Source organism: Bradyrhizobium algeriense, from assembly GCF_036924595.1.
Classification (GTDB): domain Bacteria; phylum Pseudomonadota; class Alphaproteobacteria; order Rhizobiales; family Xanthobacteraceae; genus Bradyrhizobium; species Bradyrhizobium algeriense.
The window spans coordinates 5,677,121-5,733,601 of the sequence record NZ_JAZHRV010000001.1 but is presented as its reverse complement, the minus strand read 5'-3'; the positions used below and the strand labels follow the sequence as shown (position 1 = coordinate 5,733,601).

General features: G+C 61.9%; 55 protein-coding genes and 2 tRNA genes (1 of these 57 running past the window's edge). 36 read left to right on the top strand and 21 right to left on the bottom strand.

Translation table 11 applies throughout. The features are described from left to right. Positions 1 to 87 precede the first annotated feature (87 nt). The 4 genes from V1286_RS27615 to msrA all read right to left on the bottom strand — a co-directional run bounded on the left by V1286_RS27615 (position 88) and on the right by msrA (position 2,116). Positions 88 to 252 (bottom strand): DUF3309 family protein, encoded by a 165-nt coding sequence (locus tag V1286_RS27615; RefSeq protein WP_108521384.1) that lies wholly within the window; start codon positions 250 to 252, stop codon positions 88 to 90. 214 nt (positions 253 to 466) lie between these two features. After that, the gene (locus V1286_RS27610) at positions 467 to 841 is read right to left on the bottom strand and encodes a hypothetical protein (RefSeq protein ID WP_334484966.1); all 375 of its coding nucleotides are present in this window, start codon (positions 839 to 841) and stop codon (positions 467 to 469) included. Positions 842 to 964: 123 nt separating this feature from the next. Continuing rightward, positions 965 to 1,375, bottom strand: coding sequence for a peptide-methionine (R)-S-oxide reductase MsrB (gene msrB, locus V1286_RS27605; protein ID WP_334484963.1), 411 nt, complete (start codon positions 1,373 to 1,375; stop codon positions 965 to 967). A gap of 24 nt (positions 1,376 to 1,399) precedes the next feature. Further along, positions 1,400 to 2,116 (bottom strand): peptide-methionine (S)-S-oxide reductase MsrA, encoded by a 717-nt coding sequence (msrA, locus tag V1286_RS27600; RefSeq protein WP_334484961.1) that lies wholly within the window; start codon positions 2,114 to 2,116, stop codon positions 1,400 to 1,402. Between the two features lie 252 nt (positions 2,117 to 2,368). Here msrA and V1286_RS27595 point away from each other — a divergent pair, with 252 nt between their 5' ends. Then, positions 2,369 to 4,078 carry a caspase family protein gene (locus tag V1286_RS27595; protein WP_334484959.1) on the top strand — a complete coding sequence of 570 codons (1,710 nt, stop codon included), beginning with the start codon at positions 2,369 to 2,371 and terminating at the stop codon, positions 4,076 to 4,078. A gap of 135 nt (positions 4,079 to 4,213) precedes the next feature. Here the strand turns inward: V1286_RS27595 and V1286_RS27590 are convergent, their stop codons facing one another. Then, on the bottom strand, positions 4,214 to 5,329 hold the full coding sequence (locus V1286_RS27590) for an ATP-dependent DNA helicase (RefSeq protein WP_334489939.1): 1,116 nt from the start codon (positions 5,327 to 5,329) through the stop codon (positions 4,214 to 4,216). Positions 5,330 to 5,529: 200 nt separating this feature from the next. Between V1286_RS27590 and V1286_RS27585 the strand changes: the two genes are divergently transcribed. Then, complete coding sequence (locus V1286_RS27585; RefSeq protein ID WP_334484957.1) at positions 5,530 to 6,738, top strand: LLM class flavin-dependent oxidoreductase; 1,209 nt, start codon at positions 5,530 to 5,532, stop codon at positions 6,736 to 6,738. 63 nt (positions 6,739 to 6,801) lie between these two features. Next, the gene (locus tag V1286_RS27580) at positions 6,802 to 6,981 is read left to right on the top strand and encodes a hypothetical protein (protein ID WP_334484955.1); all 180 of its coding nucleotides are present in this window, start codon (positions 6,802 to 6,804) and stop codon (positions 6,979 to 6,981) included. A 73-nt stretch (positions 6,982 to 7,054) separates the two neighbouring features. Here the strand turns inward: V1286_RS27580 and flbD are convergent, their stop codons facing one another. The 8 genes from flbD to V1286_RS27540 form a co-directional block, all read right to left on the bottom strand. After that, positions 7,055 to 8,434 carry a sigma-54-dependent transcriptional regulator FlbD gene (gene flbD, locus V1286_RS27575; protein ID WP_334484953.1) on the bottom strand — a complete coding sequence of 460 codons (1,380 nt, stop codon included), beginning with the start codon at positions 8,432 to 8,434 and terminating at the stop codon, positions 7,055 to 7,057. A gap of 55 nt (positions 8,435 to 8,489) precedes the next feature. Beyond that, positions 8,490 to 8,840: a flagellar motor switch protein FliN gene (gene fliN / locus V1286_RS27570; RefSeq protein WP_108521346.1), complete on the bottom strand. Its 351-nt coding sequence runs from the start codon at positions 8,838 to 8,840 to the stop codon at positions 8,490 to 8,492. A gap of 19 nt (positions 8,841 to 8,859) precedes the next feature. Next, positions 8,860 to 9,486 carry a FliH/SctL family protein gene (locus tag V1286_RS27565; RefSeq protein ID WP_334484951.1) on the bottom strand — a complete coding sequence of 209 codons (627 nt, stop codon included), beginning with the start codon at positions 9,484 to 9,486 and terminating at the stop codon, positions 8,860 to 8,862. Further along, positions 9,486 to 10,568, bottom strand: coding sequence for a flagellar motor switch protein FliG (gene fliG, locus V1286_RS27560; protein WP_334484949.1), 1,083 nt, complete (start codon positions 10,566 to 10,568; stop codon positions 9,486 to 9,488). The genes V1286_RS27565 and fliG overlap by 1 nt, the downstream gene beginning before the upstream one ends. A gap of 6 nt (positions 10,569 to 10,574) precedes the next feature. Then, positions 10,575 to 12,191 carry a flagellar basal-body MS-ring/collar protein FliF gene (gene fliF, locus V1286_RS27555; protein WP_334484947.1) on the bottom strand — a complete coding sequence of 539 codons (1,617 nt, stop codon included), beginning with the start codon at positions 12,189 to 12,191 and terminating at the stop codon, positions 10,575 to 10,577. Between the two features lie 171 nt (positions 12,192 to 12,362). Beyond that, a complete protein-coding gene (gene sciP / locus V1286_RS27550) occupies positions 12,363 to 12,638 on the bottom strand; it encodes a CtrA inhibitor SciP (protein ID WP_002714638.1) in 276 nt (91 codons plus the stop codon). A 207-nt stretch (positions 12,639 to 12,845) separates the two neighbouring features. Further along, entirely contained in the window at positions 12,846 to 13,544 is a 699-nt protein-coding gene (locus V1286_RS27545; protein ID WP_334484945.1) for a flagellar hook assembly protein FlgD, read from the bottom strand. Between the two features lie 11 nt (positions 13,545 to 13,555). Then, positions 13,556 to 15,190 carry a flagellar hook-length control protein FliK gene (locus V1286_RS27540; RefSeq protein WP_334484943.1) on the bottom strand — a complete coding sequence of 545 codons (1,635 nt, stop codon included), beginning with the start codon at positions 15,188 to 15,190 and terminating at the stop codon, positions 13,556 to 13,558. Positions 15,191 to 15,535: 345 nt separating this feature from the next. Here V1286_RS27540 and mnmA point away from each other — a divergent pair, with 345 nt between their 5' ends. The 13 genes from mnmA (at position 15,536) to V1286_RS27480 (ending at position 27,293) form a co-directional block, all read left to right on the top strand. Continuing rightward, positions 15,536 to 16,735, top strand: coding sequence for a tRNA 2-thiouridine(34) synthase MnmA (gene mnmA, locus V1286_RS27535; RefSeq protein ID WP_334484941.1), 1,200 nt, complete (start codon positions 15,536 to 15,538; stop codon positions 16,733 to 16,735). Positions 16,736 to 16,755: 20 nt separating this feature from the next. Beyond that, positions 16,756 to 17,394, top strand: coding sequence for a class I SAM-dependent methyltransferase (locus V1286_RS27530; RefSeq protein ID WP_334484939.1), 639 nt, complete (start codon positions 16,756 to 16,758; stop codon positions 17,392 to 17,394). Positions 17,395 to 17,571: 177 nt separating this feature from the next. Continuing rightward, on the top strand, positions 17,572 to 17,901 hold the full coding sequence (locus V1286_RS27525) for a hypothetical protein (protein ID WP_334484937.1): 330 nt from the start codon (positions 17,572 to 17,574) through the stop codon (positions 17,899 to 17,901). A 115-nt stretch (positions 17,902 to 18,016) separates the two neighbouring features. Continuing rightward, positions 18,017 to 18,093, top strand: a tRNA-Met gene (locus V1286_RS27520). 616 nt (positions 18,094 to 18,709) lie between these two features. Further along, positions 18,710 to 18,892, top strand: coding sequence for a helix-turn-helix domain-containing protein (locus V1286_RS39050; protein WP_417021282.1), 183 nt, complete (start codon positions 18,710 to 18,712; stop codon positions 18,890 to 18,892). Between the two features lie 599 nt (positions 18,893 to 19,491). Next, positions 19,492 to 21,306, top strand: coding sequence for an alkaline phosphatase family protein (locus V1286_RS27515; protein ID WP_334484935.1), 1,815 nt, complete (start codon positions 19,492 to 19,494; stop codon positions 21,304 to 21,306). Positions 21,307 to 21,531: 225 nt separating this feature from the next. After that, entirely contained in the window at positions 21,532 to 22,392 is an 861-nt protein-coding gene (locus V1286_RS27510; protein WP_334484933.1) for an N-acyl homoserine lactonase family protein, read from the top strand. A 66-nt stretch (positions 22,393 to 22,458) separates the two neighbouring features. Continuing rightward, complete coding sequence (locus tag V1286_RS27505) at positions 22,459 to 23,211, top strand: ABC transporter ATP-binding protein (protein ID WP_334484931.1); 753 nt, start codon at positions 22,459 to 22,461, stop codon at positions 23,209 to 23,211. Then, positions 23,208 to 23,909 carry an ABC transporter permease gene (locus V1286_RS27500; RefSeq protein WP_334484929.1) on the top strand — a complete coding sequence of 234 codons (702 nt, stop codon included), beginning with the start codon at positions 23,208 to 23,210 and terminating at the stop codon, positions 23,907 to 23,909. Before V1286_RS27505 ends, V1286_RS27500 begins: the two co-directional genes overlap by 4 nt. Then, on the top strand, positions 23,906 to 25,390 hold the full coding sequence (locus V1286_RS27495; RefSeq protein ID WP_334484927.1) for a GldG family protein: 1,485 nt from the start codon (positions 23,906 to 23,908) through the stop codon (positions 25,388 to 25,390). The genes V1286_RS27500 and V1286_RS27495 overlap by 4 nt, the downstream gene beginning before the upstream one ends. Beyond that, the gene (locus V1286_RS27490) at positions 25,387 to 25,908 is read left to right on the top strand and encodes a hypothetical protein (RefSeq protein WP_334484925.1); all 522 of its coding nucleotides are present in this window, start codon (positions 25,387 to 25,389) and stop codon (positions 25,906 to 25,908) included. The genes V1286_RS27495 and V1286_RS27490 overlap by 4 nt, the downstream gene beginning before the upstream one ends. After that, positions 25,905 to 26,957 (top strand): HupE/UreJ family protein, encoded by a 1,053-nt coding sequence (locus V1286_RS27485; RefSeq protein WP_334484923.1) that lies wholly within the window; start codon positions 25,905 to 25,907, stop codon positions 26,955 to 26,957. Before V1286_RS27490 ends, V1286_RS27485 begins: the two co-directional genes overlap by 4 nt. Positions 26,958 to 27,083: 126 nt before the next feature. Next, positions 27,084 to 27,293, top strand: a complete 210-nt coding sequence (locus V1286_RS27480; protein WP_334484921.1) for a hypothetical protein — start codon at positions 27,084 to 27,086, stop codon at positions 27,291 to 27,293. A gap of 94 nt (positions 27,294 to 27,387) precedes the next feature. On the opposite strand, the gene V1286_RS27475 is transcribed toward V1286_RS27480, so the two are convergent. Genes V1286_RS27475 through V1286_RS27465 form a run of 3 tightly spaced genes read right to left on the bottom strand, consistent with a single transcriptional unit; the run spans position 27,388 to position 30,193 of the window. Continuing rightward, the gene (locus V1286_RS27475; RefSeq protein ID WP_334484919.1) at positions 27,388 to 29,037 is read right to left on the bottom strand and encodes a Na/Pi cotransporter family protein; all 1,650 of its coding nucleotides are present in this window, start codon (positions 29,035 to 29,037) and stop codon (positions 27,388 to 27,390) included. Between the two features lie 45 nt (positions 29,038 to 29,082). Further along, on the bottom strand, positions 29,083 to 29,871 hold the full coding sequence (locus V1286_RS27470) for a DeoR/GlpR family DNA-binding transcription regulator (RefSeq protein WP_334484917.1): 789 nt from the start codon (positions 29,869 to 29,871) through the stop codon (positions 29,083 to 29,085). 52 nt (positions 29,872 to 29,923) lie between these two features. Then, complete coding sequence (locus tag V1286_RS27465; protein ID WP_334484915.1) at positions 29,924 to 30,193, bottom strand: hypothetical protein; 270 nt, start codon at positions 30,191 to 30,193, stop codon at positions 29,924 to 29,926. On the opposite strand from V1286_RS27465, the gene V1286_RS27460 reads away from it, so the two are divergent. The 14 genes from V1286_RS27460 (at position 30,192) to V1286_RS27395 (ending at position 45,412) form a co-directional block, all read left to right on the top strand. Then, a complete protein-coding gene (locus V1286_RS27460; RefSeq protein WP_334484913.1) occupies positions 30,192 to 31,208 on the top strand; it encodes an ABC transporter ATP-binding protein in 1,017 nt (338 codons plus the stop codon). The two genes, V1286_RS27465 and V1286_RS27460, sit on opposite strands and share 2 nt — an antisense overlap. A gap of 50 nt (positions 31,209 to 31,258) precedes the next feature. Then, on the top strand, positions 31,259 to 32,536 hold the full coding sequence (locus V1286_RS27455) for an ABC transporter substrate-binding protein (RefSeq protein WP_334484911.1): 1,278 nt from the start codon (positions 31,259 to 31,261) through the stop codon (positions 32,534 to 32,536). A 49-nt stretch (positions 32,537 to 32,585) separates the two neighbouring features. Next, positions 32,586 to 33,503, top strand: coding sequence for a carbohydrate ABC transporter permease (locus tag V1286_RS27450; protein WP_334484909.1), 918 nt, complete (start codon positions 32,586 to 32,588; stop codon positions 33,501 to 33,503). Further along, positions 33,500 to 34,309: a carbohydrate ABC transporter permease gene (locus tag V1286_RS27445; RefSeq protein ID WP_334484907.1), complete on the top strand. Its 810-nt coding sequence runs from the start codon at positions 33,500 to 33,502 to the stop codon at positions 34,307 to 34,309. Before V1286_RS27450 ends, V1286_RS27445 begins: the two co-directional genes overlap by 4 nt. Next, positions 34,309 to 35,148 (top strand): endonuclease/exonuclease/phosphatase family protein, encoded by an 840-nt coding sequence (locus tag V1286_RS27440; RefSeq protein WP_334484905.1) that lies wholly within the window; start codon positions 34,309 to 34,311, stop codon positions 35,146 to 35,148. The genes V1286_RS27445 and V1286_RS27440 overlap by 1 nt, the downstream gene beginning before the upstream one ends. A gap of 255 nt (positions 35,149 to 35,403) precedes the next feature. Beyond that, positions 35,404 to 36,741 carry an extracellular solute-binding protein gene (locus tag V1286_RS27435; protein ID WP_334484903.1) on the top strand — a complete coding sequence of 446 codons (1,338 nt, stop codon included), beginning with the start codon at positions 35,404 to 35,406 and terminating at the stop codon, positions 36,739 to 36,741. Then, the gene (locus tag V1286_RS27430; protein ID WP_334484901.1) at positions 36,738 to 37,820 is read left to right on the top strand and encodes an ABC transporter permease subunit; all 1,083 of its coding nucleotides are present in this window, start codon (positions 36,738 to 36,740) and stop codon (positions 37,818 to 37,820) included. The genes V1286_RS27435 and V1286_RS27430 overlap by 4 nt, the downstream gene beginning before the upstream one ends. 4 nt (positions 37,821 to 37,824) lie before the next feature. Further along, positions 37,825 to 38,745, top strand: coding sequence for an ABC transporter permease subunit (locus V1286_RS27425; RefSeq protein ID WP_334484899.1), 921 nt, complete (start codon positions 37,825 to 37,827; stop codon positions 38,743 to 38,745). A 9-nt stretch (positions 38,746 to 38,754) separates the two neighbouring features. Further along, a complete protein-coding gene (locus V1286_RS27420; protein ID WP_334484897.1) occupies positions 38,755 to 39,516 on the top strand; it encodes a glycerophosphodiester phosphodiesterase family protein in 762 nt (253 codons plus the stop codon). Then, on the top strand, positions 39,513 to 41,057 hold the full coding sequence (locus tag V1286_RS27415) for an alkaline phosphatase D family protein (RefSeq protein WP_334484895.1): 1,545 nt from the start codon (positions 39,513 to 39,515) through the stop codon (positions 41,055 to 41,057). Before V1286_RS27420 ends, V1286_RS27415 begins: the two co-directional genes overlap by 4 nt. A gap of 28 nt (positions 41,058 to 41,085) precedes the next feature. Beyond that, entirely contained in the window at positions 41,086 to 41,892 is an 807-nt protein-coding gene (locus tag V1286_RS27410; protein ID WP_334484893.1) for an inositol monophosphatase family protein, read from the top strand. Further along, a complete protein-coding gene (locus V1286_RS27405) occupies positions 41,889 to 42,836 on the top strand; it encodes a sugar-binding transcriptional regulator (RefSeq protein ID WP_334484891.1) in 948 nt (315 codons plus the stop codon). Before V1286_RS27410 ends, V1286_RS27405 begins: the two co-directional genes overlap by 4 nt. Next, the gene (gene xylB / locus V1286_RS27400; RefSeq protein ID WP_334484889.1) at positions 42,833 to 44,290 is read left to right on the top strand and encodes a xylulokinase; all 1,458 of its coding nucleotides are present in this window, start codon (positions 42,833 to 42,835) and stop codon (positions 44,288 to 44,290) included. The genes V1286_RS27405 and xylB overlap by 4 nt, the downstream gene beginning before the upstream one ends. A 105-nt stretch (positions 44,291 to 44,395) precedes the next feature. Next, the gene (locus tag V1286_RS27395; RefSeq protein ID WP_334484887.1) at positions 44,396 to 45,412 is read left to right on the top strand and encodes a zinc-dependent alcohol dehydrogenase; all 1,017 of its coding nucleotides are present in this window, start codon (positions 44,396 to 44,398) and stop codon (positions 45,410 to 45,412) included. Between the two features lie 675 nt (positions 45,413 to 46,087). On the opposite strand, the gene V1286_RS27390 is transcribed toward V1286_RS27395, so the two are convergent. Then, positions 46,088 to 46,966, bottom strand: coding sequence for a LysR substrate-binding domain-containing protein (locus tag V1286_RS27390; protein ID WP_334367532.1), 879 nt, complete (start codon positions 46,964 to 46,966; stop codon positions 46,088 to 46,090). A gap of 136 nt (positions 46,967 to 47,102) precedes the next feature. On the opposite strand from V1286_RS27390, the gene psrA reads away from it, so the two are divergent. The 6 genes from psrA to phnY all read left to right on the top strand — a co-directional run bounded on the left by psrA (position 47,103) and on the right by phnY (position 53,659). Then, complete coding sequence (psrA, locus tag V1286_RS27385; protein ID WP_334484885.1) at positions 47,103 to 48,194, top strand: iron-containing alcohol dehydrogenase PsrA; 1,092 nt, start codon at positions 47,103 to 47,105, stop codon at positions 48,192 to 48,194. A gap of 82 nt (positions 48,195 to 48,276) precedes the next feature. Then, positions 48,277 to 49,152 carry a phosphonate ABC transporter substrate-binding protein gene (gene phnD / locus V1286_RS27380; RefSeq protein WP_334484883.1) on the top strand — a complete coding sequence of 292 codons (876 nt, stop codon included), beginning with the start codon at positions 48,277 to 48,279 and terminating at the stop codon, positions 49,150 to 49,152. Positions 49,153 to 49,203: 51 nt separating this feature from the next. Beyond that, positions 49,204 to 50,025 (top strand): phosphonate ABC transporter ATP-binding protein, encoded by an 822-nt coding sequence (gene phnC, locus V1286_RS27375; protein ID WP_334484881.1) that lies wholly within the window; start codon positions 49,204 to 49,206, stop codon positions 50,023 to 50,025. A gap of 13 nt (positions 50,026 to 50,038) precedes the next feature. Next, positions 50,039 to 50,836: a phosphonate ABC transporter, permease protein PhnE gene (gene phnE, locus V1286_RS27370; RefSeq protein WP_334373389.1), complete on the top strand. Its 798-nt coding sequence runs from the start codon at positions 50,039 to 50,041 to the stop codon at positions 50,834 to 50,836. Between the two features lie 115 nt (positions 50,837 to 50,951). Continuing rightward, a complete protein-coding gene (gene phnA, locus V1286_RS27365) occupies positions 50,952 to 52,196 on the top strand; it encodes a phosphonoacetate hydrolase (protein ID WP_334484879.1) in 1,245 nt (414 codons plus the stop codon). Between the two features lie 11 nt (positions 52,197 to 52,207). Continuing rightward, complete coding sequence (gene phnY / locus V1286_RS27360; RefSeq protein ID WP_334484877.1) at positions 52,208 to 53,659, top strand: phosphonoacetaldehyde dehydrogenase; 1,452 nt, start codon at positions 52,208 to 52,210, stop codon at positions 53,657 to 53,659. 70 nt (positions 53,660 to 53,729) lie between these two features. On the opposite strand, the gene V1286_RS27355 is transcribed toward phnY, so the two are convergent. The 4 genes from V1286_RS27355 to pdxR form a co-directional block, all read right to left on the bottom strand. Beyond that, positions 53,730 to 54,038 carry a hypothetical protein gene (locus V1286_RS27355; protein ID WP_334484875.1) on the bottom strand — a complete coding sequence of 103 codons (309 nt, stop codon included), beginning with the start codon at positions 54,036 to 54,038 and terminating at the stop codon, positions 53,730 to 53,732. Then, positions 54,009 to 54,076 (bottom strand) — tRNA-OTHER (locus V1286_RS27350). Before V1286_RS27350 ends, V1286_RS27355 begins: the two co-directional genes overlap by 30 nt. Positions 54,077 to 54,395: 319 nt before the next feature. After that, positions 54,396 to 55,028 carry a LysE family translocator gene (locus V1286_RS27345; RefSeq protein WP_334484873.1) on the bottom strand — a complete coding sequence of 211 codons (633 nt, stop codon included), beginning with the start codon at positions 55,026 to 55,028 and terminating at the stop codon, positions 54,396 to 54,398. A gap of 202 nt (positions 55,029 to 55,230) precedes the next feature. Beyond that, positions 55,231 to 56,481, bottom strand: partial view of a MocR-like pyridoxine biosynthesis transcription factor PdxR gene (gene pdxR, locus V1286_RS27340; RefSeq protein WP_465249080.1) — the 3' portion only. Its footprint extends 273 nt past the window's final position; 1,251 of the gene's 1,524 nt are visible here — the last part of the coding sequence; the start codon falls outside the window, past its right edge; its stop codon occupies positions 55,231 to 55,233.

The following is a 56,481-nucleotide window of genomic DNA, read 5'->3' as shown; positions in this document are numbered from 1 at the left end:
GAAGCCTGACATCGGGGGTGATGATGAATCCACGCATGGCTGCGTGGAACATAAATTAATTTAAGTTATTTCAATGGCTTATTAGGCTTATAGCTTGCCGAGCAAGAGCAGGATGAGAAGCACGATTAAAATCACGCCACCGAGGCCCATCGTGGAATGGCCGCGGCCGTAGCCATAGCCGCCGAACCGGCCGGAGAAGCCGCCGAGGAGGAATATGATCAGGATAATGACGAGTATCGTTCCAAGCGACATGGCGCGCTCCCCGAAGGCCCGCGGGCGCCCCCCAAGACGTCCCCGCGGCCTGGATCAAAGCATATTCCAAGCCGCAAGTCCTTGGTCCGTCCGCTGAAACTCACACCGTCATTCCGGGGCGATGCGAAGCATCGAACTACGATGTGCAATTGCACATCGGAGAATCTCTTCCGGGTCTGGTCCTTCGGACCATCCCGGAATGACGGCTACGCCGTCATTTCTTCGTCTCGTCGATCGGCAGCACCTTCAACGGCGTCGTATAGGGCTCGACGCGAAGGCTATCGCTGGCGATCAAGCCGATCTTGTGCAGCGGCGCCTGTTCCAGATCGCCGCCGGCGGATTTGCGCACCGCGTATTGCCACGCGCTCATCGAGCCCTTGGCGACCAGCATTTTGGCGACGCCGCCGGCGTTCTGGCCTTCGATCTGGGCAAGGTCGCCCTCGCTGATCCCGATCACGATCTCGTCCTTGGCGGTGATGATTTTGAACAGGGAGACCTTGTCGGCGGCAAAGGCAGGCTGGATCACGACGCTCTCCATGATGAGGGCGGCAAGCCCCAGACCGCACAGCAGACGTTTGGAAATGTGCATTTCGAAATTTTCCTTGAAGTTTGCGCGCCGGGCAAACCGGGAAAAGTGTCCCACCAAACAAAATCCCCGCGCGACCAGCCCTTGGTCGCGCGGGGATTGGAACAAGTTCGACCTCTGCCGAAACTATTTCGGCTGCAGCTTCAAGGCCGCCGAGTTGATGCAGTAGCGCAGGCCGGTCGGGCCGGGACCATCGGGGAAGACGTGGCCGAGATGGCCGTTGCATTTCGAGCACAAAACTTCAGTACGGACCATGCCGTGGCTGACATCGCGCTCCTCGTCGACATGGCTTTCCACGGCGGGCGCGGTGAAGCTCGGCCAGCCGCAGCCGGAATCGAACTTGGCGTCCGATTCGAACAGCGTCTGGCCGCAGCCGGCGCAGGTATAGGTGCCCTTGCGGTGCTCGTGCTCATATTCGCCGGAGAACGGCCGCTCGGTCGCCTTCTCGCGCAGCACGGCGTACTGCATCGGCGACAATTCCTTGCGCCACTCGGCCTCGCTCTTGACGACCTTGCCGGACGTTTTGGTGTCGGACATTTAGCCTCCTTAATTGCTAGCCTTTCAGTTGGTAGCCTTGGCGTTGCTCACCAGCGTCGGCTTCTCGATGTAGTTCTCCGTAAAGATCTTCTTCAGGTTCTCGACCTTCGGAATGTCGTTGAAGGCAATATAGGGCTGGTTCGGGTGCAGCGTCAGGTAGTCCTGGTGATAGTCCTCCGCCGCATAGAACGCCTGCAGCGGGCCGACCTTGGTCACGATCGGCTTCTTGTACACCTTGGCGGCGTTGAGCTGGGCGATATAGGCCTCCGCCACCTTCTTCTGTTCGTCATTGGTGGTGAAGATCGCCGAACGATATTGCGTGCCGGTGTCCGGGCCCTGGCGGTTCAATTGCGTCGGGTCATGCACGACGGAGAAGAAAATCTGCAGGATCTTGCCGTAGCTGATCTTCTTCGGATCGTATTTGATCTCGACCGCCTCGGCGTGTCCGGTCGTGCCGGTGCCGATCATGGTGTAGTTCGCGGTCATCTTGCTGCCGCCGGAATAGCCGGACACCGCGTTGAGCACGCCGGCGGTGTGCTGGTACACGCCCTGCACGCCCCAGAAACAGCCGCCGGCGATCACGGCGGTCTGGATGCCGTCGGCCGCCTGAACGTCGAGCGCGGGCGGGGGAATGATGACGGCTTCCTCCGAGGCGCGCGAGGGGCTGATGGCGACCGCGGCGATGGCCAGCGCGCCGATGGCGGCAGCACACAGCGACAGGCTGAGATGGCGAGGGGACATGGTTTCCTCTTTCGGCAATGGTTGGGGGCAGTCTAGAGCGGGATCGGCGTTTCGCAATCGGCTCAGTTCTCTCCGATGCCCAAGATACGGCGCTGCTTGCGGATTGTTACGGCGTGCGCCACACGAGTTCGTGAATAAGGCCATCCGCCCAAGCATTTAGAGGGGACGCTTGACCGGTGCGGGCTTCCCTTTCCACAATGAACCGCTGGTCGCGCCCCGCGACCAAAATCCATGCGCCGGAGCGTTTTGCCGATGTTGCGGGCCTTGTGGCTGGGTCTCGTCATGCTTGCCGCCACCGGCCCCGCGCGGGCCGCCGGCGATATCGACACCTGCCGGAATTCCACGGCGGAACCCACGGCACGCCTGGCGGCCTGCGAGAGCGTGATCGCCGACGAGAAGATCACCGGCGCGTCCCGGGCAGCCGCCTTCTGGTATCGTGGCGACAGCCTGGTGAAGAAGCGCGATTACGATGGCGCGATCGCGGCGTTCACCGCTTCCCACGAGATCGCGCCCCAGAATATCAACGTCATCAACGCGCGCGGCATCGCCTACAGCTACAAGGGCGACGACGAGCGTGCGCTCGCCGACTACGATTTGTGCCTGCAGTTGCGTCCGACTTACGGCAGTGCCTACAACAACCGCGGCCTGATCTTCATGCGCAGGGGCGAGCTGCAGCGCGCGCTCGATGAGTTCGACCTGGCGGTCAAGCATATCTCCAATGATCAGAGCCGCTACCTGCACCATTACAACCGGGGCCGCCTGCAAGGGTTGATGAAACGGTACGATGCTTCGCTTGCCGACTTCGCCGAGGCGCAGAAGATCAATCCCGACAGTCCGCAAGTTCCGGCCTACCGGTGCATTACCTACACCGGCATGGGCAGGTTCGATGATGCGATCGCCGACTGCAATGCGGCGCTGGCGAAGTCGCCGAACAATGTTTACGGACTGACCAGCCGCGGCAATGCCTATCTCGGCAAGGGCAATCTCGACGCCGCCCTCAACGATTACGACCAGGTGCTCAAGATCAATCCGAACTACGTTCGCGCCTATGTCGGCCGCGGGCAGCTTTTCGAGAAACGCCGTAACCTCACCGCCGCACGCGCCGACTATCGCTCGGCCGCCAACGCCGTGGCGGTCCGGCGCGAGGACATCGACACCACGCTGGCGCGCGCCGTCGCCAAGGAACGGCTGGAAGCCTTGCTGGGCACGGCCGCGCCCGCGGGCAAGGCTTCGTCGTCGACGCCACAACCGGCCGGGCCGCGCAAGGTCGCGCTGATCATCGGCAACGGCGCCTACAGGAATGTTGCCCCGCTGGATAATCCACCGCGTGACGCCAAACTGCTCGCGTCGACCTTTCGCGAACTCGGCTTTGTCACGGTGACGCTGGTGCCGGATCTCACCCGGGATAAATTCTTCGCCACCCTGCATGAATTCGGCATGGAGGCGGAAAAGGCGGATTGGGCTGTCGTCTATTATGCCGGTCACGGCATGGAGATCGGCGGCGTGAATTATCTGATCCCGGTCGATGCCAGGCTGAAGGCCGATAACGATGCGGAGACGCAGGCGGTTGCGCTGGAGCAGGTGATCGCATCCGTGGCCGGCGCGCGGAAACTGCGGCTGGTGATGCTCGATGCCTGCCGCGACAATCCCTTTGAAAAGACCATGCAGCGGACGATTGCGCTAAAACTGGTCAACCGCGGTTTTTCTAATATCGAGCCGGAAGCCGGCTTCATGGTGGTCTATGCCGCCAAGCACGGCGAGACCGCGCTCGACGGCGATTCCCTCAACAGCCCGTTCGCCACGGTGCTGGCGCGCGTCATCAAGGAACCGAAGATCGAGGTGCGCAAGCTGTTCGACATTGTCCGCGATGATGTCTGGAAGGCGACCAATCGTAGCCAGCAGCCGTTCACCTACGGCTCGCTGCCGGGGCGCGAGGATTTTTACTTCGTGGCGGGGAAGTGACGCGCCAGCGTCATTCCGGGATGGTGCGTAGCACCAGACCTCAGATGCGCAATTGCGCATCGGGGAATCTCGAGATTCTCCGATGTGCAATTGCACATCGTTTCGATGCTTCGCATCGCCCCGGAATGACGGTGTCTACACCACCACGCTCAGCCGCTTCGCCGCGCGTGTAATCCCCGTGTAGAGCCATCTTGCCCGGCTGTCCTGGAACGCAAAGCTCTCGTCGAACAGCACCACGTCGTCCCATTGCGAGCCCTGCGACTTGTGCACGGTGAGCACGTAGCCATAGTCGAACTCGTCATAGGGCTTGCGCTCCTCCCACGGGATCGCCTCGATACCGCCCTCGAAGCAGTCGTGGCGCACCGAGACCTTGGTGACCTTGTGGCCGAACTCTTCGTCGGGCGAGAGCCGCATGGTCAGGATTTTTGATTTCGCTCGCGGTTGGGTGCGCGACTTCACCCGCCACAGCCCGCCGTTGAACAGGCCTTTCTTGCGGTTGTTGCGCAGGCAGACCAGCTTGTCGCCGGCCACCGGAAAGGGGTCCTCGATGTTCTGTTTCTGGCGAACGCGCATGTTGTAGGCGCGGCGGGTGTTGTTGCGGCCGACCAGCACCTGGTCGGCGCCCATCACGCGATCCGGATCGAGTTCGCTGCGCGGCACCACCTCGCTCTCGCCATGGCGGCCGATTTCGAGTTCGCGCCCCTCGCGGATATCCATCGACATTCGCACGATCGGATCGTCCTGCGCCTGGCGATGCACCTCGGTCAGCATCGCGTCGGGCTCGCAGTCGGTGAAGAAGCCGCCGCCCTGGATCGGCGGCAATTGCGCGGGATCGCCGAGCACGAGCAGGGGACAGTCGAACGACATCAGGTCGCGGCCGAGTTCGGCATCGACCATCGAGCATTCGTCGATCACGATGAGCTTTGCCTTGGAAGCGGGCGCGTCGTCCCACAGCTCAAAGCTCGGCTGCTCGACGCCGGATTCCTTGGCGCGATAGATCAGCGAGTGAATGGTGGAGGCGTTGTCGCAGCCCTTGTTGCGCATCACCAGCGCGGCCTTGCCGGTGAAGGCGGCATACTTCACCTCGCCATCGACGCCTTCGGCGATGTGCCGCGCCAGCGTGGTCTTGCCGGTGCCGGCATAGCCGAACAGGCGAAACACCGGCGGCGTGCCGCCCCTGCCGGGCTTGGCCTTCAGCCAGTCGGCAACGGCCTTCAGCGCGGAATCCTGATGCGGCGTGAACGTGGTCATGGGGCCCAGATGGAGAGCAGAGCGGGCGGTGAGGCCGCGACTCAACGGAAGCGTAAAGCTAACCATTCGCGCGCTCCATGCAAGGCTGCTTCCGCGCCACGGAATTGCTGTTTCGCGGTCGAGGCTGGACTTGGGATGCATGGCGAATACACTGCCTGAAAACAACAAGCGGTCATAACAAGCGGTCCTTGGGAGGCGTAATGAAATTCGGCATCTTTTACGAGCTGCAACTGCCGCGCCCATGGGGAGAGGGCGACGAGCTCCGGCTCTACCAGAACGCGCTGACCCAACTCGAGACCGCCGACCGGCTTGGCTATGACCACGCCTGGGTGGTGGAACATCATTTCCTCGAAGAATATTCGCACTCGCCCGCGCCGGAATCCTTTCTGGCTGCGGCCAGCCAGCGGACCAAAAATATCCGGCTCGGACACGGCATTTTTCAACTCACCACCAACCATCCCGCCCGGGTCGCCGAGCGGGTTGCGGTGCTCGATCTCCTGAGCAACGGCCGCTGCGAATTCGGCATGGGCGAAAGCGCGTCGATCACCGAGCTGACGCCGTTCGGCCGCGACATGGAGACCAAGCGCGAGGTGTTCGAGGAGGCTGTCGCAGCGATCTTTCCGATGTTCACGAAAGTCGGCACTGAGCATCATGGCAAGTATTTCGACATTCCCCTGCGCAACGTGGTGCCCAAGCCTGTCCAGAAGCCGCATCCGCCACTGTGGATGGCGTGCTCGCAACTGCCGACCATTGAGCGCGCCGGCGAGAACGGCTTTGGCGCGCTCGGCTTCCAGTTTGTCAGCGCGGAAGCGGCGCATGCCTGGGTGCACGCTTATTACAACGCGATCACCAAGCGCTTAAAGAAGCTCGCCGATTACGAGATCAATCCGAACATGGCGCTGGTCTCGTTTTTCATGTGCGCCAAGACCGACGAGGAAGCGCGCGCCCGCGCCGACGGCGCCACCTTCTTCCAGTTCGCGCTGCGCTATTACGGCGCGGCGCAGAATCGGCAGCGCCCGGACCCGGGCACGGTCAACATGTGGGACGAGTACAACAAGTGGAAGCGCGACAATCCGGAGGCGCAGGAGGCGGCGCTGCGCGGCGGCCTGATCGGTTCACCGGAAACCATCCGAAGGAAGCTGCGGCGTTTCCGCTCCTCCCATATCGACCAGGTGATCCTGCTCAACCAGGCGGGCAAGAACACCCATGAGCATATCTGCGAGTCGCTCGAGCTGTTCGGCAAGGAAGTGATGCCGGAATTCCAGAACGACCCCGAGCATGACGCGTGGAAGAAGGGCGTAATGAGCGGGGCGATCCAGCTTGAGGAGATCGACACCGAGGCGTTCAGGGATCGTTACGGCAAGCTCGCAGTCAACGTCGCGCCGGCGCAGAAAGTGGCGGCGGGATAGTGGTTGGGCCGGTGCCCCACGGTGTGTTAGCCTAGCGAAGGCTCAACGTGGTGCGACTGTCTGATGAAGCGATTGGCGACCTGGGTATTTTACGGAATCGGCGCAGTCGCGATCGCTTATCTCGCGCTGTACGCCTATGCGGTCTTTACCGGGCGCGACCTGCAGCCCGGCGATCCCATTCGCATCTTTCGCAAGCCCGACGCGCCTAGTTATTCCGGTGTCTCAACGTCATTGCGAGCGTAGCGAAGCAATCCACCTCTCCGCCTGTGGTGCATGGATTGCTTCGCTCCGCTCGCAATGACGTTGAGGGTCTTGCTTAACCCGCCGCGACAAAACGCTGATGCTCACCCGCGCCCGCCGGGGTGATCGGAATGCCGCCGTCGGCATATTCGTTCAGCTTGTTGCGCAGCGTGCGGATCGAGATGCCGAGGATGTTGGCGGCATGGGTGCGGTTGCCGAGGCAGTGCTTGAGCGTCTCCAGGATCAGGTCGCGCTCGACGTCGGCCACGGTGCGGCCGACCAAAGCGCGGGTGACCTGCTCGGCGGCAAAGGTCGCGTGCGCCACCGCCGGCGCGGTCTTGGCGAGGTCGAGGCGGTCACCGTCAGGCGTCAGGATCGCGTCGGCGCCGATCTCGTCGCCCTGCGCCATCAGCACCGAACGATGGATAGTGTTTTCCAGTTCGCGGACGTTGCCCTGCCAGCGGTTCGACGTCAGCACGCGCCTTGCGTCGGCCGAGATCGGGCGCAGCGGCACGCCGTTGGCGTCGGCATATTTCTTCGCAAAATGCTGCGCCAGTTCGAGGATGTCGGCCGGACGGTCGCGCAGCGGCGGGATCTTCAGGTTGACGACGTTAAGACGGAACAGCAGGTCCTCGCGGAACGTGCCTTCGCGCACGGCCTCGGAGAGATTGCGGTTCGAGGTCGCGATGATGCGGATATCGACCGGCACCGGCTTGGTGCCGCCGACGCGGTCGATGACGCGTTCCTGGATGGCGCGCAGCAGTTTGGATTGCAGGCGGACGTCCATCTCCGAGATTTCGTCGAGCAGCAGCGTGCCGCCGGTCGCTTCCTCGAACTTGCCGATGCGGCGGGCGACGGCGCCAGTGAAGGCGCCCTTCTCGTGGCCGAACAGTTCGGACTCCAGCAGATGCTCAGGGATCGCCGCGCAATTGATCGAGATGAACGGCCGCTTGGCGCGGGTCGAGCGCGAGTGGACGTAGCGCGCCAGCACTTCCTTGCCGGTCCCGGATTCGCCGGTGATCATCACGGAGGCATCCGAGCCTGCGATCTGCTGCGCCAGCTTGATCACCTTGCCCATGGCTTCGTCGCGATAGACCAGATCGCGTGAATCGTTGGCGACGGCGGCGAGCACCGCGGCGATCAGTTCCGGATCGGGCGGCAGCGGGATGTATTCCTTGGCGCCGGCATGGATAGCGGCGACCGCAGCGCGGGCGTCGTTGGAGATGCCGCAGGCCACGATCGGCACGTGGATGTGCTCGGCTTCCAGCCGCATCACCAGGTCGCGGATGTCGAGGGCGACGTCGACCAGCAGGAGGTCGGCGCCCTTGCCGCCGCGCAGCACGGCCATCGCCTGTTCGATCGCCTCGGCGTGGGTCACCGATGCGCCGTTTTCCATCGCGATCTTGGTGGCGGTCGTGAGTTGGCCCTTCAAGGTGCCAACGATGAGAAGCCGCATTTTTTATCTCCTGTTCGTCTGTTCGCGCCGTTCGCGGCGCGTGTCGCCAAAACTATTAGCTGCGTTCCGCCTTGATGATTTCCGTCATGGTGACGCCGAGCTTGTCTTCGACCAGCACGACCTCGCCACGCGCCACCAGGCGGTTGTTGACGTAGATGTCGATGGCTTCGCCGACGCGGCGGTCCAGTTCGAGCACGGTGCCGGGGCCGAGCTTCAACAGCTCGCCGACGTCCATCTTGGAGCGGCCGAGCACGGCCGAGACCTGCACCGGCACGTCGAACACGGCTTCGAGGTCGGCCGCGATGCGCGAGGCCTGTTCGTCCTCGTTGTAGGCGAGATCATCGATCGGCGGGGCGTCCGCGGCGTTGAGATCCGGCAACGGTACCTGTGCGTCGGTATCACTCATGGTTCAGTCCTCATGGCCTCTACGTTCCGGCCTGATCGCGGGACGCCAGATAGCGCCCGACGAGTTCGCTGATCTTCGCTTCGATGACCGCGCGTTCCAGCACCACGCCGCCGTCGGCCCATTCGATCCGGCAGTCGCCGGTCGCAATTCCGGGCTCGGCTAGGATCACCAGCCGGCCCTCGAAGCCGCTTTGGGCTGCCCGCCGTTCGATGTTCTCGCGGGCGGCCTCGTAGAGCTGGTCGTTGATGCGAACGACGAGATGCGGGGTGGCAACCAGATGGGAGAAGCAGTCGCTGACCAGCGCCATGATGTCGCCAAGCGGCTCGCGGGCAACCAGTTCGCTGCACAGCTTGCGCGCCACCGCGACCGCGACATCGACGGCCTCGGTCTCCATCCTGGCCTCGATGCCGGAGAAACGCGTGGCGATGCCGCGGATGGTGATGCCGATCTCTTCCAGCGCCAGCGCCGCGCGGCGGTCGCTCTCCACCCTGGCCTCGTGCTGGGCCGCCTCGTAGCCGGCGCGGTAGGCGCGTGCCTCGGCCTCCGCGACCTTTTGCGCGATCTCGGCGGCCGTGGCGGCACGCTCGCGCGTCCTGTCTGGCGCCGCGAAGTCCGTGTCGAACAGGAATTTTGCGGGTGCGGCCATCAGTACACCAGCTCGTCGTCGGCGCGGTTCTTGGTCAGCGTGATTTCGCCCTTGGCGGCCATGTCCTTGGCGAGGTTGACGAGCAGCGCCTGCGCCTCGTCGACGTCGCGCAGCCGAACCGGTCCCATCGCCGCCATGTCGTCCATCAGCATCTTGCCGGCGCGCGACGACATGTTGCCGAGGAAGAAGGCACGTACCTCCTCATTGGCGCTCTTCAGCGCGATGCCGAGCTTGGCCTTGTCGATATTACGCATCAGCGTCTGGGCCGAGGCGGAGTCGAGCTTGATGAGGTCGTCGAAGGTGAACATCAGCGCCTTGATGCGCTCGGCGGATTCGCGGTTTTCCTCTTCCAGCGAGGTGATGAAGCGGGTTTCGGTCTGGCGGTCGAAATTGTTGAAGATTTCGGCCATCACCTCGTGGGCGTCGCGGCGGCGGGTCTGCGACAAATTGGACATGAATTCGGTGCGCAGCGTCTGCTCGACGCGCTCGATGACTTCCTTTTGCACCGCTTCCATCTTCAGCATGCGGCCGACCACGTCGAGCGCGAGATCTTCGGGCAGGATCGCCAGCACGCGCGCGGCGTGCTCCGGCTTCAGCTTCGACAGCACAACGGCAATAGTCTGCGGGTATTCGTTCTTGAGGTAGTTGGCGAGCACCTCTTCCTGCACGTTGGAGAGCTTCTCCCACATGTTGCGGCCGGCGGGGCCGCGAATTTCGTCCATGATGCCTGTGACGCGCTCGGACGGCAGATATTGCTGCAACAGCCGTTCGGTGGCGTCGAAGGTGCCCATCAGGGCGCCGGATGCCGACATCCGCGAAACGAATTCGAGCAGCAGGTCTTCCACGACATCGGCCTCGACGGTGCCGAGCGTCGACATATGGATCGACAGTTCACGCACCTCGTCGTCAGCAAGGAGTCCCCAGACCTTGCCGCCATATTGTTCGCCCAGCGCCAGCATCAGGATGGCGGCGCGCTTCGGGCCGCTCAACGGCTTGCCCTTGGGCCGGGAGTTCTGACGGCTCGCCAGCGCCGAGATGACGGTGGTGATGTCGTTGGCATTGTTGGTTTGCGGTACGGCCATGTCAGGTCACTCGGCGGGTTCGCTGAGCCATTGGCGAACAATGGAAGCGGTCTCGTTCGGATTTCGTTCGGCCAGTTCGCCGACCCGGTGCACGGCCTGCGCGTGGACCTGGCCCTGGACCTGGGCGACGTCGATCAATTGGGCGGTGCCGCTGTTGCCGGCGATCAGCGCCTGCCCGGGCCCGAGTTCGGCTGTGCCGTCGGTCAAAGCCGGCGCCGGTTCGGCCAGCGCGGGAATGACTTCGGCAGCCAGGATGCGCTTGACCAGCGGGCGGATCACCATGAACAGCACCACCAGGCCGAGCAGCATCATGACGCCGAGTTCGATGACATACATGACGTCATCCTTGGTGAACTGCAGCATGCCGAGAAGGCCGGTCGGCTCAACGACCGCAGGCACGGTCGGCGCTTCGGCAAAGCGAAGATTGACGACCTCGACCTGGTCGCCGCGCTTCTGGTCGAAGCCGATCGCCGAGCGGACCAAGGTGGCGATGCGGTCGAGCTGTTCCTTGTTGCGGTCCTGATAGACCATTTCGCCTTTTTCGTTCTTGGAATAGGCGCCGTCGACCAGCACCGCGACCGAGATCCGGTTGACCCGTCCGGCCTCGGTGACCTCGGTCTTGGTGGTGCGGGAAATCTCGTAATTGTTGGTCTCTTCGCTCTTCTTGCTCTGGTCGCGGGCCGCAGGCCCAGTGGTGTTGGTCTGGTTGCCGGGCAGTTCGTTGTTAACCGTCACCTGGCCGTTGTTCTCGGCGGTCAGCGAGGATTCCTCGCGGGTCTGGGTGGAGCGCAGCACGCGGCCCTCGGGATCGAACTTGTCCGAGGTCTGGGTGACCTTGTTGTAGTCGAAATCGGCGGTGAGCTGGACGCGGGCGCGACCCTGGCCGACCACCGAGGAGACGATCGCCTCGACCTCGTTGCGCATGCGCTTCTCGAACGCCGTGCGGCGCTCGTCGCCGACCGCGTTATCGGAGTCCTTGCCGGCGCCGTCGGCCAGCAACCGGCCGGCCTCGTCGACGATCGACACCCGCTGCGGCTTCAGCCCGTTGACGGCGGAGGCGACGACATGGCGAATAGCGCGGATCTGCTGAGGTTCGAGGCTGCCGCGCACCCGCAGCACGATCGAGGCCGAGGGCTCCGGCGTTTCGCGCGAGAACAGCGGCCGCTCCGGCAGCACCAGATGCACGCGGGCCGCCTGGATGCGGTCGATGGCGCGGATGGTGCGGGCGAGTTCGCCCTCCAGTGCGCGCAAATGATTGATGTTCTGGACGAAGCTCGTGGTGCCGAGGGCGTCCGATTTGTCGAAAATCTCGTAACCGACTCCGCCGCCCTTGGGCAGATTGCTTTCGGCCAGCTTCATCCGCAGCCGCGTGACCTTGTCCTTCGGCACCATGATGACGGCGCCTTCGTTGCGCAGCTCGAAGGGAATCGCCTGGCGTTCCAGATCCTTGATGATGCCGGAGGAATCTTCGGCGGAGAGGTCGGTGAACAGGGTGGTCATCTGCGGCGTCGTGACGCGCATGATGACAAAGGCGAAGAAGCCGAGCAGCGCGGTCGTCACCGCGACCATGGCCATCAACCGCGACGCGCCGAGGCCTCTCAGGAAAGCAACGAGACTTTGCACCAACCGCCCCCAGGGGATTCGGTCCCTGGGACCGACTGGGCAATTATTGCCTAGGGGATGGTTTCCATATGGTTAACAGCCGTTAAAGCCGCCACGAATAGTTCCGACATGAAAAAAACCGGCTTCGCAAAACGGAGCCGGTTTTCATCAAATCTTTCGGTTCGGGAGAGTTTACTGCCGATATTGCTGGATCCGGGTGGTCCGGAGACCTGCCAGACCATGCTGATCGATGGAAAACTGCCAGGACAGGAATTCGTCGACCGTCAGGGTATAACGGCTGCAGGCTTCCTCGAGGGAGAGCAGGCCGCCGCGGACCGCTGCAACGACCTCGGCCTTGCGGCGGATAACCCACCGTTTCGTGCCGGGCGCGGGCAGGTCGGCAATTGTCAACGGGCTGCCGTCAGGCCCGATGACGTATTTTACCCTCGGGCGATGGGGTTCTGTCATGGCGTACTCACAAACTCTCAACCACTGAACTCACCATGACAACCTACGCCCCGCGGCTTAAAAATTGCCTAAGCCTACGGCTTCAATACGAATCTCCTTGAAAATGACGGAAAATGCGTCCGCCCGGGTTCCCTGTGACGCTTTTGCGTACAATCAGGGGTTGCCGGGTCGGAAGTGACGGATCTAACGATGCGAGTGGTGGGTGCGCTAGCTGGAGGTGGTGGTCGGACGGACCACCCGCTTGATCTTGTCGGTGGTATAGTTTTGGCCGCCGATCGAGAGCAGCGGCGGGGAGGCGCTGAGATCGACTGAATCGACGATGCCCTGGACCTCGGTGGAGATCGCCACGTTGTTGCCGGAGCTGTCCTTGCCGGTGGCGGTCAAGGTGTAGGTACCGGCCGGCCATTGTACGCCATCATTGCCCTTGCCATCCCAGACGAAACTGGAATTGCCCTGTTTGAGCGAATACGACCCGGTAAAGGCGGTCTGGCCTGTCGAATTGGTGATCGTGATCGTCGCGCTGGTGTCTTTCTCGGCCTGAAAATTCCAGGTCGCCGATTTGTCGAACTGCGCCGTGCTGCCGTCGACGGCGACAGTGTTGCCGACATAGACCAGCGCCTGGGTCGCCTGGGCGCTCTTTTCGATTTCGATCAGCGACTTCAACTGTTCGTTCGATCTGAGCTGCTGCTCGACGCCGGCAAACTGCACGAGTTGCTGGGTGAACTGGTTGGTGTCGAGCGGATCCAGCGGGTTCTGGTTCTGCAACTGCGTGGTCAGCAGCGTCAGGAAGGTCTGGAAATTATCCGCAATTCCCGTCGTCTTGTCCGAAGCGGTCTTGTTGCCGGTAGCGGAGCCGGTCCCGGGCGCCGAGACGACCGGCGTCGGCATGTTTACATCAACTGCCATGGCTGTCTCCCTTAAACTCTAATATCAACGCCGCCGCTCGCACCGAGCATGCGGCCATAGTTGCGGCCGGCGACGACGGCCGGCACGCTGTCTTCCTCGCTGACGACGAGGCGATGCGCGTTGGGATTGGACTGGTTACCGTCGTTCTGGCCCTGCGAGGACTGGTCGCGCAGGCTGAACTGCAGGCCGCCATTGCCGGTCGAGAGTCCGGCACTGTCGAGTGCGCGCTGCAACTGGTTGGCGTCCTGACGCAGCATCGACAGCGTTTCCGGCCGCTCGACGGTCAGATGCGACGTCACCTGGCCGTGGCGGTCGACATCGATGCGGACGTCGATGCGGCCGAGTTCGGCGGGATCGAGGCGAATTTCGAAGCTGGTCTTGCCACTCTTGGCGGACGCGGCGATTTCCATCGCAAGTCCGCTGACCGGTACCGGCGCGCTTGCGGCGGCCGTGGCGGTGAGCTGGCTTGCGGCAGCCGGCGTCGTGGCGGAAGCGGGCGGTTGCTGCGCCTGGATCGCACCGGCAACCTGAAGGCCGTTGCCGGAGGAATTGACCGGCGTCTGCCCGATGTCGGAGGCGGCAAGATGCGCGTTGGCTTGGGCGTTAGCGGCCGGCGGCGCGATGGAATTGCCTGACGCGTGGGCGTTCACGGCGTCGGCGATGCCGTTCTCGGACTTCGGCTTGCCCGCGGCTTCGATCGGCGGCGTGACAGCGGGCACAATGGTGTCCGCGGCGGGGGCGGCGGTATCGGTGGTGCCGGCCTGCTCGACTGCCGTCGTGGCACCTTTCCTGCCGAGATCGGCGCTCTTGAGCTGAACGGCGGCTTTGGTGGCGGCGGGCGTCGCCGCGACCACTGCTGCGGCCTGAGCGATGCCGGTTGTGATGGACGGGTCGGCGGATGTGGCTTGGGCGCTAACGGCCTGGCCGATGCCGCCCTGCGCGCCGGTCTTGGAGCCGCCGTCGGCCTGCGCGGCGTTCACGGTGGGAGCGGCTGGCGCCGTCTCGGCGGCGAGCGAGGCGGCGGCTGCGATCGCTGCCGCAGCGATGGCAAGCGGCGCAGTCGCCTTGTCGGTTGCTTGTGTCGCGGAAGCTGTCGCCGCCGGCGCTGCGGCAGCGGGGATGGCAACGGCAATGGCGTCGACCGTCACCACGGCCGTTCCATCCTGCGCCGTCTCAGTCTGATCGGCTGCCGCGGAAGCGTCGCCGGAAGATGCCTGCGTCGTCTCGTCGGACTTCGCGCCATCGGACTTCGATTTGGCGCGGCGGGCCGTCGCGGCTTTGGTGTCGGTATCGGTCTTGGTATCGGCATCGGCGTTGCTGTCGGCTTTGCCGTCGTCGCGTGCCTTGTCGCTGTGTGCTTTGGCCGCGGCGTTGCGATCATTCGAATCGTTGCGCGCGGCCTTGTCCGATGCGGCAGCATTGTCGCGCGCGCGGTTGTCGGATGCGGCTTGCGCATCGTCGGAGCGGCGCGGGGCGGGCGCGTTGTCCTGGGTGCGATTGTCGTTGTTGTTGGCGGCCGTATTGCTGTCGACCAGCGCCGCGAAGCTGTCGTTTCTGGCCAGCGGCTCGGAATCCGGCCGGGCGGACCTCGCCGCCGCATTCTGAAAAGATGCGTTTGCCGATACTTCTGACGTGACACTAACCACGGGCGATCCTCGCGCTGAGCTCTCGGCTACCATTCAGCAAGGACCGGGCCACCCGCCGCGGCAAAAAATATCACGTTATTTCAAAGGCTTGAGGGGGCGGCGGATAAATTGCGGGGCATCATCGCACCCCCCTTTTCTGCCCGGCGGCAAGATTTGCCGTCCTGGACCGTCTCCAAAAATGGTATCGGCTGATTGCCTCGCGCCAATACGGCCTATATTAAAGAGCGGCATCCGATCCGGCCCGGTATGGCCGAACGAGACCTTAAGGCCTTATAATAAAAAGGCTTTTTAACCCTGGCCGCGAGCCGCGCAGCGCGCTTGCGATTGAAGTCGATGACCTCTGGCATGCGAAACAGTCTGGATCTCGAAGGCCGCCCGCAGGACACGCGGATCGTGGTCGCCATGTCCGGCGGCGTCGATTCCTCGGTGACGGCTGCCTTGCTGAAGTCCGAGGGCTATGACGTGGTCGGGATCACGCTGCAGCTTTACGACCACGGCGCGGCCACCCATCGCAAGGGCGCCTGCTGCGCCGGCCGCGACATCCACGACGCCCGCAACGTCGCCGAGCGGATCGGCATTCCGCATTACGTGCTCGACTATGAAAGCCGCTTCCGCGAATCCGTGATCGACAATTTTGCCGACAGCTACGCGCTCGGCGAAACGCCGGTGCCCTGCATCGAGTGCAACCGCTCGGTCAAGTTTCGCGACCTGCTGGCGACCGCGCGCGAACTCGGCGCGAGTGCGCTCGCGACCGGGCACTATGTCGCCTCGCGCCGCCTCGCCGACGGGTCGCGCGCGCTGGTGTGCGCTGCGGACGCCGATCGCGACCAGAGCTATTTCCTGTTCGCGACCACGCGCGAGCAGCTCGATTATCTGCGCTTTCCGCTCGGCGACATGACCAAGCCGCAGGCGCGCGAACTGGCGCGGCGCTTCGGCCTCGAAGTCGCCGACAAGCAGGACAGCCAGGACATCTGCTTCGTGCCGACCGGGCGCTACACCGACATCATCGGTCGCCTGAAGCCGGGCGCGATCGAGCCCGGCGACATCGTCGATCTCGAAGGCCACGTCATCGGCCGTCATCAGGGCATCGTTCATTTCACCGTCGGCCAGCGCAAGGGGCTCGGCATCGCCGCCGGCGCGCCGCTCTATGTCGTCAAGCTCGATGCGGCCAGCCGCCGCGTCGTGGTGGGGCCGCGCGAGGCATTGCGGATGGATCGCATCCGCCTTCGCGACATCAACTGGATCGGCGACGGGCTGCTGGATCGCGTCATCGGCGACGGCATCGAGATGTTCGTGCGCGTGCGCTCGACCCGCGCGCCCCAGCCGGCCTGGTTGCGCGCGGTCGATGGCGGTTATGAGGTCGAACTCGTTGCCGGCGAAGAGGGCGTCTCGCCCGGCCAGGCCTGCGTGTTCTACGATGCGCCGGCGGGACAGGCGCGCGTGCTCGGCGGTGGATTCATCAAGAGCGCGACCGCAACGAATACGGTGGCAAGGGCAGGGGCGCAGCAAACGATGACGCCGCTCCCCGAGGTGATGCGCACTTAAGAAAAATCGGGGCAGAGGGAATGGCTGGGGATATCGACCGCGAGGGGGTCGAAAAGGCTTATGGCCGCTGGGCGCCGGTCTACGATCTCGTGTTCGGCAAGGTGTTCGACGAGGGCCGCCGGTCGACCATCGCGGAAGCCGACAAGATCGGCGGGCGCGTTCTCGACGTCGGCGTCGGCACCGGGCTGTCGCTTTCCGAATATTCGCGCAACACGAAATTGTGCGGCGTCGATATTTCCGAACCAATGCTGCGGCGGGCGCGGAAGCGCGTGCGCGAGTTCGGCCTGACCAATGTCGAAACGCTTGCGGTGATGGACGCCAAGAATCTCGCGTTCAAGGACTCATATTTCGACGCGGTGGTGGCGCAATATGTCATCACGGCGGTGCCGGATCCGGAACGTACGCTGGATGATTTCATCCGCGTGCTGAAACCCGGCGGCGAGCTCATTCTGGTCAATCACATCGGTGCCGAAAGCGGTCCGCGCCGGATGTTCGAACTGGCATTCGCGCCATTGGCGCGGCGGCTCGGCTGGCGGCCGGAATTCCCATGGGAGCGCCTGACCAACTGGGCTGACAAACATGGCGGCGTCACCCTGACCGAACGGCGGCCGATGCCGCCGATGGGGCATTTTTCGCTGATCCGTTTCCGGAAGTCGTGAAGCAATAGCGTTTTCGAGCGAAGCAGTCCCTCGGACTTGATCCGGGGGTGGAGCCCGGTTTCGCGTTAGGAAAACGCGTCAAACAAAAAGCGACAGTTTGACTGCGGAACCTCCGCAAGTGCAGGCCGTTTCCCCTGCATGGCAATGAAACGCGCACTTCTTCTCTCATGTGTGTTGATGGCAGCCGCTGACGTGGCGGCGGCACAGGCCCCGCCGGGTCCGACCACACCGCCGGCCCAGACCGCGCCGCCATCGCCGCAGCGCGCCGCCGATTGCGCGCCTATGCAGCCGTTGCCGAAGCCCGGCGAGAAGGCTCCCGAGGGAACAACCACCGGTCAGCGAGCCGAGCCGCTCGGCGACAAGCTTGCCCGCTCGGACGGCGTATTGTGTCCGCCCCCAGGCGTCGATCCCGAAATGCACGCGCCTGCGCCGCCGAACGGCGGCAAGACGCCGGTGATTCCGCCGCCCGGCAGCCCCGGCGGCGACCCGACAATCCGGCCGAAATAGCGCTATTTCGCAGGCGGTTGGCTGGACCGCCGGCTTTGCTTGACAGGCCCTTAACCCACTCCTTATATGCCGCGCGTTCGCGAATGCGGTATGGTGTGCCGCGAAGGTGAACCGTGGCGAGGTAGCTCAGCTGGTTAGAGCACGGGAATCATAATCCTGGGGTCGGGGGTTCGAGTCCCTCTCTCGCTACCAGCAAAATAAAGGCTTTTCATGCCTCAGTGAGGCCGCAATCGGTTCGTACCACAATTGGTACCACAGTTTCAGAAAACGCTTGGCTTTGATTATGCAGAAATAATTGAATCCTTGCAGCGCCTTGCGAGGAGCGTCGAAACCTCACCAAAACGTGGGTCGGCGAGCACGCCGCAGCTTAGCCCTCTCAAGGCTGAAACAGGGGTTCGATTCCCCTAGGGAGCGCCAGCAAACTCAGGCACTTAGGTAGCTATCGGCCGCGTTCGTTGAATAACGGTTGAATAAGACGCTGGTGAACAGCGGCGAACGCCTGAGGAATTTGTTGCCGACATTAGGGGGACTAGCCTCGGCGCGATGCCTCAATGTGGCTGCCGCATTCGCGAAAAATTTCCTCGTCGCCCTTGATGTCCGGAAATATTCAAAGCGCCGCTGAGGTGCGCTGTCGTACGCGAGCGCCCTCGGATGTTCGCATTGACGTTGCTCGTCGCACAATCAACTCTCGCCCCGTCGAGCTTTGTGCGAATAGGAGGGCCACGTGAGATACAATCGACGAGAGAAAACTGGCCGACAACAGTCGCAAGTCAGTCTATCCGCTCCGAAAGCCGAAGAACCGAGCACGATGCCATTCGCCCAGCGGCTCACCTGCACGATTGACGATGCATGCGAAGTGACCGGCTTGGGACGCACGAAGCTTTACGAGTTGATAGGAGATAGGCGCATCGTCACGACAACGATCGGACGTCGGCGACTAGTAGTGGTGCGCTCACTTCTGGCGCTCCTTGACACCAACGTGTCGAACTAATGGACGTGCGACTTGAGGGAGCAACCCCACTTTCAACGCGCTTTTCCTGAGGCACTGATTTTGATGACACGACCGTGCTCCCTTAGCTGATCGAACTCGTCCGCCTACCACCGCATCATCCGCACGACCCTCCTGCCAGAATTCGGCGGCATGGGTCGCCACGAATTTCATTCGCCTCCTGATGTGCAAGTTGACGTTCGATCGCATCAGCTTGTCACCAGCCGCTTTCGTTCGGGAACGTTGACGCGGTGGATTCGAACCTGCAACCAGATCGTTATTAGCGGCAGAATATCGATCAGCTTCGCTGAATTTGCAGCATTTTTGTTTAATTTCGATCGGGTTCGTTGCGCTTTATTGAAGTCGTTTCTGGTGCGAAACTGGTGCGGCAGGGTGCTCCAACTTTCGAGCTAACATCGCGTTGGCGCAGTCAGGCCGCTGCCCGGGAGGCCTGAGAATGTCTGCTGTTAGCACCAAGCGGCGCCCGATTTAGTGACGGTTGATGTCGACTGTCGGGGGTAAAGCGGACCTTCCACAGCCGTGCCGCGAGGGTGCTTGGCGCAAACGCCTCTTTATCTCATACTGCGCTCAAATAATTCGCAATGTTGGGGGACACCATGGCGAAATTGGTCGTCTGCGCGTTGCTCGCTGTCCTGGCGAGCACGCTGCAATCCAATGCTCAACAGAACGTCATCCTGTTCGTCGCTGATGGTCTTCGGGCCGCTGCGGTCACGCCCGAGCGAGCGCCCGCATTCGCCCGGGTACGGGACACCGGTGTCAACTTCTCGAACAGTCATTCGCTCTATCCAACAATCACCACTTCGAACGCCTCGGTGATCGCGACCGGTCACCTGATCGGCGACACCGGAGATTTCGGCAATACATTCTACATGGGCTTTCCGGTTGCAAGCGCAGCCCGAACCGTAACGCCTTTCATCCAGGACAATGCGGTGTTGGGTGAGCTCAATCAGCATCACGGCGGTAATTTCATTGCCGAGCACTCGATCATGGCGGCGGCGCGCGAAAAGGGCTACTTTACGGCTGCCCTCGGCAAGGTCGGGCCGGTGGGGATCCACGATCTTACCCAGCTCGACGGCAAGACCACGATTTTTTTCGACGACGATACTGGCAAGAAGAATGGCATCGTCTTGCGGCCGGATGTCGTCGAGATGCTCAAGAAAGTCGGATTGGCGCTGGAAACTCCGGGGCGCGCTCAGCGCGAGAACCCCGGCAAGTCCACCAATATCGTTCAGCAGAAATATTATCGGGACATCGTCACCAAGGTACTGTTGCCGTATTTCAAGGAGAGCAAGAAGCCGTTCATGCTACTGTATTGGTCGTCCGATCCGGACGGCACCCAGCACTCCCAGCGCGACAGCATCAATGAGCTTGCTCCCGGCATTAATGGTCCGACGTCCCTCGCTGCAATCAAGGTAGCGGACGACGACCTTGCGGCGATCGTCGCTGCGCTTGGGGATCTTGGGCTTGAGACCGATACGAATATCTTTGTCACTGCCGACCATGGCTTCAGCACCGTGTCGAAGCAAAGCAAGACCAGTCCGGCTGCAAAACTGAAGTACGACAAGGTGCCCGAAGGGCAGTTGCCACCCGGCTTTCTTGCGATCGATCTTGCGCACGCTTTGGGCCTGCCGCTGCATGAGCCTTCCGCTGAAGGACCTGGCGTCGACTACAAGGCTGGAAAATATCCGCGCCGCGCCAGCGCTTCGATCGGCAACGATCCGGCCAAACCCGCTATCGTGGTCGGCGCGAACGGAGGCAACGATCTCATCTATCTACCGCAGGACAACGCCAAAATCCTGGCGAGGCAAGTGGTCCAGGCGCTCCTTGCGCAAGACTACACCAGCGGTATCTTCGTCCGTGATGACCTGGGACCAGTTCCAGGAGCGCTGCCGATGAGCAGAGTGGGCCTCAAAGGTGGCGCGCGAACGCCAACGCCGGCCATCGTCGTGAATTTCCGCTCCGAAACGACGGGCTGCGATCAGCCGCTGTTTTGCAGCGCGACCGTATCCGATACCACCCTTTTGCAGGGGCAAGGTCATCATGGCAGTTTTAGCCGCGCCGATACCGGAAACTTCATGGCGGCTATCGGGCCCGCGTTCAAGACAGGCTTCAACGATACGGCCCCGGTCAGCAACGCTGACATCGCTCCAACGCTTGAGAAGATCCTGGGTGTAACCCTCCCGCCGGTCGGCAAGCTGCGCGGCCGCGCTCTTACCGAAGCACTGACGGGCGGAAAGCCCGTTCGGCCGTGGCGACTGGATCTTGTCTCGAAGCGAGGCGACAACGGCCTGCGCACCATCGTCAACATGCAGTTCGTCGGCCGGACGCGCTACTTTGACGCCGCTGGCTTCCCCGGACGCACCGTCGGCTTGAAAGTGCCGGCGAGTGCGAGGTGAAGAGGCGCCACAGCTCACGGCCACGCCGCCGGCGAACGTCCTGAAGGTCAAGAAAAAGGCCGGCAAATGGCAGCTTTGACCGAGCGGGGCCTGTTTTCGATGGCATTCCCAACTTGCGTTTGGTGGGGTCCTCAATCTATTCTTGGATGGCTGGTCCGACCGCTTCGGGTCAAGCTCTGTGGCTGCACAGACAGCCCGTAAAACAAAGGCAAAGGAGGACACGCTATGACGAAGCATGTTGCCTTGAGTCTAGCTGTGGCGCTCGGCTTTGCGGCGATGGCCGCGCCGGCCCCCGCACAAGAGGGTCCGAAACTTTACGTCTTCACATCCGGTTCGCTGGGAGGCTTCCCGAAGGCCGCCCTGCAGATGGGCGGCCAGGGCAACATCGATTGGGCGCCCGTGAGCTTCTATGTGCTGAAGCATCCCAAGGGCAACGTCATCATCGATACCGGCAACAACGACAAGACGATCACGGATCCCGAAGGCTGGTGGGGACCGCTGGCCAAGGGATTTGGCCTAAAGATGACTAAGGACGACGCGATCCCCGCTCAACTCGCAAAGATCGGCCTGAAGACGGATGACATCAAGTACGTAGTGGCAGGTCACCTCCACCTCGACCATGGCGGCAATGTCGGACAGTTTCCCAATGCCACGCTCGTGGTGCAGAATGACGAGCTGAAGGCTGCCTGGTGGCCGGATGTCGGGTTTTCGATTTACTACATCCCAGGCGACTTCGCCGACACCAAGAAGATGAACATCGTCCGCCTCAATGGCGATCTCGACCTGTTCGATGATGGTTCCGTGCGCGTCATGCGCGCGCCCGGCCATACGCCCGGCAGTCAGTTCGTGGTAGTGAAACTTCCGAAGACGGGGTCCGTCATCCTCACGAGTGACGTTGTCTACCTGAAGGAAAATCTCGACAAGAATCTGATTCCGCCGATCCCGGGTACGCAATCGCCAGGAGATGCGTACAACAGCTATCAGCGCATTCGTCTCATCCGCGACGCCAACAACGCTCAGATCTTCTACGGGCATGACCCCGAGATCTTCAAGGCGACGAAGAAGGCGCCCGAATTCTACGATTGAGGACTCATTCGGCTGGGCTCCTTCGAGTCGACCCGGCCGACCGGCGTTGCGTTTTTGGGACCTTGCATGACCATCATGCCGAGCGATGCAGTGCCCGGCGGTATATCGACCGCGAGGGCGGATGCGCCGGCCATCTCCGCGATCGATGTGAGCAAAACCTACGGCTCGGTTTCGGCGCTTGACCGATTGACGCTCGACGTCCGAGCCGGGGAAATATTCGGATTGCTCGGGCCAAATGGCTCCGGCAAGACCACTTTCATGCGGCTGCTTGCGGGCTATCTTCTACCATCTGCCGGCCGCCTGACCGTGGCCGGGCTGGACGTCCTCAACGATTCGCTCGCGGTGCGCCGGCGTATCGGTTACGTGCCTGAATCGGCGCCGCTCTATCACCACATGCGCGTCGGTGAATTCCTCACCTTCATGGCGCGGCTGCGCGGCGTACCCGAGCGAGAAATCGCAAGCGCGGTTGCGCGCGTGGTCGCTCGGCTGGCGCTGTCCGCCGTGCTCGATAAGCCCACCGGGAAGCTATCGCGCGGCTATCGCCAGCGGACCGCGCTTGCGCAGGCGCTGATCCACGATCCAGATATTCTCATTCTCGACGAGCCGACCAATGGTCTCGACCCACGCCAAATCATCGAGATGCGGCAATTGATCCGCTCGCTTGCCGGTCGTCACACGGTGCTGATGAGCTCGCATATCCTGAGCGAAGTGCAAAAGACGTCCGATCGGGTCGCGGTCCTGCTCAATGGCCGTCTGCTCGGCGTGCGGGCTATTGCCGAGACGCCCGATCTTGAAGAGTGGTTCTTGTCCCTGACATGAAAACGCTGCGCATTCTGTTTGCCAAGGAATTGAACGCGATTCTGGCATCGCCGATCGGCTACACGGTTTCCGCCGTGTTCCTGCTGGTGCTCGGCTACACGTTCAGCCTCACGCTGTTCACAACCAAGGTCGCCAATCTGCAGTACATTCTCCACCAGATGTACGTGCTGTCGATCCTGCTGGTACCGGTATTGACCATGCGCAGCTTTGCCGAGGAGCGGCGATCGGAAACGCTCGAGCTGTTGCTCACCGCCCCGGTGGGCGAATTGTCCATCGTACTTGCGAAGTATGCGGCCACGCTGACGCTCGTGCTCGGCATGTTTGCAGCATCCCTGCTCTATGCATTGATCCTGGATCGCTACGGCGAGCCGGATTGGGGGCCGATCTATGCGGGTTATCTGGCGCTGATGCTGCACGCCTCGCTTCTTGTTGCAGTCGGTCTCCTGATGTCGAGCTTGACGGAAAATCAGGTCGTCGCCGCAGCACTGTCGATCGGCACCTTTCTAATGCTTTGGTTCGCCGATTCGGTCTCCTATCTGCTGCCGCCGCCGTTCGACAGCGTTGCCATCAACCTGTCGCTGATCGGCCATTTCAAGCCGATGGTCTCGGGCTCGGTTTTCCTGTCGGATGTCGGCTATTTCGTCACCGCGAGCATGCTCGCGCTGTTCCTCGCAACGTGGGGACTGGCGCAGCGATGAGTGCGGAGCTGGCCAACATCGGCTGGTTTTTCGGTGTCGTCGCCGCGCTTGCACTCCTGTTCGCGGCGGGGCTCAAGCTGCCGGTCCGGATTGGGTCAACGAGCCGTGTCGTCACCGCGGTGCTTGTTGTCGGTGCTGCCCTGACCGTCGCGATTCTCGCCAATGTCGCGCTGTTTCGCCACGACGCCTATCTCGACCTCACGCGCGAGAAGGCGTTCACGCCGTCAGCCGAGGCGCGTGACCTGGTGCTCGCACTGAAGGAGCCGATCGACGTCGCCTATTTCTATCAGAAGCAGAATCCCGGCGCCCGGGCGCTGACCACCATGCTCAGCCAGCTCGAGCGGCAAAACCCCAACTTTCACGTGCAACTGATCGATGCCGACCAGAGCCCGGCACTGGCGAACAGCCTCGGTGTCCGCACCTACAATTCCGCCGTGCTGCGCGCCGGCGACCGCCGCATCGAGGTGGTCACCACCGACGACCGGGAGATTGCGCTCGGCTTGCTGCGATTGATGCGCCAGCGCGAGATGGTGGTTTGCTTCGCCGCCGGCCATGGTGAGTACGATATCGATAATTTCGAATTCCATACGCATTTCGAGGGCGCTCAGAGTCACCATCACGATGCCTCGGGGCTGGCGGTCGTGCAGATGGAGCAGCATGGCATCGGACGGCTCCGGCGTGCGCTGGAGAAGCTCGGGCTGGTCGCGCGAAAAGTATCGTTCGCGACCGGACAGGCGATCCCGGATGATTGCGCTGTGCTGGTCGAGGCCAATCCCCGAACTGCCTATAGCCCGAAGGAAAGCGAACTGTTGCGCCGCTATCTGGAGCGCGGCGGCTCGGCGATGGTCCTCGTCGAGCCAGACTATGTGCTGGACGACAGCATCGCAGCAGTTCTGGCCCGGGCTGGTGTCAAGATCGGCGACGGCGTGATCGTCGACCCCAGGGATCACTATTTTACGGATGAACAGATGATCGCCGTATCACGCTACGGGACCCATCCGGTCACGCGCGGACTTTCGCTATCGTTCTATCCGGGTGCGCGGCCGCTTGAGACTGTGGCGGCAGCCGACGTGCGGGTCGTACCGCTGGCGACCAGCAGCACGGAGAGCTACATCATCAGCGATCGTCTCGGAAAGCGGGTGGAGCCGGAGACCGGACCGCCCGCAGCGCGGATCATCGTGCTTGCGTCCGAAGGACGCATCACCGAAGCAGCCAAGCCCTTTCGCCTGATCGTCGCGGGCGACGCTGACTTCGTTTCCAATTCTTTCTTTCCTTATCTCGGCAATTCCGATGTCGTGCTCGCAGGGATCGCCTGGCTGACGCGCGAGGAGAGGGCGCCGACCATGAAGCCCCCGGTCGAGGTCTTGCCGACGGTGACGCTTACCGGCGCACAGATGCGCGGCATCTTCATCGTCACGGTACTGCTGATGCCGGGCCTGGTCGCCCTTGCCGGGGTTGCGATGTGGTGGCGGCGGCGATGAACCGCTTCGCCTGGATCGCCGCTGCGCTCGCCGCGACGGCGTTCCTCGCAGCACTTGCCTTCACCGGCGGTCGAGGTGGTCCGGGACTCGCGCCGTTCAGGCCCGCCGGACTCCTGACCATTCCGGCCGAGCAGGTCCGCGAGGTCGAGGTGACCAGTGGTGATAGGCGGTGGTACTTTGTGCGCGGTGAGAGCGGTTGGCGGGCGGAGCGAGGGACGGTGACGGCAGGGTTCGAGGCGCGCCTCGAGGGTGCGGTCACGCTCCTGCGCAATTCAGGGCCGGAGCGGATCCTGACCGATGCCGAACTTGCCGGCGTCGATGTTGCGCAGTTCGGCCTGGATCCGCCACGGTCCCGTGTGATCCTCAGGGGATCCGGGGCCGACAGCTTTGCGATCTCATTTGGCGCAGCCAATCTGCTCGGCCTGTCACGCTACGCGAGGCTCGACGACAAGCGCGAGATCGCATTGCTCCCCGGCTTCGTCCCAGAGGCGTGGGAGCAGTTGGGAGGCGCGCCATGATCGGACGCGTCTTGCGGACGTGGTTGGCACTGGCCTTACTGTGGCCGGCCTTCGCGCTTGCCCACGCGACCACGACGGCGCTTGTGCGAATCGAACTCATCGACAATCGGCTGCATTACGCGCTGTCGATCGTGCTGCCCGAAATACCGAACAGATCCGTCGAACTGCTTGCGTCTGCGGTCAACGGCGATCGGCCAGCAGCGGAGCGAATTGCCGAATACGCCCGCCAGACACTTTCGGTCGAACTCGGCAGTGCGCGCTGCCGGATGGGCCGCGTACGGATCGGCGGTGCCGGCGCCAACGATGCTCGCGCCACGATCGAGATCGAGTTCGGCTGTGATGCCTCGCACGGCCGCCTCGAGATTGCCGAGGACTGGAGCGAGCTTCTGGGCGAGCATTATCGAACGTTGGGAAATTTGGGGACAGCCAACGGCGAGCGGCAGGTTAGCTTTGAGGAACCATTACGGAAAGTCGCGATCGACGTGGACCGCCCCGTGGCGACCGGATGGTTCGATTTCGTCAAGCTGGGCATCGAGCACATCATCACCGGTTACGACCATCTGCTGTTCTTGGTAGCACTGCTTGCAACCGCTCAAGGTTTTTGGTCCGTCGTCCGCATTGTCACAGCGTTTACGCTTGCGCATAGCGTGACACTCTCAATTGCCACACTTGATATTCTGACCATTCCGGAGCGGATCATCGAACCGCTAATCGCGGCGAGCATCGTCTGGGTCGCGCTGGAAAATCTGCTTGTGACCGAACCCGATCGGCGCCGCTGGATCTGGAGTTTTGTCTTTGGCCTCGTGCACGGCTTCGGCTTCGCATCGGCACTCGGCGAACTCGGCCTGAAAGGGGCGGCGATCGTGCGGGCGCTCGTCGGATTCAATGTCGGCGTCGAGATCGGGCAATTGATCTTTGTCGCGCTGTTCCTGCCGACGCTGGCCGTTTTGACGCGCGGACGCGGCGCATCATTGACGCCGCGGATCGCGTCCGTTGCGGTCGCCATCGTTGGCAGCTACTGGCTGGGCGAACGCATTTTTGGATGGTGATGCGTGCTATACTCGCAGTCGCATCATTTTTGATTGTGACATCATACCGGGATTGCTACCGTCTCGCGGTTGCAAGGCGAGTGTAGCAATTTATCTTTCGCGGGGGTGGTATGCGAGAGGTGGCGGATGGCGGCTATTGCTTGCAACCGCCGCAGTTGCGCTGCCGAAGGCGAAGGGCCGCGCCCCCTGATCGATGACGACAGCGTCCGCTCGCAGGATACGCTGATCTTCAACGCACGGGCTGGCTACCGATTCGATAATGGCGTGCGACTGCAGCTCGACGTGCTCAATCTCTTCAACGCGAAGACCAATCAGATCGAATGGACAACCTCCTGAAAGTTCACAGCTAGCAAAACTAGAGGCCCCGTCCTTCAGACAGGGCTTTTTTGTCATAATTTGCGATTGCCGTGCTCGACACGTCGTGCGGCGACTACGTCACGCGGCTTGGCAGAAGCGCGCCGCTGCGCTCCAGCACCGGATACGCCGCGGCAGCCACGATATGGGAATTGATCAGCTTGATATCCCGCAATAGATCGAGATGGATCGAACTGGCCTGAGCGGCCTGGAGATCGCCATTGCGCAGTCGGTTGACGTGCGAAGCTGTCGCTTTGGTTTCGGCGTCCCTGAACGCGACTTTTTCGTCCACCAGCAGGCGAGCGGTCCGCTGATCTTCAGTGACGAGTAGCGATGCTGCCGTTTTCAGATTGACGGATAGGCGCTCGATCATGGCGGTCAGCTCCTTTTGCTCCTCCTCGGAAAACACCAGGCCTCGCTTGAGCCTCTTGGAGGCGTGCGGCAAAAAATTTCGGTCGACTACGTCGCCGGCCTGCTCAATATTCATCGTGAATGTCAAAATCTCATTCAGACGACGATGATCCGCGGGATTTAACTCTTCTGGATCAAGCGACGTAAGGTAGGCCTTGATTGCGATATTCAGCTTATCCAGCACGTCTTCACGCCGGCGGGTCTCAACCAGCAATCTTCGGTTTCCCTTCGCTAGTCCCGCGTTCACTCCTTGGAGCATTTCCTCAAGCACGTCGGCAAGCCGTAGCGCCTCGCGAGATGCTGCGCCGAGCGCGACGATGGGTGTCTCCTTAGCCGCGGAATCGAGATAGAGTGGCCGTGCCGGGTCAGCCGGGTTGATGTTTTCTGGGAGCCAGCGGCGCAACAGCGACGCATAGGGCCCCAGAAGCGGCAGGGATACGGCAGCCACCGCAACATTGAAAAGGGTGTGAAAATCGGCCACTGCACGCGCGCTGGTTGGCTCGATCGCGGCCATGAAATAACTGATCGGGCCGAGAAAACCTATCGTTATGGCAACGCCCAGGATACGTCCGATCAGATTGCCTATTGGAAGCCGTTTTGCCGCCAGATCGTCGCCTCGGGGACCCTCCAAGAGGGGATTGATGGCCGTGCCGAGATTTGCACCGAGAACAAGAGCAAACGCGGCGTCAGCAGGAACCACGCCCTTCATCGCTAACGAGATGATGAACAGGACGATGGCGACGCTCGAATGGGCAGCCCAAGTCAGCAAAGCCGCCAGAAATACGTCCAGAAGCCACGAGGCGGAAACGGCGCCCAACACCATGCTCAAGACGGGTGAATCCTCGTAGCCAGTCATGAGACTAAGAAGCTGGTGCAACGCAAGCAGCATCAAGCCAAGGCCGATGAACACGCGACCGAGATCGTGTGCTTGGGTTCGCGAATCCCTGCGGAACATCACCATGCCGAGCAGAATGAGTGCTGGAGAGATCAGCACGACATCGAACGAGAGAACTTGCACGATCAGGGTCGTCCCCACGTTGGCACCCAACATGACCGCGAGAGCCGGGACCAACCCCACCAGACCTCCTGCTGCGAAGCCGGCCGTCATCAGTCCGGTGGCGGTGCTGCTTTGGAGCAGAGCAGTAACGCCCACGCCGGCGAGGAAGGCGCGAAGGCGGTTACGCAAGGCACGACCCAGAATGGAGCGCAATTTCGAGCCGAACGCGCGCTGCACGCCGGTCTGCACCATGTGTGTGCCCCAAAGCAGAAGCGCGATCGAGCCGGCGAGATCGATCAGGGAAATCAGCGGGGACATGATCGATGCTCTCCTGGAACAAGTCGACGAACTGAGCCGTCTGACTTACGCGGCGTCTACGGCGCCATCGCTGGCGGTATGTATCCGATCCGCGTATTGTTCGGCGATCGAACGAAACCCTGCCGGCAATGGCTTGTCGGTGAAGAAATGATGGCATTCGCCAAGATGGCCGCCGCGCACTGTAGCGTTGCGGCCAAACTTGCTGACGTCGGCGACCAGCAGGGCGATCCGACAATTGGCAACGATGGCCTGACGCGCCTGAAACTCATCCGAGTGAAAATCGAGCAGGGCGCCATCTTGATCTATGCCGCCGACCCCGAAAATTCCGAAATCCGCCTTGAAACCAGAAAAAAACCGTACTGCGGCGTCGCCGACGATGTCACGGTCGAGGGGACGCAGTGTCCCCCCGGCGATCGTGATTTCGACGTCTGGATTGCGCGCGAACGCCGCTGCCACGTTCAGGTTGTTGGTAATGATCCTCAAATCCTGACGATTGGACAGCGCCTGCGCGACATATTCGGGCGTGGTCCCGAGGCCGATCATGAGTGATGCGCCGTCGGGAATGAAATTCGATACCGCATGAGCGATCCGTCGCTTGGCGTCGGGGTTCAATCCCTGCCGGCTTCCATAAGCAAGATTCTGGTTCTGAACTGGAAGGCCGACGCCGCCGTGGATCCGTCGCAGCAGGCCTTGGTCGCATAGCTGATTCACCGCGCGGCGAACGGTCTGCTGCGTGACGACGAAATGCCCGGCAAGATGTTCGATCGAGGCGAAGCCCTGCTCGCGCACGATCTCCAAAATACGGGCCTGTCGCTTGGTGACGGTTGTGAGCATGAAATCCTTCTTGTCGTCAAAAAGTATCATTCGAACATAAATTGCGCAATTTCTATTTCATTCGCTCGCACTCTGTGTTCAGATGAACATCGGAGGAATAGATAATGCGCGTGCGCGGAGAAAAGCCTTGGAAGGCTTCCCGGGCGATGGGCGCGGGAACGGTCGACCAACCGTAGAACAGGTCCTCGTCACGGCCGGATCGCTCGCCTGCGCTGGCTGGCTGATTGAGAATGATGTCAGGACAAAAGAAGCAACGGACCAAGACGCTTTCGCGCGACTTAACGTGCGCGGCAGCAGCACAACGTTGAACCGGATAGATCATGTCGGCGATTACGCTGGATCACGTTTCCAAGAATTGGGGTCCCATGCGGGCCGTCGACGACGTGAGTCTCACGGCGGAGGAAGGCTCGCTACTGGTGCTGCTCGGTCCATCGGGTTGCGGCAAATCCACGACGCTTCGCCTGATTGCAGGTCTTGAGCAGCTCGACGGGGGCACAATTGCGATCGGCGGCACGGACGTAACCAATCTCACGCCGGCCCAGCGCAAAATCTCCATGGTGTTCCAGTCCTATGCGCTGTTTCCGCATCTGAGCGTGGCGGAGAATATTGTCTTCGGCCTGCGCGTGCGGCGTGTGTCCCGCGCCGAGCGCGATGCGCGGCTCAAGCGTGTTGCGGATATCGTCGGCCTCGGACGTTTGCTCGAGCGCAAGCCGTCTCAGCTGTCCGGCGGTCAGCGCCAGCGTGTCGCACTCGGACGCGCCATCATCGCCGAGGCGCGGGTTTGCCTGATGGACGAACCTCTTTCAAATCTCGACGCCAAGCTGCGTCACGAGATGCGGACCGAGATTCGGGCGCTGCAGCAGCGACTTGGAATGACGATGGTCTATGTGACGCACGATCAGACCGAGGCCATGACTATGGCAGATCGCGTCGTGCTGATGCGCGACGGCCGTGTCGAGCAAAACGGCTCACCGGAAGAATTGTACAATAGGCCAGCGACGGCATTCACGGCGCGATTTATCGGAACGCCGCCGATGAACTTGATCTCGCAGGGCGACCGCCTCATCGGCATTCGACCAGAGCATATTCAGATCGTGGCGCAGGACGGTCAAGCCGCGCGCGTAAAGACCGTCGAGCATCTGGGTGCCGACAGCATCATTCTGTGCGAAATCGCGGGTCAGCCGGTTTCGGTGCGGCAGGACGGTTTCAGCAAGGCTCAGCCAGGCGATGACGTCAGGCTTGCCTGGGACGCCGGCCATGAACATCAGTTTGACCAGAAATCGGAACGGCGGCTGGAGCCGATGCTCAATGAGGCACGGCGTATTGCAACTGGCTGAAACTGAAACGACGGTCTCGGCGCGGCAAAAAAGTAACATGGGAGGACGACATGATATTGGTTCGACGAACAATGCTGGCGGCGACTGCACTCGCGGTGCTACTTTTGGGCGCGCGTCCCGCTGCGGCTGTCGATTTGACCATGTATTATCCGGTCGCGGTGGGCGGACCGGTGACGAAGATCATCGACGACATGGTCTCCCGTTTCGAGAAAGAGAATGCGGACATCAAAGTGACCGCGGTCTACGCCGGCAACTACACCGATACGATGACCAAGGCGATGACGGCAATGAAGGGCGGTCAACCGCCGCAATTGTCGGTGCTGCTGTCGACCGACGTCTTCACACTTATGGACGAGAACGCAATTGTGCCAATGGATGGTCTTGTCACTGACAAGTCGTGGTTCAAGGAATTCTATCCGGCGTTCATGGCGAACGGACAGATCGACGGCAAGACCTGGAGCATTCCGTTCCAGCGCTCGACGATCGTGCTGTACTGGAATAAGGACGCCTTCAAGGAAGCGGCCCTCGATCCGGAAAAGGCACCTGCGACCTGGGACGAAATGGCCAAAATGGCCAAGAAACTTGTCAAGAAGGATGCATCGGGCAACACCACGCGCTGGGGCGTCGAAATTCCGACAACCGGCTACGCCTACTGGATGCTGCAGGCGCTTGCCATCGAGAACGGCCAGAAATTGATGAACGAACCCGGTAACGAGGTTTATCTCACGGCACCAAAGACGGTGGGCGCGTTGGATTATTGGGTCGACCTGTCGCGCAAGCATAATGTGATGCCGACTGGCACCATCGACTGGGCGACGCTGCGCACCGATTTCCTCGAAGGCAAGACCGCGATGATGTGGCACACCACTGGTAACCTGACTGCGGTCAAGGACGCTGCCAAGTTCAACTTTGGCGTTGCCATGCTGCCTGCCAAGGAGCGGCGCGGTTCGCCGACCGGCGGTGGCAATTTCTACATATTCAAGAGCGCTTCCCCCGAGCAGCAGAAGGCCGCCGTGAAATTCATCCAGTGGATGACAGCTCCTGAGCGCGCAGCGGAGTGGAGCATGAAAACCGGTTACGTCGCGGTTTCTCCGGCGGCCTATCAGACCCCGGCGATGGAGGCGTATGCAAAGGGTTTCCCTGCCGCGACCGTTGCCCGTGATCAGCTTGAGCATGCCGTGCCGGAATTGTCGGTTCACGAAAATGGCCGCATCTACAAGTTTGTGGGAGATGCCGTGCAGGCGGCGGTCACCGGCGCGCAGAAGCCGCAGGAGGCACTTGCTGCTGCTCAGCAGCAGGCCGACCGCGTACTCCGCGCGTATAAATAAAAAGAAGGGGGCCGGGTAGGGATTCGCCGCCACTCGGCCCAATAAGCCAATGTCCGATCAACTCGTCATGTCATCAGTTGCGCGCCAGGCGAGATCGCACGCGTGGTGGAACGCAGTGAACGCCTGGCTGCTGTTGTTGCCGGCGGCCGTGCTGCTGCTTGCGTTCACGCACTACCCGATATTGGCGACAATCCGGCATTCCTTCTTTATCACGCGCCGGAATGGCACCGAGGCCTTCGTCTGCCTTGACAGTTATCACTCGATGGCAGCCGATCCGATTTTCTGGAGAGCATTAGCCAACAATTTCTGGTTCGCGCTCGGTACCATTCCGACGTCGATCGCGCTGGCGCTGCTGATGGCGATCTGGGTCAACCGCAATATGCGAGGACGCGGCTTCCTGCGGCTCGCTTATTTCACGCCCACCGTGCTGCCGATGATAGCGGTCGCAAACATCTGGCTGTTTTTCTATACGCCGGACTATGGATTGCTCGATCAGTTGCGCGGATTGTTCGGTTTCGGGGGCTGGAATTGGCTTGGCGATCCAAGCACAGTGATGGGCTGTCTGATCGTCATGGTGATCTGGAAGGAGGCCGGCTTCTTCATGATTTTCTATCTCGCCGCGCTTCAGCAGCTTTCGCCTGATCTCGAGGAGGCGGCGGCCGTGGAAGGAGCGAGCCGCTGGTACACGTTCCGGCGGATCACCTTCCCGTTACTGATGCCGACCACGTTATTTGTTGCCATCAACGCGGTCATCAATTCATTCAAGTTGGTGGATCACCTTGTCATCATGACCAAAGGCGGCCCCAATAACGCAAGTACGTTGCTGCTGTATTACATCTATGAAGTTGCATTCACGTTCCAGGATTCGGCCTATGCAGCAACGCTGACCGTGGTGCTGCTGGTCTTGCTGAGCACCGTCGCATTGATCAAGTTCGGCTATCTTGATCGCAGGATCCACTATCAATGAACGGGCGGACACATCCTCTTGAGGCAGTTGCCGCGTGGCTTTTGGCGCTGCTGTGGCTTGCGCCGCTGGCCTACGCGTTCTGGAGCGCACTGCATCCTGCCGCTTATGCAACGTCGTTCAGCCTGTCTGCGCCCTGGACGCTGGAGAATTTTGCGCGGGCATGGCATCAGGCGCCGTTCGGTCGTTACTACTTGAATACGGTCATCCTGGTTGTTCTGATCCTGATCGGACAGCTCGTCCTCTCAACGCTGGCGGCCTACGCCTTCGCGCGCTTCAAGTTCAAAGGCAGCGGCATCGCGTTTGCGCTCGTCCTGCTCCAATTGATGATTATGCCCGACGTACTGATTGTCGAGAATTACCGCATGATCGGAAAGCTCGGATTGCTGGACACCATTCCGGCGATCGCGCTGCCGTATCTCGCGAGCGCGTTCGGCATCTTCCTGTTACGCCAGACATTCAAGAGTGTTCCGCTGGAGCTGGTGGAAGCGGCCCGGGTCGAGGGGGCAGGGCCGTTGCAGATCCTCTGGCGGGTTTACGTTCCGCTGGCGCGGCCCACCTATGTCGCGTTCGGTCTCGTTTCGGTCAGCTATCACTGGAACAATTTCCTGTGGCCGCTGATCGTCACGAATTCGGTCGAGGCGCGACCTCTGACGGTAGGGTTGGCGGTGTTCGGCGCACCGGAAACCGGCGTAGACTGGTCGATCATCACCGCCGCGACTGTAATGACGATGGCGCCCCTGTTGTTCGCGTTCCTGCTGTTCCAGCGGCAGTTCGTCCAATCCTTCATGCGCGCGGGTATCCGCTGATGCGGTTGGTCACGTGGAATATCCAGTGCGGAAAGGGTTGCGATGGCGTGACCGACCTGGCGCGGATCGTTGCCGTCGCGAAGGAAATGGCCGACGCCGATGTCTTCTGTTTCCAGGAGGTATCTTCCGGTTTTTCCAAACTCGATGGCGATATGGATCAAAGTGCGCAAATTGCTGCACTGCTACCCGGTTATCTGCCGGTGTTTAGACCGGCTATCGAAACGATGGACGGCGCGAACGTATTACACCAATTCGGGAACATGACGCTGTCGCGCTTGCCGATCTTGCAGATTGCCAATCACCTTCTGCCGTGGCCGGGAGCAGGTGCCATGCGCAGCATGCGCCGTCACGCGCTGGAGGTCACGGTTCAGGCCGCGTTCGGCGCTCTGCGGATCGTCAACACGCATCTCGAATATCACTCTGCAGGCCAGCGCGAAGCCCAGATTACCCGGCTGCTGGACCTGCAGCAGGAAGCCTCGACGAGCCCCAAAGTGTCCGATTCACAACACAACGACCCTTACGGAGGTCAGACGGTGGCAGCGTCGAGCCTACTGTGCGGTGATTTCAACTTCGATGTGTCTGACTCGCAGCACGCGTTGATTCATCAATCGGTGCGTTCCGGCCTCAACTATCGGGACGCATGGACCATCTGTCACCCGGGCCAATCGAGATCGCCGACCTGCGGACTTTACGATCATGCGCAGTGGGTTGATGGCCCCGACTGTCGCGATTTTATTTTCACGACAGAAGATTTGACCGGTCTGGTCCGCCGCGTCGAAGTCAACGGCAAGACCGACGCCTCCGATCATCAACCCATCCTCATCGAACTCGCTGATTGAGCAGATGGCGCGTCACTCCAGCGATCGAGTAGGGGGCCTTCCTGAGCCAATGCCCGGCCGTGCTCGCGGTCGATCGTGCCAGGCACCTTGCGCACGGACCAACCGGACTTAGCGAGCGGCGCTGAAGTCGCCCAAAAATCACCGCACCCGGGCCCTTTCATCATACCGACACATATGTCATTGTAGAAATACAAATGATCGCGGACGGGTTTTTTGAGGCGCCGGCTTGCCGGACCGCGGGAGGGAGGATTACCCATGAAGAAAACGGCATTCATGGCGGTTTTGTTGGGGGTTTTGGCATTGGCAGCACCTGCGCAGGCGGCACGCGTCGAGGTGCAATGGTGGCACGCCATGAGCGGCGTGCTGGGCGACCGGCTCAACGAACTTGTCGAGAAATTCAACGCCTCGCAGGACAAATACACCGTCGTCGCGGTCGCCAAGGGCAATTACGACGAGGTGACCAATGGCGTAATCGCGGCCTATCGCGCCAAGCGCCCGCCCGAAATGGTGCAGATCGCCGAGCGCGGCTACCTGACGATGCTGCTCTCCGGCGCGATCGTGCCGGTGCAGGATCTCCTGGATCAGAAGGGCTACAAGATCGACTGGCCCGACTTCATCAAGCCGGTGGCGAGCTTCTGGAGCTATAAGGGCCGGATGTCGGCGATGCCGTTCAACTCCTCGACCCCGATCTTCTGGTACAACAAGGAGCATTTCCGCAAAGCGGGCTTCGACAAGCCGGCTGACACCTGGCAGGAGCTGGAGGCGCAGCTTTATGCCATCAAGGCCAAGGGCGTCAGCGAGTGCGGCACGGTACTGCCGGGCGATTTCTATTGGAGCCTGCTGGAGAACTACAGCGCCATCAACAACCAGCCCTACGGCACGCTCGCCAACGGCTTCGGTGGGCTCGGCACCGAATTCGTGTACAACAAGACCAAGGTGGTCTCGCAAGTCGCGCGCCTGAAGAAATGGCTTGACGATGGCGTCCTGCAGATCGCCGGCCAGGGTTTAAGCCCGGAGCAATTGTTCACCTCCGGACGCTGTTCGACCTTCGTCAACTCGACCGCGTCGCACGGCAATATCGAGCGCAACGCCAAGATCGAGTGGAGCGCCACCTTCCTGCCGCACGAGAACGATATCAATCCGCCGCTCAACAGCACCATCGGCGGCGGCGCGATCTGGGTGATGAAAGGCCATACGCCGGAGCGCTACGACGCGGTCGCCGCTTTCCTCGATTTCGTCGCTCAACCGGAGACGCAAGTGTGGTGGCATGGCGTGACCGGTTACGTCCCGGCGACCAGCAAAGCCTATGCGCTGGCGCGCGAGCGTGGCTACTACAAGGAGCATCCGACTCGCGAGATCGCGGTGCTGCAGCTCTCGCGCGGCACGCCCAACGACAATTCGCGCGGATTCCGTTTCGGCAATTTCGTGCAGACGATGCTGGCGCAGCGCAGCGAGGTCGAAGCGGTGTTCACCGGCCAGAAGCAGCCGCAGCAGGCGATGGATGACGCCGTCAAGCGTGGCAACGAAATCCTACGGCAGTTCGAGAAGCTTAACGCCGGAAAAGACGCCGAGGCGGGCCGCGAGCCGAAATGAATGCAAGCTCGCCGATCGCAAGCTCGCCGATCTGGCCGGAATCGCCCGCGGTGCAGGTAGCGCAGCCTTCCGGCCTGGTCAGATCGCAGCACCCATCGCCCGGCGCAACCGTTGCCGAGCATAGCCCAGTGACGCCCCGGCCCATCAGGGCGCGGACGCCCAAGCGCGGCCAGCCCGATCGCGAGCCGGGGCTGAAGCGGGCGAATTTCGGCCGTGAGGCCGGCTTGCCGACGCTATTGCTGCTGCCGCAGTTGCTGATCCTGGTTTGCTTCTTCTTCATCCCGTCGCTGCGCGCGCTGATGCAGTCTGTGCTGCTGAGCGATCCGTTCGGCAGCAACGTCCAGTTTGTGTGGTTCGACAATTTCAAGGCGCTGTTCGCAAGCGGCGAATATCGCCAGTCGATTGTCACGACGATCTGGTTCACGGTGACGCAGAATGTGATTACGCTTGCGGTCGCCGTGGTATTGGCATTCGCCAGCGACCGGGTGGTGCGCGGACGTTCCGTCTACCGGACCCTTATCCTGCTGCCCTATGCGATCGCGCCCGCGATCGCCGGCATCCTGTGGGCGTTCCTGTTCAATCCGGTCGTTGGCCCGCTCGCACACATGCTGCACGCGCTCGGGATTTCTTGGGATCCCAACCGAAATCCGAACGATGCGCTGTGGCTTGTGATCATGGCGGCGTCATGGAAGCACATCTGCTACGACTACATCTTCCTGGCCGTCGGCCTTTTGGCGGTGCCGGCCTCGCTGATGGAAGCGGCTGCCGTCGACGGCGCCGGGCCGATACGGCGTTTCTTCCTGATTGCGCTTCCCATGCTTGGACCAACCGTCTTCTTCCTCGCCGTGATGAACTTCATCTACGGTTTCTTCGAAACCTTCGCCATCATCGATGCGGTCACCCATGGCGGGCCGGCCGGCGCGACCAACATCCTGGTGTACAAGGTCTATGTCGACGGCTTCATCAATCTCGACCTGGGCTCCTCGGCGGCGCAGTCGGTGCTGCTGATGACGTTCGCGCTGATCTGCACGCTGCTGCAATTCCGCTATTTCGACCACAAGGTCAACTACGGGGTCTGACCGCATGGTGGAACGCGCGCCCGTCCTCGACACGATCTGCCACGCGATCCTGATCGCCGGTGCGCTATTGGTGTGCGTGCCGCTTTACTTTGCGTTTGTCGCGGGGTCGCTGACGATCGCCGAAGTGCAGAAGGTGCCGCTGCCGTGGCTGCCGGGAGGCCAGTTTGTCGCCAATCTGCAGGCGGCATGGGCCAAGGCCGATTTCAGCCGCACGTTCCTCAATTCCATTGTGGTGGCGGTTGGCATCACCGCCGGCAAGATCGCGGTGTCGTTACTCTCCGCCTTCGCCATCACTTATTTCCGCTTCCGTTACCGGATGTTGGCGTTCTGGCTGATCTTTATGTCGCTGATGCTGCCGATCGAGGTTCGGATCGTGCCGACGTTCGAAGCGGTGGCGAATGCCGCGCTGCCGCTGCAATGGCTCGCCGATATGCTTCACGTTGCCGATCTCTGGAAATGGATCAGCGGTCACGATGTTACGATCACGCTGGAATGGAACATGGTCAATACCTATCCGGGGCTGATCCTGCCGCTGATAGCGTCGGCCACCGCAACCTTCCTGTTCCGGCAATTCTTCCTCACCGTGCCGGATGAATTGTGTGAGGCCGCAAGGCTCGACGGCGCGTCGCCGCTGCGTTTCTTTTGGAGCATCCTGCTGCCGCTGTCGGTCTCGAACATCATCGCACTCGCGATCATCCTGTTCCTGTTCGGCTGGAACCAGTATCTGTGGCCATTGCTGTTCACCACCGACAAGGACATGGCGACCGCCGTGATCGCGCTGAAGAACCTAATCCCGCGCTCCGACAGCGAGCCGGCCTGGAACATCGCCATGAGCGGCGCGCTGCTTACGATGCTGCCGCCGACGCTGGTGATATTGCTGTTGCAGCGCTGGTTCCTCAAAGGGCTTATCGACAGCAGCAAATAGGGACGAAGTATGGTTTTCATCGCCGGACACCGCGGCGCTCGCGACCTTTGGCCGGAGAACAGTCTGCTCGGCTTCCGCAATCTATGCGGACTTGGCGTCGAAGCGGTCGAGTTCGATATTCACCAGAGCGCCGACGGTGGGCTCGTTGTCATTCACGATCCGCTGCTCGATCGCACCACGCATGACACCGGACTGGTCGGGGTCCGTACGTTGAAGCAATTGACCGCGACGCGCCTGCGCGACGCCGGCGAGGAATGCATTCCGACGCTTGATGCCGTGCTCGACCTGTTCAGCGATTCACCGCTCGAACTTCACATCGAGATCAAGACCGACGCCTTCGGCAATCCCTATCCGGGCATCGAAGAGCGTCTGGTCGACGCGGTGAAGCGGCGCGGACTCGAGCAACGCGCCGTGCTCACCTGCTTCGTGCCTGGCGCGATCGAGATTGTGCGACGGCTGAACCCGCAGGCGCGGGTGCTGGTCTCGCTGGACCGCCGGTCGGCGGAGATGATGGGCGGCATGGCGACGGCGCTCGACCGTCTGGCCGCCATTCCCGACTGCATCGTGGCGATCGAGAAGTCGCTGCTGGCGCTGGCGCAGCCGCTGGCGCTGAAAGTTCTGGGTCGCGGCCGGCTCGGTGCCTGGGTGACGAACGAGCCGCAGGAGATCGCCCACTGGCTGGCGCAGCCGGTGCGGCAGATCACAACAGACCGGCCCGATCTCGCGGTGAATATCCGGCGCGAGATGATATCCGCGGCCGCGCCATCATGAGCAGCCTCATGATTCCACGCCGGCGATTCCTCACCGGCTCGCTGGCCAGCGCTGCGGTGGCTTCGCCATTCGGGATCGTGCGCGGTGCGCCGGTGACGTTCAGCACGGATCCATACACGCTCGGCGTTGCGTCCGGCTGCCCGCGCGAGGACAGCGTCATCCTATGGACACGCCTCGCGCCGCGACCGCTCGAGGAGGGCGGGATGCCGGCTTCGCCGGTCGAGGTCGAGTGGCAGGTTGCGGAGGATGAAGGATTTGCGCGCATCGCAGCACACGGCGTCGTTCGCGCGACCGCGGAGCTTGCGCATTCGGTGCATGCCGAGGCGAAAGGCCTGCGGCCGGGCCGCGTCTACTGGTACCGGTTTCGCGCCGGGTCGGCGGTGAGCCCGGTCGGGCGCACCCGCACCGCGCCGGCCGGGGGCAATAGCCGATTCCGTTTTGCCTTCGCTTCCTGCCAGCAATACGAGCAGGGCTACTACGCCGCGTATCGTGACATGGCCGCGCGCGACCTCGATCTGGTCGTGCATCTCGGCGACTACATCTACGAGAAGTCCTGGGGCTCGCGCCACGTCCGCCAGCACGGCGTCGGGATTCCGACAACGCTTGCTGAATTCCGCAATCGCTACGCACTCTACAAATCCGACGCCGACCTGCAGGCCGCGCACGCCGCCTTTCCGTGGCTGTCGGTCTGGGACGACCACGAGGTAGCGGACGACTATGCCAATGATCGCTCCTACACGACGCGCGATCCGGAGCATTTCCTGAAAATCCGGGCCGCCGCCTATCAGGCCTATTACGAGCACATGCCGTTGCCGCCGTCGGCGCGTCCGCATGGCCCAAACGCGACCATCTACGAGCATTATCGTTTCGGCGACATGCTGGACATGCTGCTGCTCGATGACCGTCAATATCGCTCCGCGCCAGCCTGCGTGAATGGCGGACGTCCGACATGGGTACAGGACTGCCCGGAGCGCACGGAAGAGATGCGTAGCATGCTCGGGCGTCCGCAGGAGCAATGGCTTGATGCACGGTTCCAAGACAAGCGCGGGCGCTGGACCGTCGTGGCGCAGCAGACCTTGATGGCTGAAGCCAAGCGAAAGGACGCCGAGAGCGGTGACCGCTTTTGGATGGATGGCTGGGATGGATATCCCAATGCCCGCCGCCGCCTGCTCGATTCGGTCGTCACACACAAGGTGCGCAATCCGGTCGTCATCGGCGGTGACCGCCACGCTTACTTTGCTGCCGATCTCAAGCGCGAGTGTTCGCGACCGCGCGAGTCGACCATCGCGGCCGAATTCGTCGGCACCTCGATCACCTCGCAAGGGCCAGGCGAGAGCGCCGTGCGCAGCGCGCTCGCCGGCAACCCGGAACTGATCTATGCCAATGGCGAGAAGCGCGGTTACGCGGTTATGGAGCTCGATTCGCGATCCTGCACGGTCGGCTTCGAGGCGGTCGACGACGTCAAGGACGCGCACAGCGCGGTGCGTCGGCTCGCAACCTTCGTGGTCGAGGATGGCGTGCCCGGCGTGAAGGCAGCCTGAATTGAACAGCTTCCACCAACAGAGCTTGATGCCGATGTCTGCTGAGAAGGATTTAATGGCGCTGATGCGCGGCGCCGAGCCGGTGGTAGCAGAGGCGGCCGCGACGCTGGTTGCAATGCAGCGCGCGCCGCTTGCGACAGCGCGCAAGGAACTGCGTGACATCGTTACGGATGCCGATCTCGCCGCGGAGAGGATCGTGATCGATGGGCTAAGAGCACTGACACCGGGGGCGGCGATCCTGTCGGAGGAGAGGGGTTTTAGCGGTGGCGCAAGCCCGTCGCGCTGGATCATCGATCCGCTCGACGGTACCGTGAATTACGCTGTCGGTCTGCCGTGGTTCTCGGTCAGCGCCGCCTATCATGATGGCGGCGAATCGTTGGTCGGCCTGATCGAGTCGCCGCTGGCCGATATCCGCGGCCGCTACGTGCGGGGCGCGCTGGCGACGGTGAATGGCGAGCCGGTGCGGGTGTCGCACACGCGCGCGCTTGCAGACGCGGTGGTGTCGGTGATCCTGACCTCGCATTACCAGCCCGACGAAGTCCGGACGGCCGCGGCCATTATCGAGCGGCTTGGCTCGGCGGTGCGCGGTGTCCGCATCGTCGTCTCGGGCGCGCTCGAAATGACATGGATTGCGGCCGGCCGGCTCGATGCCTTTGTGTCGATCAAGGCCGATCTTGTCTCGCATGCCGCCGCGATGCCGCTGGTGCGCGCAGCGGGCGGACGCGTGACCACGGTCGCCGGCGCCGATTCGCAGTTTGACGATTTGGAAAAGATCGCCTCAAATGGTCACATCCATGACGAGCTTCTGAGGCTGCTGCAGGAGATTACACATTGAGTGACCAGACCATCCTGCGGGTCGCCTGGCTCTACTACATGGAGAACCTGACCCAGGCCGAGATCGGCGAGCGGCTCGGACTGACGCGCGCGCGGGTCAACCGCATGCTCTCGGAGGCGCGCCACAGTGGCATCGTCAGTATCCGGCTCAATTCGACGTTCGCAAGCTGCACTGAGCTTGAGCATCAGTTGCGGCAGCAATGCGGGCTCGACGATGCGGTGGTGATCCCGAGCCCGGAAAACCCCGAACTGGTGGCGAGCCTGATCGGAATGGCGGCGGGGGCCTACCTGTCGAAATTCCTGGAAGAGAAGAAGCCGCGCACCATCGGCATCGGCTGGGGCGCGACCTTGCGCGAAACCATCCGTCACGTCACACCTGCGGAGTATCCCGACCTCTGGATCGTCTCGATGATGGGCGGGCTCTCGCGCGGGCTCGAACTCAATACTTTCGAGATCGCGGGCGAGCTGGCGCGCCGGCTGCATGCCAAATGTAGTTACCTGGCGGCACCGATCTATGCCAGCAGCCGGCGCTCGCGCGACACCTTCATGGCCCAGGAAGTCTATGCGGAGGTCTTGGACCGCGTCGACCGGATCGATCTCGCGCTGCTCAGCATGGGGGATCTCTCGCCGCGCTCGCTCTTGGTGCGCCACGGACTTCCTCCCGACGTCGGCATCGAGGATCTGCGCGGTGCCGGCGCCGTCGGCGACGTGCTCGGACAGTACCTCGACCAGTCGGGCCGGCAGATCAGCCACGGCATCAACGCGCGCGCCATCGCGTTGCCGATCGAAAAGCTCGCGCGGGCGCCGACCGTAATGTTGATTGCCGGCGGGACCAACAAGGCGCCGATCATTGCGGCGGCCCTGCAGGGGCGGATCGGCAAGGTGCTGGTGACGGATGAAAAGGCCGCGGCCGGCGCATTCAAGCTGATCGGCAAGCGGCGGTGAGCTTGTATCTCGGGCTCGACATCGGGACCTCCGCCGTCAAGGCGATCATCGTAGACGCCGAGGACCGAGAGCAGGCGAGCGCCGAGGCGCCGCTCTCGATCGATCGTCTGCGACCGCTATGGTCGGAGCAGCATCCCGACGCGTGGTGGACGGCGGCGGCTGCCGTTCTCGATCGTCTCGCCGCCGACCATCCGAAGCTGATGTCCGGTATCGCAGCGATCGGCCTGTCGGGTCAAATGCTCGGTGTCGCGCTGGTCGACGCTTCCGGCCGGCCAATCCGGCCAGCGCCATTGTGGAATGACGGGCGGGCGGCGGCCGAATGCGCCGAGCTCGACTCCAGGCTCCCCGATTTCGCCGAACTCGCCGGTGCCCGGCCGATGCCCGGCTTTTCCGCGCCGAAGATCCTGTGGCTGGCGCGCCATGAGCCGGATGCGATCCGCCGCACGCGCCGGATCCTGCTGCCCAAGGATTATGTACGGCTCTGCCTCACTGGCGACGCCGTATCCGATCGTGCCGACGCCTCTGCGACGCTGTTGATGGATACGCGGGCCGGCGTGTGGTCGCCGCGGCTTGCCGAAGCGTGCGGGATCGCGACCGATGTCCTGCCAGAGCTAGTCGAGAGCGGCATGATTGGTGGCACGCTGCGGCCGGAGCTGGCGCAGCGCTTCGGGTTGCGGGTGCATCTTCCGGTCGCCGGCGGCGCGGGCGACAACATGGCGGGTGCGGTCGGCGCCGGCGTGGTTCGGGCCGGCAACGCCTTCATCAGCCTTGGCACGTCAGGCGTCTATTTCGTCGCCAATGATCGCTTCGTGCCGGCCCGAGGCCAAGGCATGCACACCCACCGGCACGCCGTGCCTGGTCTGTTCGGCCAGCACGGATGCGTGTTGAGCGCTGCAAGCGCGCTGACATGGATCGCTTGTATCCTCGGCGTCGCGTCGATCGAGCGGTTCCTCGCCGAGATCGAGGCCGCGAATTTTTCGCCGGCGGAGATCCCGGTGTTCTCGCCCTATCTCAGCGGCGAACGAACCCCGCATGACGATCCGCTTGCCAGCGCTACGCTGTCGAACCTGCGCGCCGCGGCAGGCCCGCTTCATATCGGCCGCGCTGTATTGGAAGGCGTCGCCTTTGCGATGGCCGACTGCCACGACGCGCTCACGGAAGCCGGCGCGCCCATTGAAACGATCGCGCTAATCGGCGGCGGAGCGCGCAGCCGTTTCTGGGGACGGATCATCGCCACGGTGATCGATCGCCCCTTGCAGTTGCCGCCACTCGCCCCGCTCGGGCCGGCGCTCGGCGCCGCGCGTTTGGCGCGGCAAGCCAGCGGTGGCGCGTTGACTGGGGAGGCGGAGAGGAACGCCACGATCACACTCGAGCCGGACGCGCCATCCCGCGCCGGCCTGCAGGAACGGCGGGCGATCTACCGGCAGCACTATGCAAAAATGCGAGGTTCCTGAGCCTTCGGCGGCTGGTAGAACATTTGTAATTGTGAAAGGACATATGTATGGTGCCGACGGTTGCCCGTCGTGGTGCCAACGACATGCAGGGATCAAGGCTTGGACATGCGCGCAGCGGTTCTTCACGACATTCGCGACATCCGCGTCACTGACATTCCGGCGCCGACGCCGGCGGCGGACGAGGTGATTGTGCGGGTCAAGGCCGTCGGCGTGTGCGGCAGCGACTTGCATTCCTATCTCGAAGGCGGCACCACCGGCCCGACCCGGATCAATCCGTTTGTGCTCGGCCATGAATTCTCGGGCACGTTGACCCCCGACACCGCGCGACGGGCAGGGTTGCCGGCGGATGCGCTGATGGCGGTGGACCCCGCGATTTCCTGCGGCCGCTGCGAATGGTGCCACCGCGGCCACACCAACCTGTGCCCGAACGTGCGCTTCCTGGGCTACGCGCCGAACGACGGCGCGATGGCCGAGTTCGTCTGCGTGCCGAAGTCCGCCGTGCATATCGTGCCCGACAGTATCGATCCGGCCGCTGCCGCTATCCTGGAGACGCTCGGAGTTGCGATCCACGCCATGGACCTGGCGCGCCCGCGGCTGATGGAAACGGTTGCGGTGCTCGGCTGCGGGCCGGTAGGTTTGCTGCTGGTGCAACTGGCGCGGTTGGCCGGTGCCGGCAAGATCGTCGCGATCGACCCGGTCGATGAACGCACGGCGCTGGCCTGCGATCTCGGCGCCGACGTTGCTTGCCGCAGCCAGGAAGAGGTCGCGAGGGCGACCGACGGCCGCGGCGCCGACCTCGTGGTCGAGGCGACCGACTCCTCGCACGGTTTCGAGCACGCGGCGCGCAGTGCCCGTATCGGCGGCCGCGTCGTCATCGTCGGCATTCCGGAAAACAATCAATACGTCCTGAGCGGCGCCGAATCGCGTCGCAAAGGCCTGTCGATCAAATTTTCGCGTCGCATGCCGGAGGTCTATCCGCGAGCAATCGCATTAACGCAGAGCGGCCGGGTCAGGCTTGCACCCTTGGCCACGCATCGCTTCTCGCTCGACCAGGCGCCGCTGGCATTTGAGCAACAGGTCGCGCGCCGCGATGGGATTATCAAGGCGATCATCTATCCATAGACGGCGGCGTTTCGCTTACGACCAGGGAGTACCCAAAGGAGAGCCGTTCTCTGCAAAACTCCCTCTTCCACAGAGTTTGGCCCGGACACCGGTGCGAAGACTGCTATCGAGCAAGCGGACACTTGCGAAACGTAGTCATCGCGGTGTTTCGCCTTTTTTGCGATGAAGCCACCAAATCTACGATCAAGTGGAGACATCGTAGCCAGATCACTCGCGCACCGGTAGTTTGTCGACTGCTGAAGTACGTCGAGGAGCAATGAAGATAGGCGTTTCTGGTGCGGTGCCTCAGAGGGGGCGAAATGAAACCTGCCAAGTGAATTGATTTTTGGTGGGCCCGGCAGGACTCGAACCTGCAACCAGACCGTTATGAGCGGGAGGACAATGGTCGGCTTCGTTGATTCTTCTACATTTTCGTTCGAGTTCGGTTGCGTTCGCTGCGGTTTGTTCAAATCGTTTCTGGTGCGAGACTGGTGCGGTCCGCAGTCCCGCCTCGGATGTGTGAATCTTGGAGTGGGCGAACAATGCGTGGTGTAGGAAGCCTTCGCCATCGCGCGAGAGACGCAAGTCGCCTGCGCAAGCCAAGCCTCTTCTGTTTCTGAGCCAAAGCGGTCATTGCTCGGCCAATAGTGCTCTCCAGGCAATTACTCCCGCTCAACCCAATTACCTCTAACGACGCTACTTTGTATTGGAAACCTTTGTCTTACGCACGACTTCGAGAAACGCGCGGATGATCCGGCTGGTTTCGCGTTTCCGCAAGATCACAACATGCGCATAGGTGAAGATTCCCGCATTACTGATTGGGATGAGGCGCAGAGAAGAGTCTGGAACGAACTCGGCTTCGGAGACGTAGCTTATGCCCAACCCGCGAATGACGGCTTCGCGGATCGCCTCGCGGCTTCCGATCTCCATGACGATGCGCGGCTTGATCTTTGCCTTAGCGAGCGCTTGCTCGAACGCGCGTCGCGTCGTAGAGCCGGTCTCACGGATAATTAGTGGTTCGCCTTCGAGTTCGGAGATCTTGACGCTCTTCTGCTTCGCCAGCGGATGATCGGTGCGCACAAAGACGCCGACTGGATGGCGTCTATATGGAAGAGTGAGAAGACGATCGTCCTCATCAATGTGCGCTAGCACCGCGATGTCGCTCTTGTAGTCAAGAAGATCATCGAGGACCTCGTGCGAGTTGCCGAGCTTCACGGCGAGTTCGATCCCCGGATAGGCGCGATTGAAGGCCGCAAGCATCTCGGTGACGTGATAGGGGCCGACCGCGCCAATCGAAAGCCGACCGGTCTTGAGCTCGCGCGACTGCTCCAGGAATGCGACCGCTTCTTCTTCCTCGGCAAACAGGCGCGACGTAATCGCCAGTAGTTGCCGTCCCGTGTCGGTCAACTCGCGGCGGCGGCCCTTCTTGATGAAGAGCTCGACGCCGTACTCCTCCTCCAGCGCGCCGACCTGGGCTGTCAGCGTCGGCTGCGTGATGTGAACTGCATCCGACGCGGCATTGAAGCCGCCTGCAGTCGCCACAGCATGGAAGGAGCGAATCTGGGTATATCGCATAGAACAAATCTATCTATTTCTCTGAAAAAATCAATTTGTCGATGTAACAGCGTTCAGCAATGGTCCGGACCACAACGAGCGCTCACGAGAAGCGCGGAAGTAGCAGCGCTTCAGGCGCGATCAAGGGTGGAATGTTATGCGGTGGGCCTACTGGAATCCCGTAAAAGTTCGCTTCGGCGCAGGGACATTCGATGAAGTCGGAGGTCTGATTGGCAAGCGCCGCTATGCCCTCGTGACCTATAATCAATCGATTTTCAACGATCTGGCGGCGCGCCTTACAAAGGTCGCGGGCGAGCCGGTTGCCGTCATCGACAATATCGAGACCAACCCGGACTGCGCCGATCTGGTGAATTCCTGCCGTGTCTTCGGCGCTGCAACGCAAGCGCCTGAAGTCATCGTTGCCCTCGGTGGCGGCTCGATGATGGATGCCGCCAAGGTGCTGGCTGCAAGCAAGGGCGACTTCGAGAATGTCCGCCGCCATCTTACCGAGAAGGCCCCGCTGGACATGTCGGCGATCGTGCCGATCATTGCGGTGCCGACTACTTCCGGAACAGGCAGCGAAGTCACCCATTGGGCAACCGTGTGGGATTCGGCCAACGGCAGCAAGTATTCGCTGGCGCATCCGTTGCTCTATCCCGAAGCCGCCGTGCTCGATCCGCAGCTTATCCTTGGGGCGCCGCGAGGGCTGACCCTGGCGACCGGTCTCGACTCCCTGTCACATGCGCTCGAGAGCATCTGGAACGTCAACGCCAACTCGGTCTCGGCCGGCTTCGCGGTCGAGGCCGCGCGCGAGATCATCGAAACGCTGCCGCGCCTGCTCGACAATCTCGGCGATATCGATCTGCGCACCCGTCAGGCGCGCGGCAGCCTGCTCGCCGGCTTCGCTTTCTCGCAGACCAAGACGGCTTTGGCCCACAACATCTCCTACGACATCACGCTGAAGATCGGACTGATCCACGGCATCGCCTGTTCGTTCTCGCTGCCGATCGTGATGGGGTGGGCAATAGGCAACAGCCCCGACTGCGACGCCGCACTGCGCCGCATCTTTGGCCCGGACCTCAGCGAAGGTGTCCGCAAGCTGCGGTCTTTCCTCGAGGGGATCGGTGTCAAGACTGATCCTGCCACCTACGGCGTTTCGCCGGCGGAATGGACACGCCTGGTCGAGAAGGCGCTGGAAGGCGAGCGCGGCAGGAATTTCATTGGAAGGCAGACGGTCAAGGCAGCGTAGTGAAACAGACCTAAAGGCGAACGCGCCCATCACAAACCACCGGCAATGGTCAAAAAGACCAACGGAATCACAGGAGGAAAACATGAACATCACGCGTCGGAAAATGCTCGTCGGGTCCGTTGCTGCGGCCGGCGCCTTGGTCGCCATGCCGAATGTGTTGCGTGCAGAGGGGGTGATCCGCGTCGGTCTCATTCCATCAGAAGATTCTCGCGCGATGCTGGCGTCGAGCCAGCAGCTGCTCGATGCGCTCGAAAAGAATCTCGGCATGAAGGTGCAGGGGTTCGTTGCCGCCGACTACAACGGCGTCATCGAGGCGATGCGCGCCGGTCATATCGAGGTGGCCTATCTCGGCCCGTTCTCCTATGTGCTCGGCGCCTCCGTGGCCAACATCGAGGCGTTTGCTACCGCCGAGACACAAAAGTCCGGACGTACTTTCTATCACAGCCAGATCATCACACGGAAAGACAGTGGCATCAAGGACATCAACGATCTGAAGGGCAGGACCTTCGCGTTCGTCGATCCGTCTTCGACTTCCGGCCATCTCTTCCCCAAGGCCGGCCTGCTCAAGCTCGGAATCGACCCGGAGAAGTTCTTCGGCCGCGTTCTTTTCACCGGCTCGCACGATGCCAACGCACTGGCGGTCGCCAACAAGCGTGTCGACGCGGCCACCATCGCTGACCGCATCTTCGACGCCGCAGTGCAGAAGAATCTCGTCAAGCGCGAGGACATCCACGTCGTGTGGAGTTCTGACCCGATCCCGGAATCGCCGACGGTGTGGCGCAAGAATCTGACACCGGAACTGAAGGCAAAGATCAAGACCGCGTTCTTGAACATCAAGGACATCACCTGGGCCGACCAGGGCAAGCTCAACCGCTTCGTCGAAACCAACGATGCGGCCTACGATGTGATTCGGGATACCGCAAAGGCGCTCAATCTCGATCTGAAAAAGATGAAATGAGCCCGCTGCGCTGACCCGCCGTAACCAACCCTCCGGCATAGGACTGCTCAGATGATCAAGATCGCAGGTTTGAAGAAATCTTACGGTGGGAAGCCGGTGCTCCAGGGCATCGACCTCGAAGTCAAGTCAGGCGAATTCCTCGTCGTGCTGGGGCCGAGCGGCGCCGGAAAATCCACCATGCTCCGTTGCATCAACGGCCTCACGCCGCCGGACGCCGGCCAGATCGTCATCGACGGCACGATCTTTGACTCCAAACGCGCGGCCGGCGGACGCTTGCGCCCGGTCGCGATGATCTTCCAGCACCACAACCTGGTAAAGCGGCTCACCGTACTCAAGAACATCCTGGTCGGTCGCATGGCCGGGATGTCGTCGATCCTCTCGGCGCTTCAAATCTTCCCGACGAAGGACGTCGAGATCGCAATGGAATGTCTTCAGCGCGTCGAGCTGACACACAAGGCAATGGCGCGCGCCGACCAGCTCTCCGGCGGCGAGCAGCAGCGCATCGGCATTGCCCGTGCGCTGGCCCAACGCCCGGCGGTCATCTTGTGCGACGAGCCGGTGGCCAGCCTCGACCCGAAAACCTCGCGTGTCGTGCTCGCCTATCTCAAGGCGATCTGCAAGGAAGAAGGCATCGCCGTCATCTGCAATCTGCATCAGGTCGACTACGCAGTCGAATTTGGCGAGCGCATCGTTGGTCTCTCGGGCGGCAAAGTGGTGTTCGACGATACGCCGGACCACCTCACTGTCGACGTCGTGCACCAGATCTATCCGGGATTAGAAGATCCGGGCGTCGCCCGCGTGTTGCGGCCGAATGCCGGCCCACGCCTTGTGTCGAATTCGCTCGATCCCATCGCCCTTGCGGCATCCGCCTGAGCAGGAGACGACCATGTCCAGCTACCAACTCGTTCTTCGTCCGCCTCAGGGCCGCTTCGGCTGGTGGGGCACCGGCGTCCTCGGTCTGGTGATCGTGGGCTTCCTCTATTGGGCTGCAGTCGGATCGCAGATCAACGCGGCCAATCTCTGGAACGGCATCCCTTATATGTGGGACTTTCTGGTCCGCATGATGCCGCCGAATCCGGAGTTCATTGAGAAGCTCTGGCGGCCCGCGCTGGAAAGCCTGCAGGTCGCGATTTGGGGAACGTTGCTCGGCGTGGCGATCTCGCTGCCGATCAGCTTTTTTGCGGCTCGCAACCTTTCACCGCATCCGGCGATTTATCACTTCACCCGCCAAGTGCTGAACTGCATGCGCGGCATCAACGAGATTATCCTGGCGCTGATCTTCGTCGCCGCCATCGGCCTCGGCCCGTTCGCCGGCGTGCTCGCTCTCGCCATCCACGGCGCGGGTATGCTCGGCAAGTTCTTTGCCGAAGCCATGGAAGACATCGACGAAGGTCCGCTCGAAGCGTTCCGCTCGGCGGCCGCCGGCCCGTTCAAGACCTTCTTCTTCGGCGTGCTGCCGCAAGTGCTGCCGGCCTGGCTCGGTACCATCTTCTACCGTCTCGAGACCAACGTGCGCCAATCCACCGTGCTCGGCATGGTCGGCGCGGGCGGCATCGGTTTCGAACTCGTGTCCTCGATGAAGCTGTTCCAATATCAGGACACGGCGACCTGCATCCTGGTCATCCTTGCGATGGTGTTGGTCACCGACCTCCTTTCCTCCCGCGTCCGCTCGATGATCCGCTGACGCAACTCGGCCGGCACCGAACATTGCCGGCCACTTTATCCGCCTCTCGGTATTGCCGGGAAAAAGGTACCCCTTAGAGCGTCACCGCGTGGCGCAACACTGGAAAGGATGAGCCATGCTCACACGTACTCCCGCTTCCGTGACGACGAATGGCCGCAGCTATCGCGTCCCCAATACCCCGACCGTCGTCATTTGTATCGACGGTTCCGAGCCCGGCTATATCGAGCGCGCTATCGAGAAGGGACTCTGCCCCAACCTCGAACGGATACTGAAGACCGGCACAAACACGCTCGCGCTGTCGGTGATCCCGAGTTTCACAAACCCGAACAACCTGTCGATCATCACCGGCCGACCGCCGGCCGTGCACGGCATCGCCGGCAACTTCTTCTATGACCGCGAGGCAAAGCAGGAAGTAATGATGAACGACGCCCGCTTCCTGCGCGCACCCACGATCCTCGCCGAGTTCCAGAAGGCCGGCAGCAAGGTCGCCATGGTGACCGCGAAGGACAAGTTGCGCACGCTGCTGGGGAAGGGCCTCGACTTCCAAAAGGGGACCGCCATCGCGTTCTCGTCGGAGAAGGCCGACAAGGCCAACATGGCCGAAAACGGCATCGAAAACGTGCTCGAATTCGTCGGCATGAAATTGCCGGAAGTCTATTCGGCCGATCTGTCGGAGTTCGTCTTCGCGGCCGGCGTCAAGCTGCTAAAGACCTTCCGGCCGGACGTGATGTATCTTTCGACCACGGACTACGTGCAGCACAAGGCGGCGCCGGGTTCTGCGATCGCCGACAGCTTCTACAAGATGTTCGACCGCTACGTCGGAGAGCTCGATGCGCTGGGCTGCGTGCTGGTGATGACCGCCGATCACGGCATGAACGACAAACATCTGGCAAACGGCGAGCCGGACGTCATCTACCTGCAGGAGATCCTTGACGGGAAATTCGGTGCCGGGATGACGCGCGTGATTCTGCCGATCACAGACCCGTACGTCGCGCATCATGGTGCGCTCGGCTCCTTCGCGACTGTCTACGTCGATAACGACAAGCGGCAAGCCGTGCTCGATCACATCAAGACTATCGCGGGGGTCGAGGTTGCGATCCCGGCGGAAGAGGCGTGCAAGCGGTTCGAGCTTCCGGCCGACCGTATTGGCGACGTCGTCGTGCTGTCGTCGAAACACAAGGTGCTCGGCACCTCCGCCGCCAAGCACGATCTGTCGGGACTAACTGAGCCGCTGCGTTCGCACGGCGGTCTCACGGAGCAGACCGTGCCGATGATCGCGAATCGAAAGATCGTGGTTCCTGCCGGCCGTACGCTCCGCAATTTCGACGTCTTCGACGTCGCGTTGAATCTCGTAGCCTGAGGATCGATGCCATGAACGTGCCTTTCAGTTACGCGGCAAAGCGAGAGGCGTTGCGCATTGCCGGCAAACACGTCACGACCGACGATGTGATCGAGGTCCGCAATCCCTACGACGGGTCGCTCGTCGGCACCGTGCCGGCAGCGCGCCCTGAACACGTGCGCGAAGCGTTTGGCAAGGCGAAAGCGTTCAAGCCAAAACTGTCGCGCTTCGAGCGTCAGCAAATTCTGCAGAAGGCTGCTGAACTGCTGCGCGGTCGGCGCGCATCCTTCGCGCGTATCATATCCGCGGAGTCCGGCCTCTGCTGGAAGGACGCGATCTACGAGTCGACGCGCGCCTACGACGTCTGGTCGTTCGCCGCACAACTCGCGGTCAAGGACGACGGCGAGTCCTATGCCTGCGACATCTCGCCGAACGGCAAGGCGCGCCGTATCCACACGCTGCGGACCCCGTTGCTGGGCGTCATCTCGGCGATCACGCCATTCAATCATCCGCTCAACATGGTGAGCCACAAGCTCGCGCCTGCGATCGCAACGAACAACCGGGTCGTTCTCAAACCGACTGAGCTGACTCCGCTGACCGCACTCGCACTCGCGGACGTGCTCTACGAAGCGGGACTGCCGCCTGAGATGCTCTCCGTGGTCACGGGTAATCCGTCCACGATGGGTGATGCGATGATCACGGATCCGGACGCAGACCTGGTTACTTTCACGGGCTCCGTTCGGGTCGGCAAGCACATCGCCCGCACCGCAGGCTACAAGCGTATCGTGCTCGAACTCGGCGGCAACGATCCGCTGATCGTCATGGAGGACGCCGACCTCGACAAGGCGGCCGAGCTGGCCGTGCAGGGCGCGACGAAGAATTCGGGCCAGCGCTGCACAGCGGTGAAGCGCATTCTCGTCGTCGAGAAGATCGCCGATGAATTCTCGAAATGCGTGCTCGAAAAGGCCAGGAAGCTGAAATGCGGCGACCCGGCCGATCCGGAAACCGATGTTGGCACGGTCATCAATGAACGATCCGCTGTTCTGTTCGAGAACCGTGTCAATGACGCGGTGACGAAGGGCGCCGAGCTGCTTCACGGCAACGATCGCCGGGGCGCCCTCTATGCCCCAACCGTCGTCGACCGCGTGCCGTACGATTGCGAACTCGTGCATGAGGAGACGTTTGGACCAGTGATCCCGATGATTCGCTGTCCGAACGACATCGCAGAGGTGATCCGCATTTCCAATTCGACAGCCTACGGGCTGTCTTCCGGAGTTTGCACAAATCGCCTCGATTACATTACGCGCTTCATCAACGAACTTGAGGTCGGCACCGTGAACGTGTGGGAGGTGCCGGGCTATCGCACCGAGATGTCGCCGTTCGGCGGCATCAAGGACTCCGGGCAGGGCTACAAGGAGGGAGTTGTGGAGGCCATGAAAGGGTTCACCAACGTCCGGACGTACTCGCTGCCCTGGCAGGGTTAAGTTGTTGCTGAGCCGCTCATGCTTTTTTGAGAGACTTGGCTCAACCCCGATTGAAGGAGGTCGGGGCAATTCAGTTGTGGGTAAGGATTTTTGCCTGCAATCGCGCCGAAGAGCCCGTTGTCGGGCAGGCCCATGGGCGTTTTTCAAATTGCGCGATCATTGAATAGTGCCCCTGATTTGCCCGACGTGTCAAAATGTTCTCGCGGGATTGCAAGCATCCATGCCAGCGACCATTGCTACTTTGCATGGGGTTGTTTTCGATATTTTGGTTGGGACCGCGAACCACGTCGGCCTTGCGGCTGTCTTTCCCGTTGATGATCGCAGGATGGCTTGCCGAGCCGTAGAAGGCTGGTGGGCCCGGCAGGACTCGAACCTGCAACCAGACCGTTATGAGCGTTCCAACCGCACAGAACGCCCTTGCTTTATAAGGGTTTTTTCTCTCGAGTATTTTCGATCTTCTGCTTCGTTCCCGGTCATGCGGGACCCAACCGGGACCCTGAGAGAAGCAGTAGAACAAAGGAGAACAGCTGATTCCGTCATTTGTGATCAACCCGCCATGCATATACGTTGCCGCCAATGCTCTGAATCTACTTCCGTCTTCGGCGGCATAGCGGACATGGCTGGACTTTTTTGCCGCGACCAGATCGCGAATGACCCGGAACGGATGTTTCATTTCAGAAAGCTGTCTTTCGTTCCAGATGCCGGGCCCGAAGCGGGTAATCCTTCCGGTCAATGTTCAGGCGTGACGGCGGCTGAACAACAAGAGGCCACCCATCGTTGCGAATAGCCCTCCTGTTACCTTATTGATCCAACGCATGTGGCATTTGGACCGTAGGAAGGGGGCGACCGCGGAGACGCCGAAGGCACACATCGCCAGCACGCTGAACTCGCATGCGATGAATGTGAGGGCGAGGACCGAATATTGGGGTGCGAACGGTTCGATTGGGTTTAAGAACTGCGGGAAGAACGCGGTGAAGAACAGGATGGCCTTGGGATTGCTAGACCCTACCAAGAGGCCTCTGACATAGTGTGCGCGCAAGCATCGGCCAGTGTCCGTCGCGGCTCTCTTGATATCGATAGCTTCAGCGTTGTTGCAGAACGTCCTGATGCCAAGCCAAATGAGATAGATAGCCCCGATCACCTTGACCACGGTGAAGGCAAGCTCTGATGCCGCGAGCAATGCACCGAGGCCCAGTGCTGAAAGCGTCATGACGCCGAGGACAGCGCCGATGCTGCCGATCGCAGCTGCGAGGGCGCTTGACTTGCCTTCGTTCAGAGCAGTCGTCATGCACATGAGCATGGTTGGGCCGGGTGACAGCACCAACACGGCAACGGCGGCTAGGTATAGCGAGTAGGTCGTCAGGCTCATTGTTCGAATCCATATGCATAGTGAGTATAAGCGACACCATATCGGATGTTACCAGCCGGTGATGGCTATGACGGTGGCGGGGTCCATTTTCTGGGTTACTTCCGCTTTCGGGCACAGCGCTCATGGCGGGGCCCGTCGTCGGCTTGCCCCGGTCTCGACTGACCCGAAGAGAACATGCCGACGTAAACGGCGCGATGAATGCCTATCGTTCAAAGGCCCGAGCCAGCCGGGCAATCGCCGGCGCAATGATCTGATGCGGATAGCCGCTGAAGCCCAGCATCAGCGCCGATTGCTCCGGTGCGTCAACATACAGGCGGCTCATTGCACGAACGACGACGCCGTGTTCCCGTGCTGCCCGTTCGATCGTGACGTCCGATAGCCCGCGCCGCGTGTAAGCAACCAGATGCATGCCCTGGTCCGGTGGATCGACCGTCAAGTAGTCGCCGAGGCGGCGCCCGAGCGCAGCGGCCAGCGCGTCGCGCTGGTCGCGGTACATCTCCCGCATTCTTCGGATGTGAGCTGCGAAATGTCCCTCTTCCATGAAGGCGGCGGCGACCGTTTGGCAAAGGCTCGACGGCTGGCGGTCCATCAGATAGCGCGCGGTCATGAAGGCTCGCACCAGTGAAAGGGGTACCACGGCGTAGCCGAGCCGAAGTCCTGGAAAAAGCGCCTTGTTGAGAGTTCCGATGTAGATGACACGCTCGGCCTCATCGAGGCCCTGGAGCGAAGCGAGCGGCCGGCCACCATAGCGGAATTCACTAGCGTAGTCGTCCTCGACAATCCACGCGCCCGACTCGCGCGCCCAGGCAAGAAGTTCGAGGCCGCGCGCCATCGACAGGACGACGCCTTTGGGAAACTGGTGCGACGGCGTGATGAAAACAGCACGCGCTTTCGGCGCGCGACGGATGCCTTCGGTGACATTGACGCCATGCTGATCGACCGGTATGGGGCAAACCTTCGCGCCCGCTGCGACAAGCGCTAGGCGGGTCAAGGCGTATCCGGGATCCTCGATCCAGACTTGCCTGTCCGATCCTTGCATGACACGGGTCACGATATCGACGGCTTGCTGTGTGCCCGCCGTGATCACGACCTGTTCGGGTTCGCACCGTACGGCACGCGCGGCCTGGAGATAGTCGCAAACGGATTTGCGCAGTTCTGGCATGCCGTGCGGATCGCCATAGCCAAGGTGCTGCCGCCCAAAAGACCGCAGCATGCGCGCACTAAGTTTTCGCCACAACTCGGCGGTGCGGGCATCGACGAGCGTGCGTCCCAAATTAAACGGACGCTCGTCGCTCTGCATCGTCACATCGACGAAACCGCCAAGGTCAGGCGACGACACTGGCGATTTGGCAACCGCTGTCCGCTGCTTGTTACCGCCGTGAGTCGCCGCGAAAGGTTCAGGAAGATCGGCCGCGATGAAGGTCCCGGCCCCCTTCTTGCCGGATGCATATCC

Coding starts and splice junctions, on each gene's coding strand:
- V1286_RS27440 (WP_334484905.1), top strand. CDS start 34,309: ATGCGGTTGGTCACGTGGAATATCCAGTGCGGAAAGGGTTGCGATGGC.
- V1286_RS27420 (WP_334484897.1), top strand. CDS start 38,755: ATGGTTTTCATCGCCGGACACCGCGGCGCTCGCGACCTTTGGCCGGAG.
- V1286_RS27590 (WP_334489939.1), bottom strand. CDS start 5,329: ATGACCACGTTCACGCCGCATCAGGATTCCGCGCTGAAGGCCGTTGCC.
- V1286_RS39050 (WP_417021282.1), top strand. CDS start 18,710: ATGCCATTCGCCCAGCGGCTCACCTGCACGATTGACGATGCATGCGAA.
- msrB (WP_334484963.1), bottom strand. CDS start 1,375: ATGTCCGACACCAAAACGTCCGGCAAGGTCGTCAAGAGCGAGGCCGAG.
- V1286_RS27490 (WP_334484925.1), top strand. CDS start 25,387: ATGAACCGCTTCGCCTGGATCGCCGCTGCGCTCGCCGCGACGGCGTTC.
- V1286_RS27545 (WP_334484945.1), bottom strand. CDS start 13,544: ATGGCAGTTGATGTAAACATGCCGACGCCGGTCGTCTCGGCGCCCGGG.
- V1286_RS27580 (WP_334484955.1), top strand. CDS start 6,802: ATGAAGCGATTGGCGACCTGGGTATTTTACGGAATCGGCGCAGTCGCG.
- phnD (WP_334484883.1), top strand. CDS start 48,277: ATGAACATCACGCGTCGGAAAATGCTCGTCGGGTCCGTTGCTGCGGCC.
- phnE (WP_334373389.1), top strand. CDS start 50,039: ATGTCCAGCTACCAACTCGTTCTTCGTCCGCCTCAGGGCCGCTTCGGC.
- V1286_RS27480 (WP_334484921.1), top strand. CDS start 27,084: ATGGCGGCTATTGCTTGCAACCGCCGCAGTTGCGCTGCCGAAGGCGAA.
- sciP (WP_002714638.1), bottom strand. CDS start 12,638: ATGACAGAACCCCATCGCCCGAGGGTAAAATACGTCATCGGGCCTGAC.
- V1286_RS27445 (WP_334484907.1), top strand. CDS start 33,500: ATGAACGGGCGGACACATCCTCTTGAGGCAGTTGCCGCGTGGCTTTTG.
- V1286_RS27470 (WP_334484917.1), bottom strand. CDS start 29,871: ATGCTCACAACCGTCACCAAGCGACAGGCCCGTATTTTGGAGATCGTG.
- V1286_RS27475 (WP_334484919.1), bottom strand. CDS start 29,037: ATGTCCCCGCTGATTTCCCTGATCGATCTCGCCGGCTCGATCGCGCTT.
- V1286_RS27525 (WP_334484937.1), top strand. CDS start 17,572: ATGGCAGCCGCTGACGTGGCGGCGGCACAGGCCCCGCCGGGTCCGACC.
- flbD (WP_334484953.1), bottom strand. CDS start 8,434: ATGCGGCTTCTCATCGTTGGCACCTTGAAGGGCCAACTCACGACCGCC.
- V1286_RS27435 (WP_334484903.1), top strand. CDS start 35,404: ATGAAGAAAACGGCATTCATGGCGGTTTTGTTGGGGGTTTTGGCATTG.
- V1286_RS27515 (WP_334484935.1), top strand. CDS start 19,492: ATGTTGGGGGACACCATGGCGAAATTGGTCGTCTGCGCGTTGCTCGCT.
- V1286_RS27450 (WP_334484909.1), top strand. CDS start 32,586: ATGTCCGATCAACTCGTCATGTCATCAGTTGCGCGCCAGGCGAGATCG.
- V1286_RS27530 (WP_334484939.1), top strand. CDS start 16,756: ATGGCTGGGGATATCGACCGCGAGGGGGTCGAAAAGGCTTATGGCCGC.
- V1286_RS27345 (WP_334484873.1), bottom strand. CDS start 55,028: ATGAGCCTGACGACCTACTCGCTATACCTAGCCGCCGTTGCCGTGTTG.
- mnmA (WP_334484941.1), top strand. CDS start 15,536: ATGCGAAACAGTCTGGATCTCGAAGGCCGCCCGCAGGACACGCGGATC.
- V1286_RS27495 (WP_334484927.1), top strand. CDS start 23,906: ATGAGTGCGGAGCTGGCCAACATCGGCTGGTTTTTCGGTGTCGTCGCC.
- V1286_RS27395 (WP_334484887.1), top strand. CDS start 44,396: ATGCGCGCAGCGGTTCTTCACGACATTCGCGACATCCGCGTCACTGAC.
- V1286_RS27390 (WP_334367532.1), bottom strand. CDS start 46,966: ATGCGATATACCCAGATTCGCTCCTTCCATGCTGTGGCGACTGCAGGC.
- V1286_RS27425 (WP_334484899.1), top strand. CDS start 37,825: ATGGTGGAACGCGCGCCCGTCCTCGACACGATCTGCCACGCGATCCTG.
- V1286_RS27610 (WP_334484966.1), bottom strand. CDS start 841: ATGCACATTTCCAAACGTCTGCTGTGCGGTCTGGGGCTTGCCGCCCTC.
- V1286_RS27410 (WP_334484893.1), top strand. CDS start 41,086: ATGCCGATGTCTGCTGAGAAGGATTTAATGGCGCTGATGCGCGGCGCC.
- V1286_RS27465 (WP_334484915.1), bottom strand. CDS start 30,193: ATGATCTATCCGGTTCAACGTTGTGCTGCTGCCGCGCACGTTAAGTCG.
- V1286_RS27415 (WP_334484895.1), top strand. CDS start 39,513: ATGAGCAGCCTCATGATTCCACGCCGGCGATTCCTCACCGGCTCGCTG.
- V1286_RS27595 (WP_334484959.1), top strand. CDS start 2,369: ATGTTGCGGGCCTTGTGGCTGGGTCTCGTCATGCTTGCCGCCACCGGC.
- fliN (WP_108521346.1), bottom strand. CDS start 8,840: ATGAGTGATACCGACGCACAGGTACCGTTGCCGGATCTCAACGCCGCG.
- V1286_RS27485 (WP_334484923.1), top strand. CDS start 25,905: ATGATCGGACGCGTCTTGCGGACGTGGTTGGCACTGGCCTTACTGTGG.
- V1286_RS27430 (WP_334484901.1), top strand. CDS start 36,738: ATGAATGCAAGCTCGCCGATCGCAAGCTCGCCGATCTGGCCGGAATCG.
- V1286_RS27510 (WP_334484933.1), top strand. CDS start 21,532: ATGACGAAGCATGTTGCCTTGAGTCTAGCTGTGGCGCTCGGCTTTGCG.
- V1286_RS27460 (WP_334484913.1), top strand. CDS start 30,192: ATGTCGGCGATTACGCTGGATCACGTTTCCAAGAATTGGGGTCCCATG.
- phnA (WP_334484879.1), top strand. CDS start 50,952: ATGCTCACACGTACTCCCGCTTCCGTGACGACGAATGGCCGCAGCTAT.
- phnC (WP_334484881.1), top strand. CDS start 49,204: ATGATCAAGATCGCAGGTTTGAAGAAATCTTACGGTGGGAAGCCGGTG.
- V1286_RS27505 (WP_334484931.1), top strand. CDS start 22,459: ATGACCATCATGCCGAGCGATGCAGTGCCCGGCGGTATATCGACCGCG.
- psrA (WP_334484885.1), top strand. CDS start 47,103: ATGCGGTGGGCCTACTGGAATCCCGTAAAAGTTCGCTTCGGCGCAGGG.
- V1286_RS27455 (WP_334484911.1), top strand. CDS start 31,259: ATGATATTGGTTCGACGAACAATGCTGGCGGCGACTGCACTCGCGGTG.
- phnY (WP_334484877.1), top strand. CDS start 52,208: ATGAACGTGCCTTTCAGTTACGCGGCAAAGCGAGAGGCGTTGCGCATT.
- V1286_RS27585 (WP_334484957.1), top strand. CDS start 5,530: ATGAAATTCGGCATCTTTTACGAGCTGCAACTGCCGCGCCCATGGGGA.
- V1286_RS27615 (WP_108521384.1), bottom strand. CDS start 252: ATGTCGCTTGGAACGATACTCGTCATTATCCTGATCATATTCCTCCTC.
- V1286_RS27500 (WP_334484929.1), top strand. CDS start 23,208: ATGAAAACGCTGCGCATTCTGTTTGCCAAGGAATTGAACGCGATTCTG.
- V1286_RS27565 (WP_334484951.1), bottom strand. CDS start 9,486: ATGGCCGCACCCGCAAAATTCCTGTTCGACACGGACTTCGCGGCGCCA.
- fliG (WP_334484949.1), bottom strand. CDS start 10,568: ATGGCCGTACCGCAAACCAACAATGCCAACGACATCACCACCGTCATC.
- msrA (WP_334484961.1), bottom strand. CDS start 2,116: ATGTCCCCTCGCCATCTCAGCCTGTCGCTGTGTGCTGCCGCCATCGGC.